Here is a 57,671-nt window from a genome sequence, read left to right as displayed (position 1 = left end):
GACACGGCATTCCCGAACCTCAAAGCCCTCGACGTCAACGCCTGCGAGGCATTGCACGAAGACACCGATTTCAGTCCGCTCACACGCATGCCCGCGCTGACCGAATTGAACGCCAGCGGCATCGGCTACGGCATCGACGGCAAGATGCCGGAAGCCTTCTCGCACATGACCTCACTGCGCACCCTTATCATGAGTGACGACCTGCTTGAAGACGTGTCCGCGCTCGGCAATCTGACGAACCTGACCAAACTCGACATCAGCAGCAACGCGCTCCAGAACATCAGCCCGCTCTCGAATCTCACGCAGCTTCAGGAGCTGGACGCGAGCAACCAGTTGATACGGGGCAATGAAAGCGTCGCCAATCCAAACGTCACCCTGCACAACACCGAATTGACCAACACCACGGCTTCCGACAAGGCCAGCTTCAGCAGCAAGGCGTTTTACCGCTATATCAGTACCGCCGGCCAATATATGGCTCAAGCCGATCTTGCAGCGCAAAGCGTCCAGGTCGGGCCGGACTCGATAACGCTCACGGATCCGCATGTGGAGTGGAAAAGCGACATGCCCGACAACATGAAAAACGACCTGGTCGCCGGACAGGTGCGCAACGGCCTGATCAGCATTCCGTTCTCCGCCGGTATCAAAAACCCGGTCTCGGGCCAGCAAATCGGCACGTTCGAAGGCGAGCTCAATCCGTACGTACGCGCCCCGCAGGTGCTCATCGACCTCCGTGGCGGCAACATCAACGGCGAGACCAACCTTGGAGTACGGCAGGTTGTTTCCGGCCAAATGATGGGCAACCCGGGCAAGCCTTCAAGGACCATCCAGATCGACGAAAACCATACCAAGGACGACACGTTCCTGGGCTGGAAGGCCTGCGTCACCGGAACCACGAATTCCGACGCCAGCACCTGCAGCTTTGCGAACGCCACCACTTTCCACATCGACAAGCAGGCGATAACCGACGACACCACGCTCTACGCGCACTGGAAGAGCGACGATGCCCATACCGTGATATTCAATGCCGAAAACAAAACGGACGATGCGGTCTGGACGGTCAAGGTCGATGACGGGGATACCCTGGCCGAGCCCAACAAGCCGAGTTACGACAAGCACGATTTCAAGGGATGGTTCCTCACCACTCCGAATGGCGACAAGCCTTACGATTTCAACGCCAAAGTCACCCAAGACATCACCCTGCACGCCCACTGGGAAGCCGTTCCGGACCCGGTGTACTTCACGGTGTTCGTCGAGACGCAGAACGGCGAGCTAGCCACGACCCAGCACGTGAAAATGGGCGATTTCGCCACCCAGCCCGACAAGGCGCCCTCCAGAAACGACTATACGTTCACCGGTTGGTTCGATTCGTCTGAAGGCGGCAAACCGTTTGCCTTCAGCACTACGCCCATCAACAAGGACACCATTGTGTACGCGCAATGGAAAGCCGATAACGCACCGCAAACCATACCGCCGCTGATCGGCCCGCAAGGACCGCAAGGTCCGCAAGGTCCGCAGGGGCGGGGCAATGCCGGCGTCGCGGCCCCTCCGACCACGATTGCCGCCACCAGGCTCGGGGTGCTGCCAAGGGCTTTGGGCGCCAATCCTCAGCAGCAGCAATCCCAGCCCGAGCAAAAGAAGAAGGAACAGCGCAAGGTCTGCAGAACGAATACCGCCGGAGCCACGGGATCGCCGAGCGACAATATGCTGGACGGCAGGCTCGGCAGTGTCAACAACATCGCCAGCTACGATCCGCAGTGCGCCAACGAGCCTGTGGCCACCGTCAGCCAGGCGAGCGCACACCACAATCTCAACTGGCTCTGGCTGTTGCTGCTGCTCCTGCTGTTGCTCATCCCGCTGATCCGCGACAACAACCGCATGCCGGACATCGGGCAGCACAAGTCGCCTGAAATCTACGCGTAGGCAGCTGAGGCCTTTCCGCCGCAGGCCCCGCCGGTCCGAATCCGACCTTACATAAGGATTCGACAGGCGGGGTTCGTTTTATCTAGCTTTTGTATGTAGCCCGCTTGGTAGCAGCCCGCTTCAGTTTCAGCTTCAGCAACAAACCGCTCGCCAGGGCGCGGTTCACTGACCAATGAACAAGTATCGATAAGTACTAATAAGTCATAATAAGTCATGAAGCAGCAACTCCTTGCACCCACGCAAACCCGCTCTCAACCGAAGCGTTTCCCTGCGAAGAGCCGACGGCCCAATAACGATGCCGAAAGCAAACCATCACAACACTCAACCCAGATACCTGCCGCGCCACGCACTCGGATTCGCATCGGCGCCCAACGCACGCACGCCCTAGCTAGTCTGACACCGGAACGTCTCATCGCCAGCCATGCCTCGATCAGCTCATGCCACTGATCGCATGCAGAAGCCGACATAAGCGCGCGCATCCCGTTCGCGATCATGCTCCGGCCACATCAAAAAGCGTGGTGGGGAGAACGCCTGAAACGCTCTCCCCACCACGTACCGACAACAACGTCAGCAACTATCTATCGGGACTTGTGTCTGGGGCCCTTCGCCGCCCGTCGCGCAACGGCCAGCTTGTCTTTGGCACAGCTCCGATACTTTCGGTACGCAATGTCCGCGGTCAAAATCAGCACAGCCGCCAGCACCAGCCAGATAAGCTGCGACCCGGTAAGCGGCAAATGCCTGATCGGCTTCGGCATCTGCCCGGTGAGCGTCAACGACTCGTTTTGAGCCTGATCGGTGACGTCGACCTTGAATTCGCCACCCGTCGCAAGCTTGCCGGGATCCACCGACCAAATGCCCTTTTCGGCGTCAACGGTTCCGACAGTCGATTTGCCATTCGCCCAGGTAACGATGACCTTGGTGTTCGCGAAATCCTTGTGCGTATCCTGCGAATCCAGCTTGCCGGAGACCTCGCGATAGCTCACCTTGCTGGCTTTCCCAATCACGTCAGGCGTCAGATCGACCTCAAGGTCTTTGTACGCCAGGTCCCCGTCTTCCCCGTTATGGGGAACCGCCACGATCCGGTAGGTGTCGCCTTTGGCGGGATCCCCCGAGAATCTGCCCACCGGAACATTCAGGCTCCACTCATTGCTGTTGAGCTTCGTTACCGGAACCGAACCGATTTTATTGGCCGGATTCGCGGCGATGGCTTCGGGACTCGACGCCTGTCCGTCGCCGTTGAACGCCATATACAGATCCACGTTCATGGGCACGCCGATATTGAGTTTGTTCGCGGTGCCCTTCAACTTCACCGTGGAATTGGCGGGAAGCTCGCCGGTCTGCTTGACCGTATGAGGCTTGTCGGCGCTGTCGATGGTTGCGGAAGACTTTTCGAAAGCGGTTTTGTAGCTGAACCTGTCGTAAACGGTGTTGATGGTCCAGCCTTTGTCGATCAGATCCTGGGACATTTGGAAGTCGTCCTCTACCAAATCATCTGTAATGCCATCTTCATGACCGGTAAGCGGATTATAGATATCCTTCAAATATCCGGTCGAGCAGGAATTCATATTCCCATTTGAATCCGTGGAAATCGGCCATGTCACCATCTTGAAATAACCGTCGAAGGCGGGATTCAACTCCCTGACTTTGGCGAAATCGACAGAACCGTCAGCATTCTGGACCCTGGAATCCGCCTGTTTGGGCATCAGGCCTCCCACTGAATTCCTTGATTTATTATCCCCTTTCGTATTCACCATAATGTCGGTTGGCGTGTTCGTGTCAATCGCGCCTTCCGAACCTTTTTCTGCCTTGGGCGTCAACGAATCCACCGGCATCCAATACCGACCATTGACCAAGCCGAACCACTGGTAATAATACTTGTCGACCTTGCTGCACACCCCATTCCTGGCGGAGCCCAGATCTCGATTAAGCCACCGCAGGATGAACGAATTCGGAGGAGCGACCTCTTTCGCCGTGTTTTGCGTCCAGAAGCCGTTGTCTACAATGAGACCCCAGTTCGCCTCGCCGACGCTCCACAGCTTCGGATGCGTCTCGTCGTAGCCGACGAACGCAACAGGACCATCGGCCTGCGCAGAACTCGTCAAGGAACCCGAGCCGTTGTCGCTGTAAAGATGAATCTTGTAGTCCGGCGTCAAATTAACCTCGGGACCCCACCGGCCCGTGGCCTTGTTCTTCACTTGGGCTGTGATGGTCAGAGCCTCCTCGGTGCCTCCCGCCTTCTTGCTGTAGCCGTGGTAATAATTCGCGTCGCCTTCCAGGGAAATAGTCAGGTAATCGCAGAGCCCGCTCGTCTGGACGTCCCGGATGGTGAAGTAGAACCCACCGGCACCGATGTCTTTGGCCCACTGCTCGGCGCCGTAGGCCCTGGCTCTATCATTATTGCTGGCGGCGTTGGGGCCATCCAAGGTGTTCATATAATGCACGCCGTAATCCGCCGTGTCGCCTCTTTCGCCACCATACGGATAGTGCACCTTCAACCCGCATTTATTGTCCCTGTCCACAGCGCCGGTCGCCACGCAATTGGGATTCACGTCACCGTGCGCCACCTTCATGATGAAATCAGCACGCATCTCATCGCCACCGACCTGGACCTTATCGTTGTATGACAACATCTTCACCAGTTCAGGAGTATGAGCCGGGTCGTCCGCGGGAACGACATCATCCGAATTATCCTGCACAGAAATCTTGCCCGGTGCCATCGGCGTCACGTCGGCCAGTTTGTGGTAGTCGTAGCCGTCGAACGCCGTGTCGACCGTCCAGCCGAGATTCATCAGGTATTGGGCCTGATCCTGATGCTTCTGGGCCATATCCTCGGAGACGCCGCTTTCATAGCCGCCGTAGAGAGGGTTGTAAACGTCGTGTTTGCTGACCTTGTTCGGCCCTTCGGGATCAGTTGAAACGCAACCGTCAAGATTGCCGGAGGCATCCGTGGTGGTGGGCCACGCCACTAACTTGAAGTAGCCGTCGAGCCCTTGCTGCTGCTTGGCTGCGGCGAAATCGATGGAACCGTCGTCGGCCTGCGCGCTCTTGTTCTTGCTCGTCAGGTCCTTGCCGCGAATGGTCTGGCCTGAAGCCTTGTTTTTCTTGCCGTTATAGGAAATACTGTCGGAAACCGGAATCTGCTGGCCGCCGTTGGTGGCCGAAACCGGAGCCGACGCCGCCTGCCCGTCGGAGGCCAGCGCCTTGTCGGTAAGCGCGGTGACGGGCAGCCAATTGCCGTCCTTCAGGCCGAACCACTGGTAATAGAACGCGGTCGTCTTGCCGCAATTGCTCGAATTATTCGCGTCGTACTGAGCGTTCTGCCAAGTCGCGAAGAAGGAGTTCGCCGGGGCGACGCCCTGATTGGTCATCACCTTGTTCGAGTCCTTCGGATCGACGAAGCCGTTGTCGGCGTGCATGCCCCAGTTGGCATGGCCGTTGCTCCACAGCCCTTCGGTGTTGCCTTGCCCGGTATAGGCAGCGGGTCCGGGGCAGGTCCCCGAGCCGGCGCAATTTGCATCGCTGTACAGCTGCACCGGATGACCGGCGGCGATATTGGTCATCGTGTCGCTTTCGGCGAATATCGTCTTGGCTTTGCCGGCGGGAACGACGCATGTTCCGTCGGCGGATTTGCAGGTGCTGCCGATGCCATCGACATCGATTTTGCCGGAACCCACGACCGCGTAAAGCCGGCGGTCATACTTGAGGCCGCCGAGCTGCGACGAACCTGCGGGATTGTCGGGATACGTCACATCGCCCTGTATGGAGATGCTCAACAGATCGAATTTCCCGTCGTCCGAGGTCTTGACGCTGTGAATGGTGAAGAAGGAAGCGGTGTTCTTGGCCCACTCGGTGGCCGCCACCTGCTTGGCCGTGCTCGAGTCGCTGCCCGAACCCAACGTGTTCATATAGGAGAAACGCTTGTACTGGTCTCCCTTATCGCCTGTCGAATGGAACAGCTGCAAGCCGCAGGCGCCTTCGCCGTCCCTGCCGGCCTTTCCGTCGGCGGTAGCCAGAGGCACCTTGTTGGGATCGACCGCGCCGTGCTTGACCTGAAGCACGAGATCCATCCGCAACTGATAATACTTATCGCTTTTACCCTTCACGTACGAAGGCGAGACGCGGCTGTTGTCGGCAAGAATGGCGGCCAACGCCGGCTTTGCCGACGGATCGGCACTCTGCGTATCCGCTTTGTTCTGAGAATCGTCGTTTTGCTTGGCGCCGTCGGCATTGCCTTGGGAGGACGCGTCGCCTTGGTCGCCCTGAGTGCCCTGAGCGCCCTGAGCGTTCTGCTTCGGAGCGGTTGCCGTGGAAGCGTCGGGAGCGGGCTGACCGGCCGAAGAAGTGTCCGGCGTCGATTTATCGGTTTTGAGATTACCCACGGCAGGGCCGGAAGCCTGCCCGTTCGAGAGTTGAGGATTGGAGGAGCCATTGTTCAGTTGCGTAGACTGCTGCGACTGCGCGGCGGTATCGGCGTCCGAGTTCGAAGACGAATTATCCGCCTGCGCCATGAATGGGGCGACCATCAACGCCATGGTAAGCACAATGCCTATCGCCTCAAACAGGCGGCGACGACTACGCGGCGACCGTTGTGCCTGATTCGACTTGTTCATGTGACTCATCCTCAATCGTTTCCTAGTCAAACATCAAAGATTTCAATTCGTATGCTTCCCGGCGCCTGCGCTGCGACCCCGGAATATTCCGTTCGCGTGCCAAGGCCACGGGAAAATGCGATGGTGGTAATACTTCACTCTCAGCACCGCCACTCCGGCCAGCAGCACCGCCACCATGGTCAGCACCGCCTGGAGCAACCCGTCACGCTGGTCCGATTTCGCGTCGGAAAGCGTTGTCCGCTGACCCGTGAGAATCAGACGGCTGGTGTTGATGCCATACGGCGTGCACGTCATCAACGTCACCAAGTCCTTGCCAGGCACCACCTTGTAGAGATGAGTGTCGCTCGGGTCGATGATGTGGATCGCGACGATTTTGTACGCCATCCGCTGCTGCAGGACGCTGACGAAGAAGACGTTTCCCTTGCGCAACCGGTCCAGCCTGGTGAACAGCAACGCGGTAGGAAGCCCCCTGTGCCCGCTCAGCACGGCATTCGTGGACTTGCCGCCGACCGGAAGGCTCGTACCGCGAAGATGGCCGACTCCTTTGGCCAGCACCTCGTCCGACGTGCCATGGAAGATAGGCAACTTCACCGAAATCCTCGGTATCTCCACAACGCCCATGGCCCCATCCTGTACATTCAACAAACGCCGATAGGTTCCGTTACGCAGAATCGGCGGAACCAATTCGTCTTCGATTCCGTCGTCCTTGCTTTGGTCCTCATCGTTGTCACCGTCGCCGGAGAACGGATCCTGGAACTCGCCCATATCCGATTGCCCCGATTGCGCGATGGCCACGTTGTATTGACGCGCAGCCAAAGTCTCGCTGCGAATCCTCTCCGGCGGCCAGTTGTTGACCGTGCCGCTGATGCCGTCCACCGCCGCTTGCTCCCGTTGCGCGTTGTAAGCCTGCATGACGGGGACCCACAGCACCGCCACCGCAAGCAGCAGCGCCAGCAGATTGTGCATGACATGTATGGCAATGCCGGACCAATCGCGCTTGGCAACCGTGTGGTGGTTGGCGAAAAGGGAATCGAAATCCACGTCCACGTCGACTACATTCGTAGTCACCGCAGTCCTTTTCGCCATATCCAACTCCTGCGCGTTTCAATTATTGGGGATTGTCGGCACGTAACCCGTACCGAAAATTCGAGGAGGCCTCACCGCCGGAAGAGACCAAACCCAATCTCTCCCGGCGATAAGACCTATAGCGTTCAGGCCTTCCTGCGAGCGGTGGTCTGATCGTGACGGCGCTTGAGCACTTCAGAACCCACGAAGAGCAGAGCGAGCACCGCGACGACAATCACCGCGAGCACAATGCCCGCGCCACCGGTAAGCGGCAGGTTGATGACCGACGGCACGTTGGTGACCACGACATCGCTGCTCTTGTCGACGGACTTCTCCACCAGATGCCAAATATCCTGCGTGACGCTGATCGTGACCGTGTTCTTCGACGTGTCGGTCGTAGTCGGGGTCAACGTTACCCGGAAGTGCGGCAGCATGACATCGCGGAGCTTCTGCGGGCTGGAGGCGGCGCCGGTCTGCTTGACGTCGTAGGTGCCTTCGGCCAAGCCATCGACAGCCAAGGTGCCGTCATCGCTGGTCACGGTGATTCCACTCTTAGCGGTTTGGCCCGCAACGGCCTCGGTGGTGTACTTGCCATTGCCCGCATCGAAGAACTCGATCGGCTGATCGGGGGTGTCCTTCGGAGCGATGGTGAAGACGGCACCCTTCAGCGCGGTGGTCTTGTCACGAAGCACGTTCTTGAGCTTGAAGCCATAGGTGTGCGTGGTGATGGTAGGACCGTCCACATCCGCAGTCGTGCAGTCGCCGGCATCGGCCGTCGAGCAGGTGTCTACGGTGGAGTGGTTCAGACCGACACTGTTGGTCGGGTTGTTCGCATCGGTGTTCTTCTTGAGCGAATACGTGATCTCAATCGTGTAACCGGGCTTGTACACATCGGGGTGGTTGAGCAGATTGTCGCCGAAGTTGACGACGATGCTGCTGGAGCTGCCAGGAGCCCCCTGCGTGAGCGTAGCAGTGTAATACGTATTGTCGTTCGTGCCGTTGTTCAGCAGGTTGGTGTCGGAGAGCGGGTCATCGGCCTTCTCCTTGACATACACCTTGAGCTTGTGCGCATCGTAGTTCGCCTTATCCGCCTCATCAGACGTATCGGGATTCGGAAGCGTGAAGCCCTTGCTCGGGGTATCAGTGACCTTGAAGACGTAATGCTTGAACCCGCCGGTCACCGGCACGGTGGTGGTCACATGGAACTTGCCCCAAGAACCATTGGGGATCGAGGTCTGGTCGGCCGTCTTGCCGATGGTCACCTCATCGTCCTTGACATTGACCACACCCAGCTCCGTGCCGTCGCCGTTGGCGAACTTGGTATACCCAGACGTGTTGCCGTTTTCAAAGACAGCGGTGCCGACAATCATCGGAGCCGAAACCTGAGAGTTTGCCGGGATCGAAGTGGACATGTCCCTGATGATGTACAAGCCTTGCGGAAGGCCGCTGAACGTCACCTTTTTGTCGGTCACGGTTCCCGTGTACGGGCTGCTCGCGAACTTGGCCTTCAACGAGCCGCTATTGCCTGCGAGCTCTTGGGCAACGTCGCGCAGCTTGCCGGTGTACGGGGCGGCGGCCGAGGTGGTGTCACCATTGGTAATGAGGGTATCGGCGGCCGAATAGCCGAGCATGGTGGCGGCGATCTGGCCGACAGGATTGCCCGCATATTCCTTAGCCAAGTCCTTCGTCGTAACTTTCGTATACGCGGCGGTCGCGGCGCTGTTGATATCCGAATCGTTCACAGTACCGACGCTCAGGCCGGCAAGCTGACCGCTATGGGCGGTATCAGTGGCCTTGGCGGCCATATCGTAGGTGCCGATACGCAGAGCGGAGAAGGAACGTCCGGCAACGTAACTCGCCTTCGGCGCGTTCACCGTCAACGTAGCGTCGTTCCCCGCCGAAAGCGCCATATGCGCGGCATCCGGCACATCTTCGTCGGCTGCATTCGCGCTTACGGCCCCAAGCGGAATCAAGGCAAGCAAGGTGGCAGCGGATATCGCCACCCCCAGTGTCTTGCGTAATGAAGTCCCAACTTTCATATGTACTTTCTCCTTCCACCTACCGGGCCAGGCGGTCCGACAGGCAACGTGTCTTCCAACCGAGAACGTCTCAAGCTGGCAGCAACCAACTGCGCCAACGTAACGGCCATTTTTACAACCTCCCACCTTCGTCGTACGTATTACAAACACGACACCGCACGGCACATACACCTTTTGCAAGGTGCATCGATGGCTTTGGCTGCAGAAAATAGACAGTTAATAACCTTTTGTGTGTCCTAAATCACACTACTTATATTCTACCCGAAATTAACATGTTGTAAGGCAAACTATTCCTTCAAACTACCGAATTTCAACGGATTTTATCGTCCTTCGTCAATGAATCGACATCCCGGAAACCGCCATTTGTCAGACAATTCGAACGTTTCGTAACATCGTTTGCTGCGATTTTGCCGTCATTCAGAACGCGAGAACATTTGCCAAAAAGCGCACGAAAAGCCTATTTTTTAATCTTACAGCTAAATACAAGGAGGAAAATGAGCACATTTTCGAACTTTGTGATATTCGACCATTCTCTTTTGATTGTCTATATTTTTTACAGTGGACATTTCTCCAAAATGCGTTCGTGCCATGGTTGAACATAAGATTGTGCTATGACCAATCTCAATGAATCTTCTGAACGGGTGGAAACTCTCGGCGACCAGACCAAAGAGACCCAACCTGCGCAAACGACCTCATCTTCCGGAAAATCCCATGAGGCGGCAAACGGTTTTAACCCCAACCCTGCATCCGTTGCCACCTCATACGCACAGGTCCGTTCGCACGCCGAGGTTTCGCAGCTGGCCGCGAGCGCTTCCGGACTTCTGGAACGACCTTTGGGAGCGACGCCCGGCAAACCCGGCGACCGCAGCAAGTTCTACTTCGAGCAAAAGACCCGGCTTTCGGATTCAGCTGACGGACTGGGGCGCGGCGGGGCGCGCTATGGCCGCACCGGTGTGATCCACACCCCGCACGGGGATATTCGCACCCCCGCTTTCGTGCCGGTGGCCACGCAGGCCGCGATGAAAGGCGTGCTGCCGGAGACCATGAAATCGCTCGGTGCGCAATGCCTGCTTTCCAACGCCTTCCACCTTTTCGAGCGCCCCGGCGAGGATGTGCTTGACGAGGCTGGCGGGTTGGCGCGCTTCGAGAACTGGGACGGGCCGACCTTCACCGATTCCGGCGGCTTCCAAGTACTCTCGCTGGGCGCCGGGTTCAAGAAGACGCTGGCGATGGACGTCACCGGCATGAAGTCCGACGACGTGATCGCCCCCGGCCGCGAGCGCAAGGCCTTCGTCGACGAGGACGGGGTGACCTTCAAGTCGCCGCTCAACGGGTCTCGCCATCGGTTCAGCGCCGAGATCTCGATGGGCATTCAGCACAAGATCGGCGCCGACATCATGTTCGCCTTCGACGAGCTCACGACGCTGATGAACACGCGCAGCTATCAGGAACGCTCCATCGAGCGCACGTTCCGCTGGGCGAAGCGTTGCGTGGCCGAACACCAACGGCTTACGCAGGCGCGGGTCGGCAAGCCGTACCAAGCGCTTTACGGAGTCGTGCAGGGCGCGAACTATGAGGATCTGCGACGGCGCGCGGCCTCCGAGATCGCCTCGCTCGACTTCGACGGCGTGGGCATCGGCGGCGCGATCGAGAAGCGCGTCATCGGCAACACCTGCGCGTGGATCTGCGACGAGATGCCGGAATCGCGGCCCCGGCACGTGCTGGGCATCGCCGCGGTGGACGACATCTTCGCGTGCGTGGAGAACGGCGGCGACACCTTCGACTGCGTGGCCCCCGCCCGCTGCGCCCGCAACGGCGCCATCTACACGCGCGACGGCCGCTACAACATCAAGCGCGCCGCCAACAAACGCGACTTCGGGCCGCTCGAGGAGGGCTGTGACTGCTATACGTGCACGCACTACTCGCGCGCCTACGTCGACCACCTGCTGCGCTCCCACGAGATCAACGGCGCGACGCTCGCGACCATCCACAACGAGCGCTTCTTCATCCGCCTGCTGGACGACATCCGCGCCTCCATCGACGGCGGCTACTTCGAGGACTTCCGCGACGAGACTCTCGCCCGCTACTACGCCCACGGTTCCAAGGGGTGAGCATAGCGCTCCGGCAGCTCTTGCTTCCTTTATTCCTCAACTTTCTCCACCGTAATTCTGGTGCGGGCAAACGGACTCTAATCACCGGTAAAAGCCCGTTTCCCCGCACCAATCTGCCTAAAACAATACTTAGTGCTGGTAAACGGACTCTAATGGCCGCCAAAAGTCCGTTTACCAGCACCAATCTGCCCGGCCGACACTTACCTGCGGGGAAACGGACTTTAGATCTCCCTTATCTACCGTTTACCAGCACTATCGTCAAAATTACCCTCCTACTGCTGGTAAGCGGACTCTAGCATCTGCTAATAATCCGTTTACCAGCAGTACGTTGTCATCCTCATTGCCAACGCGCTTGAACGGACTGCCGGCATCATTACCAGCCCGTTCAGACGCATAAGTCTGCGTAGCAACTTGCTTGCTGCCGGGAAACGGACTTTGAGCTCCACTTATGTGCAGTTTTCCAGCACCAGCCGCATCCATCCGTACAGTTTGAACGACAAAGTTCCATGCCCTGCCCGCTACGACGGCTCCGAACTGCTGCAAAATGTGTCATTCGTCACTTTCTACGACGCACCGAACTCGCTAAGCCGCAGCATACCAAGTCAATCGGTATGATGGAAACGTTCACCGACGACAGGCAGAGGGGCAAAATGGATCTGAACGAGGCGATGACGGAGCGCCATTCCGTACGTATGTATACCAACGAACCGGTAAGCAAGGATCTGCTCGATACCATCGCCGTCGAAGTCAAGCGCTGCAACGCCGCTTCCGGCCTGCATTTTCAGATGGCCGCCGGGCTTGACGACGCGTTTTGCGGTTACAAAACCCATTACGGACGGTTCGCCGGAGTTCACAACGCCATCGCTCTGGTCGCGAAAATCGACGTTCCCTACGATTTGCATCCGAAGAAGAAAGCCTCGGCGGCACAGGAAAATCTCACCACAAACGTCACCAAATCGACCTTTGCCGCGACCGCAGGCGTGCGAGCGAACGACTCGGTACCGCAGTCGAACCACGCTCAAAACTCAGCCACGCAACCTAGCGACCCGGTTCCTGCCGATGAAGCCGAAACCGAGGAAAAGGTCGGGTATTACGGCGAACAGCTTGCGCTCACGTTGGTTGGGCTTGGGCTGGATTGCTCATGGGCCGTGCTCGATGACGCTACAACAGGCTGGTGGCAGCTGGAACCTGGCGAGCGCATGGTGTGGATCCTTGCGTTCGGCCACGCGGCACGCCCCGGCGCCAAGCACCACAGCAAACCGCTGGATTCACTGTGCTCACTGCCTTCCAGTCTCGGCAAAAACGGCGAGGCACCGACGCTCGCCGATGCGCCCGCATGGTTCCAGCGCGGCATCGCGGCAGCCTCACTCGCGCCGACCTCACTGAGCCAGCAGCCCTTCCATTTCACGCTTGAAGACACATGGACCAATCCAGCGACAGTCCCCGACCCGGCCAGCCGACAGCCGACACGATCCGCCGCCGAGGGCTGCCAAATCAGCGTTATCCCAGACGCCACCCACCACACCGATATCAGCCGTACAACCTTGACTGCGCCAAACGATTTTGAAACCACAGAAGGCGAGTCGCTACCCACCGTCAGCGCATGCGTCACCCCCGGCCTCTTCGCCCACGTCGGCTTGGGCTGCGCCAAACGCAACTTCGAAATCGGCGCCGGTACCAGCAATTTCGCATGGGCCTGAAACTGACTCGTCCAGAGCTGCTTTTGAACGCAGTCGCTCACGTCACTTGTACACCACACCCTTCAGCCGCTGCGATGAAAATCAGCATAATGAGCCGAATTTACTGAGTTTGCTCGCATGCTCAATCGAACATGCGATGAAAATCAGCCTTTTTACGCCATTTTCTTGATTTTCCTCGCATCTACAACGATGGAGGCACCGAGCCGAACACGACGACGGCGGCAATTAGTCTGCCCCCAGCCACGTTCACAACACGCAACGCAGCCGTCCCCTTGCGCTCGTCGGCACTGAGCAGTAACCTTATTATTTGTCTGCGAGTATGGCGGAATGGTAGACGCGCTGTCTTCAGGTGGCAGTGAGCGTATGCTCGTGGGGGTTCAACTCCCCCTACTCGCACCAGATTTCAAACTCCCGGAAACATTGGATCACCAAGTTTCCGGGAGTTTTTGATTTTCAGCATCAAGCAGTTTTGCCTGTACATTGCCCACCGGAGTTTATACACCCTTCACTTCAGCTGCTTTGATAAGTCCCTGCGTGCATAAATAACTCGTGCAACTGTCACTTGTCTGCGAGCTTCCTCAATCCAGTAGAAAATCTCATAATTACCGACAGACTCACGCCGATATTCGTGTGTCAATGTTCCTGGGGCTTCATATAACGGCCTCGAATATGGCAACTGCGCCAAACTCTCAAAAGCAGCGTAAAAATTATCGGCGTAACGCAACGCAGCGGACCGATTCTCAAGACTCTCGGCAATATAAGCGACAACCTGCTCGACATCTCGTAACGCTATCGGCAGAATTGCGACTTTATAGGATCCACTCTGATTCTTAGCCTTCATTATCAAGCCTTCGCAGCGGTCTCATTACCTTCAGACGCGCGGCCAATCGCAGATCGCATGGCTCGCAACGCCTCCTTCGGCGAAAAACGTTGATCGGTCATCCCCTCTTCACGCTCGGCTTCCAGCAGTGCCGAATAGACCTGGCTGTCGTATTGCCGGTTCTCATACGCCTCCATACTCATGACCACCATGTCCCCGAATCCGTTTTTGGTCAGAAACACGGGCTCTTCGCTCTCGTGGACACTGCGAGAAATATCTGCGAAATGATTGCGCAGGTCTGAAACCGGACGAATCTGCTGTACTACCATAAAGCACCTCCTGATCTATAATTTTAGCATAATTATGCTAAAATTGATGTCCATGCCCATTGCTCCAATCCAAGTTCCCCGAGCGTGTTGTTAGCCGGTTACTTCCGCTCGGGGAAGGTACGGATTTGCGGGGGCTGGTAGGTGGCGGCGAAACGGGTGATTTCGTCGACCGAATCGGTGACCAGCAGCTTCGCGCGGTCGGCGGCGGTGAGGAAGCCGGCCGCAACCATGCCGTCGAACATCTGCGCGAGCGGCTGCCAGTAGCCGTCGAGGTCGAAGAGCACGCAAGGCTTGTCGTTGAGCCCGATGCGCGATGACGAAAACGCCTCCGCGATCTCCTCAAGCGTGCCGGGGCCGCCCGGGAAAGCGATGAGCACATCGCCCAGCTCCATCATGCGGCGCTTGCGCACGTCCATGTCGTCGACGACTTCCATCGTCGTCAGGCCCGTGGCACCGGCGTTGCGGTCGATGAGCATCTGCGGCATGATGCCGTGAACCTTGCCGCCGCCGTCGAGCACCGCCTGCGCGACCGTGCCCATCAGCCCGACACCGCCACCGCCGTAGACCAGCTCGCCGTCGTCAAGCCCGGCGATCCACTTGCCAAGCCGCTTCGCCGCAGCCGTATACTTCGGGTCATTCCCGCTCGCCGCGCCACAATACACCGTAATCTTCATTGTCATTCTCCCCTTTACTCGTCGCCGATTCCATTACCAGGTCGGCCAATTTCACCCAATTATAAGCCGTCCGCGATCGCCGGCACAGTCACCGTTCCACGCGCTCATAGCCAATGTTTCACCGTAGCCCAGCGCAATCCGGCATATCGCAAGGAACACGAATACCCACATGGCACGAAACGACACCAGACAGAAAGATAGGGAGATACGACTCCACCCCCAGCCGACGTCATGCGACAACACAACACGGCATTACACAACGTCATACAACGCGTTACCAGGCAGCCCGGCGCTAGACAAAAATGTATAAAATACCCATTTTATTCGTCCACGATATGGAATTGGCCGCTCCGAGCTGGCCAACATCGCGCATACTACGAATACCGATGACGGCGCTATACAGCGTATCCGCGCAATCGCGCCGTACATCGTCGCCGAACCGTAGCGGCCACAACACCGCAACCGGAGGTGAGAGTAGAAGAGGAGTAACGAAATGAAGTACGGAATCATCGGCGCCGGGGCCATGGGCCTGCGATACGGCGTGCTGCTGCAGGAGAAGGCCGGCAAGGACGTGGAGTACGTCGAGCCGTGGCAGCCCAACGTCGACAAGATCCGCGAGCAGGGCGGCGCCTACGTCTCGCGCGACCACGAGAACCGCCATCTGGTGAAGGCCGACATTTACTCCCCCGAGGAGTACGGCGAGAAGCTGAAGCGCGAGGGCGGCGACCCTGACGTCTGGATCATCATGCTCAAGCAGATGCAACTTGAGGACGCGCTCAAGCGCTGCGCCGACGCGGGCATCTTCAAGGACCATCAGGTCGTCTTCTCGGCGATGAACGGCTGGGGCCACTTCGACAAGATCCTCAATTATTTCCCGAAAGAGCGCATCTACGGCGGCACCGCGATGGTCGCGTCCGTCTTCAACGGCCCCGGCGACGTCGACTTCATCGGCAAGCCCGGCGCCGGCACCATGCACATCTGCGCGATGACCGAGGAGATCACCGACATCGAGAAGGAGATGGTCGCCGACCTCGACAAGACCGGCTTCAACCCACAGGTCACGCAGAACTTCCGCGGCACCTGCCTGGCGAAGGTCATCTTCAACTCCGTGATCAACTCGCTGTGCACGATGTACGAGATCACGATGGGGCAGTTCATCTCCTACCCCGGCGCGATGGACATGGCCCGCCAGCTGATCAACGAGGCCTACGACGCGCTCGAACGCGACGGTTTCAAGCCGATCCAGGACCGCGAGGCCGCCGTCAAGGAGGTCGATTACGTCAGCCGCGTCGCCAACCCGCTGCACTACCCGTCGATGTACCAGGACATGCACAACGGCCGCAAGACCGAGGTGGACTACATCAACGGTTACATCGCCGAGGTCGGGCGCAGGGTCGACAGCCCATGCCGCACGCAGGAGTTCCTGCGCCACTGCCTGCACGTCGCCGAGCTCGCCTTCCAGATCCACAAGAAGGAAGCCGCGGAGGCCGCTGCAACAGCCAAGTAACGCGGCCGGTTTCGGTTAGGCGGCAGACGATAGCCGGCTCGCTTAAAGGTCGGTAATCCGTCAGCGCGTTAAAAGGGACGATTGAAATTCTCAAAACGTCTTTTTTGATGCGCTTTCTATTGCTTTTATATAAAAACTTTTGTATAAAAATATCGAGCTTATACAACGCCTTGCTCTGTATTACATAAGCAAACCGCGGCACTACCCTATCCAAACCAAAGCGCCAAGGCTCAGCGCGAAAACGAAGCAAACCGGGGTGTATAGCCGTGTATCCCAGTATGCAAAAACCGTGTCGCGTTCGCGCTTGAAGAGGCCGACCACGTTGGTTTCGCCGATGAAACGTACAAAGAACACGAGCGTCGCAACGCCGAGCAGCACGCGCACGACGATGTTCGGGCTCACCCAGTCCATCACGAGCAGCGCAATCTGCACAACGAAACAGAAAACCACACACCAGGCGGCCCAAGCCGGCGGCTGATCCCCTGCCTTGACGTGCATCAGATGCGGCTTGTAGTCGTGTTTGTAGGCAGGCAGCACGTATTCGGTCAGCTTCGTGCCGCCGCAAGCCCAGTAGGCGTGCACCGAAAGGATGGCCACGCTCATCACGATGTCGAGCACGATGAGGATATGTTTCAGCAATTCCATGCGTTCCATGGTATCGCGTTCGGACAGTTCATATCCGCTTCCATCACCATTGCATATAGAGGTATCGCTTTGAATGCTAGCCGCTTTACGAGGTGCCGCTATTTCTGCCGATCAAAGCATCCATTACGGCACCTCGCTCACGCATAACAGACAATGCCGTCGGCGTAAACGGGCTATTACCGTAGAACCTCAGTCGACGAAAACGTATTTGCTCAACCGCTGCATCGCTTCCTGCACGCGGGAAAGCGGCAGGGCGACGTTCATGCGGATGGCGCACGGGGCCTTGAACTGGCGGCCGTCCTGCACGGCGACGCCGACGTTCCACGCGCGCTTCAAGAGCTCGTCGAGCGTGACGTCGTGCGCCTCGCACCAACCGGTGCAGTCGAGGAAGAGCATATAGGTGCCCTCGGGGTGTGCGAAGGTGACACCTGGGAAATGCTCGGCAAAGTAGTCGCAAACGTAGTCGACGTTGCCGGTGAGTACGTGCCGCAGCTCGTCCAGCCACTCGTGACCTTCGGGCTTGTAGGCGCCGATGAGCGCGTGCATCGACAGGACGTTCATCTCGTTGTAGACGGCCTTCGAGCTGTAGGCCGTCACGCGGTCGCGCAGGTACTTGTTGTAGATGATGTGGTACGAGCCGATCAGGCCGGCGAGGTTGAAGGTCTTGCTGGGTGCGTAGAGCGCGACGGTGCGGTTGCGCGCGTCCTCGCTCACCGACTGGGTCGGGATGTGCTTGTGACCCTCGAGGATGATGTCGGACCAGATCTCGTCGGAGATGACCACGCAATCGTTGGCGCGGTAGACCTCCATCGCCTTCTCGATCTCCCAGCGCTCCCAGACGCGGCCGCAGGGGTTGTGCGGGCTGCAGAAGACGGCAACGTGGATGTTGTTTTCCTTGATTTTCTTGTCCATGTCGTCGAAGTCCATGCGCCACACGCCCTTGTCATCGCGCTTGAGCGCCGAGTGGACGATATGGTAGCCGTTGGATTCGATGGCGTTGGTAAAACCTACGTAAGTCGGCTGGTGCACGAGCACCGAGTCGCCGGGCGTCGCGAAGGAGTGCAGCGTGGAGACCAGCCCGCCGAGCACGCCGTTTTCGTAGCCGATATCTTCAGCTTTCAGCCCAGTCACGCCGTTGCGCGTCTTCTGCCAATCGATGATGGAATTGTAATACTCGTCGCTCGGATTGAAATAGCCGAACGCCGGGTGCTTCGCGCGCTCGATGATGGCGTCGGTGATCGTAGGAGCCGTGGCGAAATTCATGTCGGCGATCCACATCGGAATGACGTCGAAGCCGTCCTTCGGCGCCTCAGGCGTGAACCCGGGCCGTAAACCCAGCCCGTCCACCGCGATGGCATCCTTGCCGTGCCGGTCCATAATCGACGTGAAATCGTACTTCATAATCCTTCTCCTTCTGTGCAACATCCTATCGTGGTATCGCGTCAGCCCGTCATATACCATCAGCCGTTGCATCCATAAGACGTCACTTTACAACCGCTGATCACGATGAAATGCCAAAGCCATGTATTTATGAGACCTCAGTCAACATTCTTATCTAGCGAGTACGCAGAATGAGTTGTTACTAGCAGTAAATAGGGTATGTGTGCAGGAAAGAACGCATTTGAACTTGCTAAATGAGTTGTTACCAGCACATCAACCCCACTTACTGCAAGAAAAGGCGCATTTCCGGCTTTCGGCGAAATGACCTTCGTGACGGTTGGAAGGCACACATCAGAAATTGGGACAGAGGAGCGCAAGGGCTCCGATACCAGCAAACTTCAGGCATACACAACAATGCGGTACGCCAGGCATGGCTCTGAACTCACGATTCAGTTGCTATCCATATTGATGCAATCATGATTCAAGCAAACGCGACCTGCTATCTGCAAACGGTATGCCCGCGGCCAGAAGCTTATGCGCCAAAGCGGCTTTCCCAAGCACTTCACGATAGTTCGTACGAATCAAATCCGTGACACCGGCCCGGCGCAAAGCCGATTCTCGTAACCGTTCCTCGTACACAACTTGTTCGGTACTCCTCATCCGCGTCATAGCAGGATTGACATACTTTTCGTTGCCATCAAATTCAAGGACGACCATACGCCCGTCGGCAAAGCGCCAAGTAAAATCGGCTCGGTATTCATTCCGAGGATTTGCCGGATCAACAAAAACCCGCTGCAATTGCGGAATCGCAAAACCCTGCTCGATTATCACAGCCCTGCAAAGCGACTCACCGCCGTTCTCGCTGGCGGCATCGGCATAATGCAGAAGTTTGAGCACCGGACCGACATCGGCGCGCACCGTATCGCAGGCTTCCAGCACAGATTCCTCGTTGACGCAACATTTGCGCAACGCTGCATCAAACATTGGCAGCACTTCATCGAATGAGTATCGGAGGGCGCAATCGACCAACGTTCTTGCGACGCTAGTCACCTTCACACCTTGCACGGTATACGCCTTCAAGGAGGCTACGAATATCCTCCGCAAATGCGAATCACCGGCAAGATCGACAGACCCTGAAGTCGCGATCCAGACCAATCCATCGCAATGCAATCTCCACGGGTGATCAAGGCCCCAAACCACCGCCGCACTCACACCAGCGAAAGTCCAATTAGGCTTGATATGAGCCAGCGCTTTGATTACATGCATCGATTGTTGCTCCGGGTTGAGCCCGTGCCAATACTCCGCCCTCGCATACGTACGATAATATGGTCTCACCAATTCGCCGGAATTGCTTCGCCGGCGCATGGCATCTCGCTGTGCCCGACTATTCGGCACTGCGCAACACCCCACGGTTTCGGCCCGGTCAAGCACTTCGGCGACATCTCGGTAAGTTCCCATACATCCAGTCAAAACGGCTTTTCGTCAAAAGTCCAGCCGAAACGGGTTATGTGGTCGAACGTCCAAGGTCTCGGCGTGTTGTGGATAACTCAGGTTTGTCTGCATCGGATTGTGGAGATAACTTGATGCTGGAGAATGCGTTATTTCCAGCACCAGCAGCTGGAACCCTTGCAAAAATGCGTTGTCTCCTGCAGTCCACACACATTTATGCTGGAAACGTCGCAAACAGAAACGCCAAATGAGTCGTTTCCTGCACCTATACCCCACTTAGTGCTGGAAACAACCCATTTATGATCCATTGAGGAGGATTCATCGACACCCTGCGGTGCCGCTACGCACAGGGAAACAAACAGCCACGGCCCCACAGTAGTATCGACTTGGCATACTCCCGCTATTCCTCTTCGGCAACCATTTCGTCTACGGATTCGGCGTAGAAGTCGATGATGCGATCGACGTAAGGGCCGAGGACGGCGTTGGGCATGCTGAAAATCTCGTGGACCGCGGGCTCAACGCGTTCCAAGACCACGTCTCCGCTTTCGACGCGGACGCGCTCGACGAAGCGGTTTTGGGCCCCATTATGCACCCACGTATCGCGGCCGGCCTGGAAGAGCAGAATCGGGGTTTCGATACGCGCGCAGGCCTCGCGCCGCAAAATCGCGTGCGACATTCTGAGCGCCTGGTTGACCCAGCCGAACGTGGCGGCGTTGGTCTGGTAGTGCTCGTCTTGCCTGCGGAGGCTGAAATACCATTGCACGCGCGCTTGAGCGGCACCCTCGTAGCCCTTGAGTTTCATGGTCGGCGAGAACTCGGTCTGCCCGGGTGCGCGACGGCGCGAAAGTCCGACGGCGCTGGCAAGCGCGGTGGCAGGGCCGGCGATGGAGTTGGGCATGCCCGTAATCGGCTCGATCATCGGCGAGGAAAGCACGGCCCGGTCGAAGAGCATCGGGAAGCTTTCGAGCGTCGCCGCCGCGATGCCGCCACCCATCGAGTGCGAATACAGGTGCATCGGCTGATCGCCCGCGTACTGCCGCCCGACGGTCTGCGCAAACTTGGCAAGATCGGCGACATACCGCCGCCAATCGTCGATCCAAACCAACGAAGGATTGCTGACGTCGCGCACCGAATAGCCGTGGCCGCGGTGCTCCAAGATGCAGACGGAATAGCCCGCGAGCAGGAAATACCAAGCCATCTCGGCATGTTTCGCGGCGAACTCGGTGAAGCCGAACGAAAAGACGATCGAACCGCGGAACTTGGCGCTGGCACCGGGCACACCCAGCGCGTCGAACTTGTGCGCATCAAAACAAACGTAATGCAATTTGCCGGGCGTCGGCGGCGCAGCCAGCGACGAGATACCGAAAAACTTGCTGTGCATAATCCGCTGCTCGTCTGCTTCGTCCGAGCCGGTGTCGATGCCGCCGCCGCTGATGCCGATTCCCGCGTCCCCCATGCCAATGTGGGTGGTGCCGTTAGCGTCGTTTGCAATATCGGAGGAAGCCGAATTTGCGGTTTGCGAATTAGCGTCGGCATCGTTACCACTATCAGCAGCATCGGGATTACCGATATCGCCCGAAATGCTTTGAGACGCACCACTTTGCGCCGTGAAGTTAGCCGAATCGATGTCAGATACGCCGGCAGGCGACATCCACCCTTCCTCGCGGCACTGCGCGAGCGCCGGCAGCACGGTCTCGCGCATCGCGTCGGTATAACGGTTCTCGTCAATCAGCGGCATCTGCATACGGCCAAGTCTATCCGCACCCGCTGGCACAGGCCACAGCTATTTCACTCCGAGTCCTAAGTCATGATTTTCACAAACACTAAGTCATGATTTTACAAATTCCTAAGTCATGATTTACAATGAATCTACGTCAGGATTTTCACAAGCCCTACGTCATGATTTGTTCACGTACCGGCTAAAACCAACTAAGAGGCGAAAGAGAACCGTTCCCGGCACAAACACCTCCTACGAAAATCTCGGCAGCACTGGATACGAACCGGAAGGGGCAGAACAGCATGATTCCACGTCTTCTCACCAATCAAGCAAACAAGCTTGCGGGCTGGTTTCCCGTGGTCTCGGTCACCGGCCCGCGGCAAAGTGGCAAATCAACCCTGATCCGCTCTACCTTCCCCGATTACGAATACATCAACCTCGAAAACCCGGACATCCGCCGTACCGCGAACGAAGATCCGGTAGGTTTCATCCAAAACCGCCCCTCCCGGCTCATCCTTGACGAGGCACAATACGCACCGGACCTGTTTTCGATGATTCAGGTCGCTTCCGACGAACGCAACGAAACCGGCCAATACATCCTTTCCGGCTCACAGAATTTTCTGCTGCTCAAAAACATCAAACAATCCCTCGCCGGTCGCGTCGGTATCCTCAAACTCCTGCCGCTCTCATTTTCCGAAGCCCAGAAATCTGAGCAAAAGCCGACGATAGATGAATTCATGCTCCGAGGCGGCTACCCACGCCCTTACGACACCGGCATGGATCTCTCGGCCTACTTTTCCAGCTATATCAGCAGCTATCTGGAACGCGACGTGGCCGATTACCTCGGCGTACGCGACGTTTCCACTTTCCGCACCTTCCTCCGCCTTTGCGCGCAGAACGCCGGAAACCTTCTCAACTACACACACATGGCTTCCGACCTCGGCACCTCGTTCCGCACGGTGAAAGGTTGGCTCTCCATCCTCGAATCGAGCTATATCACGTTTCCGCTCCTGCCTTATTTCAAAAGTGCAGGAAAACGGCTGACAAAAACGCCAAAGCTGTATTTTTACGACACCGGCCTGCTTTGCCATCTACTCGGTATCAAAACACTGCCACAACTGCTCACCCATCCCATGCTCGGCGCGATTTTCGAGAATCTTATCGTAGCCGAAACCGCAAAGCACCATTTCAACAACGGTGTCGAACCAGAACTCTATTTCTACCGCGACACGCACAAGCGTGAGGTTGACTTGCTCGACCTCACCGACTCAGAACTCCCGTTCATGGCGGAAATCAAGTCCTCCCAAACCTACCATGGCAAGTACGGCACCACCCTCACCGAAATCGGCGAGGCGCTCAATGTCCCCGCCGAAAAACGCGCGGTTATCTACCGAGGGGAAGGCGGCATCAGCACCAAGCAGTTCAGGGTGCTCAACGGCAGCGCTTATCTCACGTTTTCGGAGTAGTAACCGGCCGCCTCCCCTACCGGCTATTCCCCGATTCCAAGTTCCTGCTTGATTCCCAGCGCATCGTAGAGGAAATCACGCTGGAGGGTCAGGAGGTTTTCGGCGACTTTCGGGTCGTTGGTCATGTGGGTGATGCCCGTGAGCGGCAGATAGGTGTGGGGGCGGCCGGCCTCCATCAACGCCTTCGAAAGCCGCAGCGAGTTGGCGATGCTCACGTTGTCGTCGGCGAACCCGTGGATAAGCATCAGCGGGCGGCGCAGCTTGGGGGCGTCGGCGACGATCGAGTTGCGCTCGTAGACCGCCGAGTCGAGGCCGAGGTAGCGCTCGGTGTAATGCGTATCGTAGAGCGTCCATTCCGTCGGCGGCGCACCGGCGCAGGCCGCGCGGAAGACGTCGGGGGCATCGAGCACGGCAAGCGCCGAAAGGAAGCCACCGAAGGACCAACCGATTATCACCACACGGTCGAGATCGGCTTCGGGCGCGACTTCCGGCAACGCGTGCACGGCCTCCACCTGATCGTCGAGCGAGACGTATTTCATGTCCTCGAACATCTCGCGATCCCATTTCGGGCCGCGCCCGGTGGTGCCGCGGTTGTCGGCGGTGACCACGATGAAGCCCTGATCGGCCCACCACTGGGACTCCCAATAGTTGGCCTGCGAGAAGGTGACCTGCTGGACTCCGGGGCCGCCGTATGGCTTCATGAGCACCGGCAGCTTGGTCGCGCCGGCAAATTTGCTGGAAGCACTCGGACGGGTGATGGCGGTGAACATGCGGTGCTCGCCGATTCGTGCGAACTCGGTATTCGGCGTGAAGCCGGGGGTTTCAGCGTGGCTGGCAATAGAAACTTCCGTTGCATAACCAGAGTCGCTTGTCAGTACGTTGGCAGTACATTTATTACCGGATTGATTAATCAGACCGTGCACCATCACCGCCCCGGGATGCGCCATATCATGGCCGGAGACGACGACGCCATTGCCGCAACGACTTGCGCTCCACACACCCGGCGCAGCGGTGACCGGCACAATATTCCCGTCGAAATCGATGGTGACCACATCGTAACTGCGCGCGTCATGCAGTGCCGCATCGCTCTGCCAGGCCGGAGGAACTTTCGGCAGCAAAACATCACTTTCGCGCGGCGTGCGCTGCACCACCGCGAGCACGTTCTGGTCGCCGACATCCAGCACCTCACGCACCTGCCAGTCGACGGGCGTGAACAGCTTGCCGTCGACGGTCAGCCGGTTGGTGTCGGTGTCCATATCGTTCAATGCGCAGATCAAGCGCCCGTCCGGCGTGAAGGCCGGGGTGCCGAGCACGAGGTCGATCCACTGGTCGTTGGCATGTTCTTCTAGAACGCGAGTACGCCCGTCGGGCTGGACCTCCAGCACTTGGTCACGCGTCTGCCGACGGTTCTGCACCAGCACGAGCGGCTCGCGGCCGGCCTTCCAGCTCACCGCTGCCACATATTCGTAATCCTCGCGGCTCCACGAAACGTTCTGCACGTCGCTGCCCGCGTAACGTCCGCCACGCTCGTCGTCGAACTCGAGATGAGCCAGCATCAGCCGCGTGATGGCGTTCTTGGTGAGCGCACGCGCGTAACGCCGGCCGGCCGCAGGCTTGTCGGGATGGGCCGGATCGCTGATATACCACATCGGCTCGGGCGAGCTGTCATACATTTCGAAGAGCAGGCCACGAGAATCAGGTGCCCACCAGAAGCCGTCGTAACGGTCCATCTCCTCGCCGGCCACGAATTCGGCCAGCCCGATTTTCAGCGTTCCGCTCGGGTCGTTGCCGACGCTCCACACCGTGCTGAACCGGTCGCCGGAAGCGTTGGTTTCGTTGACATCGCCAGCCGTACGGGCTTCCTGCGCCTCGGCCGCGCAAGTGCGCGGATGCGAAGTATGAGCATGACGTATAGCGCCATTCCCGTTGCCGTCAGCACTGTCGGCGCCGTCGAGCCCGGCATCGTCCCAATCGGCGATATCCACCATCACCAGACGCGAACCAGTCGTGTAGGCGATATGCCTTCCGTCCGGCGAAATCCGCGGGTTCAGCACCGGCAGCCACTTGCTGTCCGGCGATGCGGTTTCCTGATTCTCGGCAGCAGTTGAGCTATCGTCATTTTTAGAATTCACAGCATCATCGACGCCATCGCCAGCATCGCCGCCTCCAATCGCGATTTGCCGCGTGCGAGCGCCGTCGCCGTCCTTGTCGATCTCGCTGACGAACAGCTGCCCGTTGATGGTGAAAGCGACACGACGCCCCGCGCTATCCACGGAATACGAAACAATGCCCTGCCCGCCTTCGCGCGCACGCTCGCGCCGCGCTTTCTCCTCGGCCGGCACGTCCTCGTTGTCGGCGTCGGCCAGCAGTTCGCGCGGATCGGCCAGCAGCACCTCGCGATGCGAGCCGTCAGCGTCAATCACGCTCATCCAAAGCGAGGTGACCAGATCCTCCGCCCCATCCGAGCGCAGAAACAGCGCCCGCGACCCGTCACCGATCACCGACGCGGCCCGAGGAGCCCCGCCCGTAAACCGCAGCGAACGCGCCCTGCGCCCCGGAAACTGTGCAATCGCCTTCGCTTGCGCGTTCAAATCGTCACTTTTTTCAGCCGTATGTAAAGTCATGGTTCCAGTATAGGGAACCCGCGCTGACCGAGGGCGACATTTTGGCCCGTTGTGTCGTACCATATATATAAGAGCAGTGACGCAAGAAGCAGAGAAAAGAGAGAACGATGAAGTTTTGCAACCAATGCGGGCATCGGCTCGACGACGACAAAAAATTCTGCACGCACTGCGGAGCCCCAGCTCCTTCGGCAAGCGCAAACAGCGCTGTACCCTCACATGGCAATGCGCCTCAACCCTCTGCCGCGGCATCCCTACCGCCGATGCCGCACAATACGCCACAACCGCAAAGCAACGCGGCTTCGGGAACCGGACAAACTACTGCTGCAACCGCAGCCACAGCCGCAACCTCGACAATCACCACAGCGGCCGGGGCAAACAGCAAGAAGCGCCTCACCATCCTCATCGCCGCCATCGTGGCCGCAGCGCTGGTCATCGCCGGCGCGGGCTTCGGCACTTACAAGGCCCAGCTCTGGGGCGGCAAAACCGTGCCGTCACCGGCCGACCTCGGCCTTCAGAAAGCCTCCGACACCCACGAATTCTCGGCCGCCGACGTGGAATATTCGCTGCACCAGCGCGGCTTCAAAACGGTCACCAAGCACGCATTCTCCGGCAAACCCAAGGGCAGCTTCATCAGCTATCGCCACATTGACCCAAGCAAGCGCTACAGCACCCACAAAGACACGATCACCCTCGTCGCTTCCGGCGGCCCGGGCGTGCCCGGCGGCACCCAGGGCAAACCGGTGCAACAGGTCCGTAAATCCCTCGACTCGATGAAGGTCCCCGTCCATTACCATAAGGTGATCGTCGGCGGACAGGGCACCAAGCCAGACACCGTCGTCGCCTCCTACCCCGCGCCCGGCCAGCCGGTGACCGACGACAAGACCGGCATCGAGGTCGGTGTCGCCACAACCGGCAAAGGCGTGGGCTACGACGTCGTGGGTATGGGCAAGGACCAGGCCCAGCAGCAGTACGCGGGCGCCGGCTTCAACGTCACCTTGAGGGCCCGGTTCTCCAGCAAGAAGATGCTCGGCAAAATCGTCGACTCCTACCCCAGGCCCGGCAGTGAGGCGAACGGCGGCAATCTCATATTGTATTACGGTATTGACGCCAGCGGCTTCGACGAAGCGGTAAAGGGCAAGAACGTCATGCACGACGACCTGTATGGCTCGCAGGACGACCCCGTAGGCGCGGCGGCGCCGGTTCAGGGCCGCTACTGCACCAACGGCGGTGAGTGCATCGACTTCACAGACATAAGCGACCATACGTCGATGCCTGCGACCGTCAGCTCCGAATACCCTCTCAAGGACACGAATGACTACGGCCACGGCCTGCTGTTCTGCGGGGCCATCCAACAACCTTTCTGCTACGACATGAACGAAACCAAGAAGCCGCTCTACAAGCAGGGTTCGGGCGCCTTCGAGCTGGCGCCCTATAACTACTCGACGGGCTTCTTCTGCGGCAGCACCTTCGTCGAGGGCGATGCGGGCAGCTCCTGCCACAACGGGCAGATACCCGAGGAATACAACCAGGAATATGCGGATCATCCGACCGGCGCCACCCATCAGATGGGCCCGCTATATATCTATTTCCCGGTGGGTTCCGACGTGTCCAAAGTGATGGATTCCGGCTATTTCGACAAGGCTTATGTCGCCAAGGCCAAAAAGCAGAAGACCCCAGACACCTCGCGCCCGTTCTTCATCCGGCGCGACAAGTCACTATACAAAAAGACCAGCGTGAGCATCAGTAAAATAGACACCCCCAATCCCTTCCTGCCTACGTACGGAGGAGCGGAGAGCTCCCTCGAACCGGTCAAACCCGCGCCCAGCGACGAGACGGCCTACTATCTCGTCGACCAGCCGCAGCTCGACTGGGATTCGCTGCCCGACCTCGACCAGTAGCGGGGTGACGAGTCGGACGGCGATATGACACGGTATGACGCAATGGCATAGACGATAAACCACAGAGAAAAGCCAAAAGAGCCATTACGAGAGCAATGACGAACACGGAGAGAGACAGGACATGAGATTCTGCACCAATTGCGGGCATCCGCTCGCCGACGACGAGGAGTTCTGCGGGCAATGCGGCACCCCGGCGCCCACCGCGCAATCCGCAGGCGCTGGTTCCACGAGCAACGCCGCCGGTAATACCAACACGAGCGGCAAGGGCACTGCAGGTAGCACTGCGGCCGCAGACAACGCAATCCCGCCCCTCCCCGGTTCCACACAACCGGTTCCTGCACCCACTGCACCCGCCGGAGGCCAGGTGCCGCTGCCGCACACTTCGCCGTCTACCTCGACTGTCGCCTCAGGCACCGCCTCACCCGCAGCAACGGCCGCCGTAACGACGGCCGCCAAAACGCAGGCCAAAAAGAAGCTGACCATCATCATCGCGGCCGTCGTCGCCGTCGTGCTGGTGGTCACGGGCGTCGGCTTCGGCACCTACAAAGCCGAAATCTGGGGCGGCAAGACCATTCCCGGCATAGCCGATCTGGGCGTGAAGAAATCCGCGAAAACCCACGAATTCACCACCGCCGACGTGGAATACTCGCTGCACGAACGCGGCTTCAAAACCGCCACAGAGCAGGTCTTCTCGCCCAAGCCCAAGGGCACTTTCCTCAAATACCGCAACGTCACGGTGGGCAAGCGCTACAACGTGAAACGCAACCCGGTCATCCTCACCGTATCCGCCGGCCCGGGCGTGCCCAAAGGCACCAAGGGCAAACCGGTGCAGGACGTCACCGACAGCCTCAAATCCATGGGCGTTCCGGTCCATTATCATAAAGTGATAGCTCGGGCGAGCCGGCACAAGGAAGGCACGGTCGTGGCCACATACCCGGCCGACGGCAAGCCCGTGGTCGACACCGACCATGGCATCGACGTCGGCGTCGCCACCATCGGCCACGGCATCAGCTACGACGTCCTCGGCATGGACAAAGACAAGGCACAGAAGGAATACGCGTCCCCGGCCTGGATCGTCAAGCTCATGCCTCGCTTCTCCAGCAAGAAGATGATCGGCAAGATCGTCGACACCTATCCCAAGCCGGGCACGGCCTCGGAAGGCGGCGGCCTCATCCTCTTCTACGGCATCGACGCCAGTGGCATGGACGACGCGGTCAAGGACGAATACGACAAGATCGACGGCAAGGTCATCGACCTCTGGTCCCTCAACGCGCCCGTCGGCGGCAAATACTGCACCAACGCCGGCAAGTGCCTCACCCTCAAGACCAAGGTCGACAGCATCCTTTACCAACCATACGTCACCGTATCCAGCTCTGAAATCGCGAACCCTTACGACCACCTCGCCTTCTGCCACGCCGGCGGCGACCCGGCCTGTTCGCTGGGCAATGAATACGGCGAGCACGGCGAGCTCTACTACCGCCACCTGGGCGCCTTCGAACTGATGAGCGCAACAGCCATGAACCAGATCAAATGCGGCGACCACGATGACGTAGGCCGCACCTCCAGAAGCTCGCGCTGCGTGGCCGGCCAGGTCGTGCCGTACGACGGCTCGGACTCCTCGATGAGCGGTGCCACCTACGAGATGGGCCCTCTCTACGTCTACTTCCCGGTCGGCTCGAAAGTCAAGAGCGTGGTCGATTCCGGCTACTTCGACAAGGACGCCACGGCCAAGGCCAAGAAGCAGAAGGCAGTGGACACCTCGCGGCCGTTCCTGATCAGCCGTGACAAAAGCCTTTACAAGACCACCAGCGTCAACGTGCCCGACATGCGCACGCCAAACCCCTTCATCCCCGAAATGTACAAAAAGGACAACGGCACCCTCGTGCCGATGAAGCCCGCCCCGAGCGACGAGACCGCCTACTATCTGATCGACGACCCGCTGGATTGGGACGCGTTGCCCGATTTCGACATCACGAAGGCGCCCAAGAAGCAAGCTGCCGGCAAGTCCGGTTCCTCCGCCAAGAAGCCGAACAAGGGCTATAAGCCCCGTCTGCTCACCAAGGACTCCACCCCGGACCAGATCATCGAAGCGCTGGAAAACAACGACTTCGGACCAATCGCGGGCGATTACTGCAACACCGCCAAGGAATGCGTGCACATCAGCCGCACCGGAATCCTGACCGGCATCAGCGGCGCGGACGAGCTGTCCGTGCACAACGGCAGCCATCTCGCCCTCGCCGAAAACGTCGCCAGCACGAGGACCCCGTACAAGCCCAAATCCAGCACGCCGTACCTCAACCTGCGCGGCCCGGACAGCGAATACGGCTGCCAGGGCGGCAAGGGCCTCGACCAGTGCGCGGACGTCACGATTCCCGAAATGACCTCGACGCCCACCGACCTGATCTACGTCTTCAAGGGCGCGGACACCTCAAGCTGGTATCAACACGGCAACAGCGGCGAGAACAACCCGGGCTTCCTGGACGCCGAGGGCGACAAAAGCAAGCCTGCACCCACCACCATGCCATACATCTTCTTCATGAACAGCCACAGCTCCTCCATGTTGGACCCGCCTAGGAAGGACACCGTCTACTACCTGCAGCAATGACGGCAGACGAAGCCGAGACCCACTTGCGCCGCGAACTTTCCCGCCGCCGGGTTTCGTGGTGCAAGTCGGTCGTATCATATTTTTAGAGAATATCGGCATGAGGGAAAGATGGTAATGAGGTTCTGTACCAACTGCGGCAACAAGCTCGATGACAACGCACAATTCTGCACGGCGTGCGGCACCGCCCAGCCCGCAACGCACGACACGGCAAACAACGGCGGCAACGGGCTCGCAAACAACAGCGGCACTTTTGCCGGCAGAACCCCGTCAGCCAGCGGCATCACACCGGCCATTCCTTTGCCCGGCAGCGGCGTGAACGGCACGCCATCGGCTCCCGTTCCGGCACCGGCCACAGCTCCTGTGCCAACCCCTACTTCCGCTCCGGCCGCCGCTCCGATGCCAACGCCGGCTGCGACTACGGCACAACCCGCACCCGTCTACTCGAATTCCTCGGCTACAAGCCCCGCTCCAGCTCCCGCAGCGAACGCAGGCGCAGGCACAGAGCCGGCAGGCACCGCCATCGCAGGAGCGGCGAGCGCGACAACAACCGCGGTCCGCCAGCACACCAAAAAGCGGCTAGTCATCATCATCGCCGCCATCGTGGCGGCCATCCTCGTCGTCACGGGCGCCGGCTTCGGCACCTACAAGGCGGAGCTCTGGGGCGGCAAAACCGTGCCGGCACCGGCCAGTCTCGGCATCGCCAAGTCCAAGAAAACCCACGAATTCACCGCCGCCGACGTCGAACAATCCCTGCACGCCAAAGGCTTCAAAACCACCGTCACCGAAACGTTCTCAGCCAAGCCCAAGGGCAGCTTCATCAACTACCGCGGCATCCAATCCGGCAAACGCTACAGCACCGGCAACAACCCCATCACCATCCTCTCCTCCAACGGCCCCGGCGTACCCAAAGGCACCAGCGGCCAACCCGTGCAAAACGTGACCGAAAACCTCGAATCGATGGGCGTCTCGGTGCACTATTACAGCATCGTCGTCTCCGATCACGGCCCAAAGGAGGGCACGGTCGTCGCCTCCTACCCCGCCGACGGGCAGCCGGTGCGCGATACCAAAACCGGCATCGAGGTCGGCGTGGCCAAACGCCATGGCGGCATCGGCTACGACGTCCTCGGCATGACCAAGGACAAAGCCAAGAGCCAGTACGAAAAGGCCGGTTTCGACGTCACCGTACGACCTCGCTTCTCCAGCAAGAAGATGCTCGGCAAAATCGTGGATTCCCAACCCAAGCCCGGCACCGCATCCACTACAACCAACAATCTCACCCTCTATTACGGCATCGATGCCAGTGGCTTCGACGACGCAGTCGAGGCAAAAAACATTTTTGCCGACGACAACTCTACGGGCTCAGGAGAACCATCCTTCCCTGACGGCGCCCTCGCCTCCAGCGCTGCTCCGGCAGGGGGCACTTACTGCACCAAGGCCGGCAAATGCATCAATCTTGAGCAAACGCCGGATGTCAATGGCGCCGGCATGGACCTGACCACCTCAGAGTCCGACCCGCTTATCCCTGACGACACCCCGAGAAACGCGGGAGACGACAACCTGATATTCTGCGACGCGCAACAGCAGCCTTACTGCTCAAAGAGCTCAGAGCATTACTCGCTCTACGGCCAGGGAACGGGTGCGTTCGAACTTAGCCCTACTACTGACCAATATGCCTATATGTGTGGCACCGAAGTGGAATACAACTCTGGCTCACCCCAACCCTCTTGTGTCAACGGCTCGGCAAGCGGCAGGCCCGGCGGACCCATGTCTGGCGCCAGCTACAAGATGGGCATTCTCTATGATTACTTCCCTGTCGGATCCAACGTAAAGAAAGTGGTCGATTCGGGCTACTTTGACAAGGCCGAGGTCGCCAAGGCCAAGAAGCAGAAGGCCGTCGACATCTCTCGTCCGTTCTTTATCCGCCGCGACTCTTCCCTCTACGACAAAACCAGTGCGAGCTTCTCGGACCTTTCGGACCCCAATCCGTTCACTCCAGCCTTCGGCACCACCAAGAAAACCATGAAGCCGGTCAAGCCAGCGCCCAGCGACGAGACGGCCTACTACCTGGTCGACCAGCCTCAGCTCGACTGGAGCCAGCTCCCTGAATTCACCATCACCAAGGCGAGCAAAAGCGACAAAAAGTCCGGCCATAAGTCCAATCCAAAGGTGAAAACCAAACCGGCGAAGGACGCCACCCCCGATGAGATCACCGCGGCCGTAGGCAAGGGCGATTTCTCACCGATAGCCGGAAAGTATTGCAAGACTGATGGCAGTTGCCTGCAACTGGACAAGAAGGGGACGGTAACAGGAATCCCGTCGGACTGGAAAGACCAATCAACCAGCCAACTGCACCTAGCCGGCCCAAAGGAGGAGTGGGGTGATGACGCGCGCAACTCCGTTCCCAATTCACCGTATCTGAGCCTCATCGGCCCCGACAGCGACTACAAATGCCCCGCGGGAACCGGGGAGGAACTCTGCTACAACAGCGGCGCGATCGAAGCCGATATCCAAAAGCCGATTTATATGATGTATGTATTCAAGAACGTGGATACCTCATTCTGGTATAACGGCAACAACTCGTATCCCAGTCCCGGATTCGCAGTTGGGGACGACCCGGACCAGCCTCCGGCCAAAGACAAGCCCTACCTCTCATTCTTGAGCTATCACATGAATGATTCACCACGAGATCACGATGTCTACTACCTGACAAAATAAGGCGAAACAGCCCAGCTGACCAATCAGTGACACGGGAACGTTTCCCGGCAACTCATTTTCGCGTTGCCACCGACGGCCCCGCAGTAGAGAAGACGAACAAGGAAGAACAATCATGAGATTCTGCACGAATTGCGGCAATAAGCTCGACGATAACGCACAGTTCTGCACGGCATGTGGCACCGCACAGCCTGCGACGCACGGAACGACAGGTAACGGCAGCAACGGGACCGCAGTCAACACCACATCTGGCAACTACGCCAACAAAATCAGCCAGCCGGCAGCCGACAACACCATGCCTTCCATCCCACTGCCCGGCAACGCGAACGCGAGCGCCCCTACCAACGACAGGAACGCCAGCATGCCCGCCGACAACCGGCAGACGACGCAACGCCCAGCACCTGCAATGGCCACGACTCCGGCTCCGGCTCAGCCAACACAGCCGTCAGCACAACCAGCCCAGCCAGCGCAGCCGGCCCAGCCAGCATCCGGTTTCGCGGACCCAGGCACAGCAACCGCGGTCCGCAAGCACACCAAAAAGACCCTGATCATCGCCATCGCAGCCATCGTCGTTGTGGCGCTCGTGGCCACCATCGTCGGCTTCGGCACTTACAAGGCGCAGATGTGGGGCGGCAAAACCGTACCCTCACCCGCCGAGCTCGGAGTAGTCAAATCCAAGAAAACCCACGAATTCACCGCCGCCGACGTCGAAAAATCGCTGCACAAACGCGGGTTCAAAACCGTCAGAGAGAAAACGTTCTCGGCAAAGCCAAAGGGCAGCTTCCTCAAATACCGCGGCATCGATGCACACAAACGTTACAGCACCAGCAGCCAGCCCATCACCATCCTGGCTTCCGGCGGCCCCGGCGTGCCCAAAGGCACCAGCGGCCAACCTGTGCAAAACGTGACCAACAACCTCGGATCAATGGGCGTTCCGGTACATTATTACAAAGTGATAACCGACACGAGCAAGACCAAGGAGGGCACCGTTCTCACCACTTATCCTTCAGACGGCCAGGCGGTCACCGACGCCAAAACCGGCATCAACGTCGGCGTCGCGACTTCAGGCGACGGCGTCGATTACAGCGTCGTGGGCCAAAACAAGGACCAGGCCAAGCAGCAGTACGCCGGCAAAGGCTTCAATGTCACGCTCGTTCCCCGTTTCTCCAGCAAGAAGATGATTGGCAAGATCGTCGATTCCCAGCCCAAACCAGGCAGCGCGACGAACGGCGGCGATCTCTTCCTCTTCTACGGCATCGACGCCAGCGGCATGGACGACGCGGTGCGTTTCGGGCCAGGCAGCATCAACGACGACGTGGCCAACGCGTTCTACGCGCCCGTAGGCGGCACCTATTGCACCAAAGCCGGTTCCTGCATCAATCTCGACCAGACAGTCACACTCGAAAATCCGGGCGATGGAGGAACTCCGTTGCTCAATACCAGCGTTTCCAGCTCTGAGCTGCCCGGGAAATACGGCACCGCTCTCAATTTCTGCATGCACGGCGGCGATCCGGGTTGCGCGTCGAGAAGCACCGGCGACCCTTCGAAACAGGCCGACCTCTTCTACAAGAACAAGGGTGCCTTCGAACTGATGGACCAGAGTATCGACCAAATCACCTGCGGAACAGGCAGCATCGCCCGTTGGGATCCTATGGGTATCTGCGTCAACGGGCAGTCAACCGGTCCGGACTACGGCAGCCTCGATTCGCCGATGTCCGGAGCCAGCTACGAAATGAAGCTCCATTACGTCTTCTTCCCCGTCGGCTCGGACGTCAAGGGCGTGGTCGATTCCGGTTACTTCGACAAGGCCTACGTCGCCAAAGCCAAGAAACAGAAGCCCGTCGACACCTCGCGTCCGTTCTTCATCCGCCGCGACAAGAGCCTTTACAAGACCACCAAGGTCAATGTGCCGAACCTGAAAACCACTAACCCGTTCGTGCCCGACAAACCCGGCAAGATGGTGCCGACCAAACCCGCGCCCAGCGACGAAACCGCTTACTACCTCGTCGACGAAACGCAGCCGGACTGGAGTTCGCTGCCCGAATTCACGATTTCGAAGGGCGGCAACAAGGCTGATCCGAAGCCCAACGCCAAAAACGCGACCCCGGACCAGATCACCAAAGACGTGGTGAACGGCGACCTCTCGCTTATCGCAGGCAAATACTGCAACAATGCCAATGAGTGCCTCCAGCTGGACAAGGACGGCAACCTCACCGGAATGAAAAATTATCACGATACCAAAATTCATCTGGCAGGGGCCAAGGAGGCCTGGGGCGAGGACTCGCGTCAGAACTGGAGCAATTCGCCATATCTGACGTTCAACGGCCCGGATAGCGACTACAAATGCCCTGCCGGGACGGGCATGCAGCTTTGTTATGACAGCGGTGCATCCGAAGCCGAAATCCAAAAACCGGTCTACGTAATCTACGTCTTCAAAAACGCAGACACCTCGTTCTGGTACACGAAAGACGATCCGTCGCCAAGTCCCGGTTTCGACCACGGCGACGGCCCGACGACCGCGGCCAAAACCGACCGTCCCTATCTCGATTTCATCGGCTACCACATGAACTCTGCCCCCGCCGACGATTCGGTATACCATCTGCAGTAACAGGACCACCTCTTGGGTCAAGCCCGTCTTGCATCTCATTTATACCGAACAAAACGCAAGACGGGCAATCTAGCTCACGTCCACAACTGACAAGAATCCTAAAGAACCCTCAACGTCAGCAGTAACATCGTCGCGAAGCCGATGCCGACTACGGTTATCATGATCACGAATGCGGCAAACACCCTGTTTATCGGCATTCTCTGCGCAAGACAGAGCAGCACGTTGAACAGCTGTGACCAGAAACCGTGGTGACCGCGAGGATCACCAGGGGCAAGCATTGCTCACCTCCCTTCGAATAGCCAATGATTCATGCACATCGGCGAATTCTCAGGTACACCAATGTACAGTTAAAATCATATCAGTTGTCGCATTCGAGCAAGACGAAAACGGTCTTTGCGAGAATCAAGAATCGGCTTTCTTACTCCTCTGTTTTCAACGACAAGACAGCGAAACAGGTTTGACAAACTAACCGTTGCTGATAGATAATGGCATTGTCTTGATATCTCAGGGCCGGACACAAGAGGTGTCGGTGGTGGTTTCGGCATGATTTTCTTCATACCGATTTGGAACTTGACAATATCGGTAAGTGTCTGGCTTCAAGACAAAAGCTTCGAGTAGCTCGATGATTCAAGTGGGAGCCGGCGAAATCCGACTCCCACTTTACGTTTGGCGCGCGGCTATCCCAGCAAATTACTTTCCCCCACAATGAAGAAATTGCACGGATTAGGCCGAAAATTGCAACTCGTTTGCGGCCTCGCGTAAGATAGTGGCTGATAAGAAAGGGGCTACGATGAGCGTTTTTGATCGTTTTGAGAAAAGCGTTGAGGGAGCCGTGAACGGTGTCTTCTCGAAATTCGGCTCGAAAGACCTTCAGCCGGTCGACCTCTCCAGCGCTCTCGAACGCGAGATCGACGCCGAGGCCATGCCGGTCGGGCGCGACCGCACCGTCGCCCCGAACGAATACCGCTTCAAGCTGAGCACACCCGATTTCGACCGCATCGAACAGTGGGGCAGCGAGACGCTCGCCAACGAGCTTGCAGACAATCTCACGCAGTACGCCAAAAGCCAGCACTACGCTTTCGTCGGCCCTGTCGTGGTCATCTTCGAGGAAGACCTCGATCTGAGCAAGGGCAACTTCAAGCTCACCAGCGAGTCCGTGCAGGGCAACGCCGTTCCGGTGACCACCGAGAACCAGTCGCAAGACAGCCCGATGCTCGAGATCAACGGCAACCAATACCTCCTGACCAAAGAGAAGACCATCGTCGGCCGCGGTTCCGGCTGCGACATCGTCATCGACGATCCGGGAATCTCGCGCAACCACCTCGAAATCGACATCACCCCGAACGGCACCATCGCCCGCGATTTGGGTTCCACCAACGGAACCTACGTGGAAGGGCATCAGGTGCCGGCGGCAACCCTGCTCGACGGCAACACCATCACCATCGGCCACACCCGCATCCTCTATTGGGCTTCACAGCAGGATCAGGAATAACGGCCAGACGCTAGGCATATCCTCTATGATTACCGAACTTACCTTTGCGATTCTCAAGTATGGCTTCCTCGCCCTGCTCTGGGTATTCGTATGGCTTGCCGTGCGCTCGCTGAAACGCGACGTTGAGACGCTGAGTCCGCACAAATCGTGGTCGCACCGCAAAAGCGCTCGCCGCGCGCGCAAGGCCGCCGAATCCAACCCGATGCCGGCCATGGCCAACGCCCCCGTAGCCACGTCGCACCGCGGCAACCCCGGCATGCAGATGGGTATGGCCGGCGGTTCCGGCGTCAATGCCAGACCAACGCTTCTGACCATTATCGACGGGCCGCTCGCCGGCTCGTCCGTTCCGTTGAGCAAGGGCACCATCACCCTCGGCCGTTCCAGCTCCAACACCGTGGTTCTGGACGACGAATTCGTCTCCTCCCAACATGCGCGGGTCTACGCGGACCCGGCTTCCGGTTCCTGGGCCATCGAAGACCTCGGCAGCACGAACGGCACCATCGTCAACCACCGCCGCATCACCTCGCCCGTGGTCCTGCCCGCGCGCGTGCCCGTACGCATCGGCGCCACAACGTTCGAGTTGAGGTGATCGCCAATGTCAGATACCTCGAATCTTTCCAATCCTTCCGATTCGGCTCATTCCGATTCCACCATGCCGCCTTCGATCCCGGTAACCGAAACCGGGGCGAAAACCTACGAAAGTAACGGCGAAGGCACGCCGAACACCCAACGCATCGCCATCGATCAGGATGGGAAAACGGGCAAGATGCCCCAAGTGACGCCATCGGCCGCAGGCCATCCCGGCCCATCCAACCATCCCGGCGCATCCAGCAGCGAGCAGCTTTTCCTCTATTCCACAACGGTTTCCGACGTCGGCACCGTACGTAGCAACAACCAGGATTCGTCGTTCGCCGGCGAGCACCTCATCGCCATCTGCGACGGTATGGGCGGGCACGCAGGCGGCGACACCGCTTCCACCATCGCCATCCGATCCCTGGCGCACATCGAGCAAAGCGACGCCAAAAGCAACGTGGCCTCCATCGCCTCGATGATGGAAACCAGCGTGATGGCGGCACATGACGCCATCGTGGGCAAGGCCAAGCGCGAGCGCACGTTGGCGGGCATGGGCACCACGGTGACAGCCGTCGCCCTCGTCTCGGGCCATTGGGTCATCACCCATATCGGCGATTCACGCGCCTACCTGCTCCGTGACGGCAAGATCCGCCGCATGACGCAGGACCACAGCTACGTCCAGCACTTGATCGACACCGGCCGCATCAGCGAAGCTGAAGCACGCAACCACCCGCAGCGCAATGTGGTCATGCGCGTGCTGGGCGATTTCGACATCGACCCGCACCCCGACATCGCGATTTTGACCGCAAAACCGACCGACCGCTGGCTGCTGTGCTCCGACGGCCTTTCCGGCGTGCTGGAAGACGACACCCTCGAGCAAATGCTCGCCACGGTTTCCGACGAAGAGGAATGCGCCCAGCAGCTGGTCGCGATGGCGCTGAAGGCCGGAAGCACCGACAACGTCACGGCCGTCATCGCCGACGCGACTCTCGCGCTCGACGCCGATTCCTTCGACCTTCCCCACCAGACCCCGGTCGTCGGCGGCGCCGCGGGCTCCAACCTCGAAGCCATCGCCGACATCATCAAGGAGCCGGTCTGCTCTTCACCGATCCTGCGGCTGGGCAAGCAGTCCCCGGCTCAGCGGGCCGCAGCCTTGACCCATGGCGGGTACAGCGACAATAACAACAGCGATAGCGATGATGACGCCAATCCCGGCCAATACCCCCCTGACTCCCAACCTCCCGTTCCGGCCGACATGTCGGATGATGCCGACGACGATAGCAACAGCGACGATAACAACGACAACGCGAATATCGTCCACGTCGCCCAGCCCTCGTCCGTGCGTGACGAGAACGACAACAAGGCCAACATGGATACCGGCGAGATTCCGGTGGTCAAGAAGAAGGACGGCCGTGTTTCCGCCGACCCCAACGATCCGGAGGTCGCCCGCGCCATCCGCCGCGAACACCTGCGCGAACGCAGGGAAGAGAGGAAAAAGCACAACAGAGGCCGTATAGCGGTTATCCTCGCTTTCGTCATCGCGCTGGGCGCTTTGCTCGGCGTGGGATTCGGCGCATACCGCTGGAGCCAAACCAAGTATTACGTGGGGACGAGTGACGGCACCGTTGCCATTTACCAAGGCGTCAACACCAATCTGTTCAGTCTGCCCCTTTCGCACAAAGTCGAATCCACTGACATCAAACTGAACAACCTGCCTCAATCCTGGAACGACGCGTTGGACGAGGGCATCGCCGTCGACACGCTCGCCGAGGCGAGAAGCCACGTCACCATGATCAGGAAAGAGGCCAAAACCCTCCAGACCTCGAAGAAGAAGAATCCGCCGTTGCCGTGGGAACCCGTAGCCCCGGTTATGACTCATCCCAACAGCGACAAACCGGATGACGCCGAAGCCGACGCCGCGCAACCGGCGGACGTCTCCCCTACTGTAGACGGCGTCTCGCTAACGACGACACCCACAACCGCCAGCGCAGAGGCGGCGAGCGCATGATCGCCACCCGTTTGCGTCAGATCGGCTTGCTGCTGTTCGCCATCGCGATCAGCGGCATCGCCTTTTTCCAGCTTTTCGCGCGCGTTTACAACGGTTTCCCCGCCAACCTCGTCACAGCCCTTGTGGCGGTGGCGGCACTGTTCATCGTGCTGTGGGCGCTGCTGCTGAAATTCCAGCCTTACGCGAGCCAGCAGATCCTGCCCTGCGTGATGTTGCTGACGGCCATCGGCACGATGATGATCGCCCGCATCGATTACGCCAAGAACACGTCCGTAGCCTACCGCCAGCTGATTTGGGCGTGTGTCGCGCTGGTGCTGACGTGCATTTTCATCATCGCGCTGCGCGATTACCGCGTATTACGCCGCTTTTCCTATGTAAGCATGGTCGTCGGCCTGGTGCTCCTGCTCTCCCCCATGATTCCGGGCCTCGGCAAGGAAATCGGCGGTGCACGCATCTGGATCGGCTTCGGCTCGCACACCCTGCAGCCCGGCGAGTTCGCCAAGCTGTTCCTCGCCTTCTTCTTCGCGGCCTACCTGTTCAACCACCGCGACCAGCTGGCCGTCGGCGGCAGGAAAGTGGCCGGCCTGCAGCTTCCCCGCGTGCGCGACATGGGCCCGCTCATCCTCATCTGGTTCGCCTCCATCGGCGTGCTCGTCGTGCAGCACGACCTCGGCACCTCGCTGATGTTCTTCGCCATGTTCGTTTCGATGCTTTACGTCGCGACCGGCCGCGGCAGCTGGCTGATCATCGGCGGCATCGCGTTCGTGGTCGCGGCGGCGTTCTCGGTCAAGTTCTTCGCCCACGTCGGCTATCGCGTCGACGGCTGGCTGCATCCCTTCGATGCCGCGGTCTACAACCGCAAATACGGCAGCTCCTACCAGCTGGTCACCGGCATCTTCGGCCTCGCCTCCGGAGGCCTGCTCGGCACCGGCATCGGGCAAGGCCACCCGGGCCTGACCCCGCTCGGCAATTCCGATTTCATCTATTCTTCCCTCGGCGAGGAACTCGGCCTGACCGGCCTGATGGCGATTCTGATGCTCTATCTGATCATCATCACCTCCGGCCTGCTCACGGCCATGAAAATCAAGGACGGTTTCGGCAAGCTGCTCGCTTCCGGCCTCGTGTTCACGATGGCCTTCCAGGTGTTCACCGTGGTCGGCGGCCTCACCCTGGTCATACCGATGACCGGCCTGACCATGCCCTATATGGCCGCCGGCGGTTCGTCGCTGGTGGCGAACTATATCCTTGCGGCGCTGCTGATCGTCATATCCAACGAAGCCAACAAGCCGGAGCCCGAAGGCGAACTTTCCAACACCATGCAATACGAAGCGATGGAAGTGCTCAACGAGCGCAACGCGCAGAAAAAGAGCCGTGAAGCCAGGCATTCCCATTCCCGCCAGCGCACTCGTTCGGACCCGCGTTCCCGTTCGGACTCAGGCTCGGACGACGCCGAACCCGCCACCTCGAGTTTCCCCGTGGCTGTGTCATCGCCGTCGTCCCCCGTACCCCGCTCCGCGGCCTCGGACCCGCAGGCAGGAGGCCAGCTATGAACAAATACCTCCGCCAGCTGTTCACCGCCGTCGTCGTCCTTTTCGCGGTTTTGGGGCTTTCGAGCACCATGATCACGGCCGTCAATGCCAACAAGCTCAACAACGACCCACGTAACCAGCGCGGGCTCTACCATGAGTTCAACGCCCCACGCGGCTCGATACTCGCGTCCGACGGCACGGTGATGGCCAAATCCGACCCGGTCAACGATCCGTTCGCCTACCAGCGCTCATACTCCAACGGCCCGCTCTACGCGCCGGTGACCGGCTACTTCTCCATCAGCCAGCGTGCCGACCGCGGCCTCGAAGATTCCCGCAACAAACTGTTGACCGGCGAATCCAACCAGCTCTTCTGGCAGCAGTTCAAGTCGCTGTTCACCGGCTCGGCCAACAAGGGCGCTTCCATCGAAACCTCCATCGACCCGAAACTGCAGACCCTGGCCTACGATCAAATGGGCGGGCAGAGCGGCTCCGTGGTGGCCCTCGACCCGAAGACCGGCCGCATTCTGGCCATGGTCTCGACACCAAGTTACGACCCGAACGTGCTGGCCAGCCACGACACCACAAAGGTCAATGAGGATTATTCTCGCCTCACCGGAGACCAGACGAACCCGATGCTCAACCGCGCAATTTCGGAACTTTACCCGCCCGGATCCAGCTTCAAGACCATCGTGGCCACGGCAGCGCTGGAAAGCGGCAAATACCAGCCGGACACCTCGATTCCGGCCGGCGCCAGCTATACGCTGCCCAACACCAACACCCAGCTGACCAACGCCACCATCTCGGGCAACGGCGGCGCAGAAGGCAAGCTGTCGATGGAAGACGCCTTCGCCTATTCCTCGAACACCGCGTTCGCCCAGCTCGGCAACGCACTGGGCGCGCAGGCCATCCAGGACACGGCCAAGAAGTTCGGCTTCGGCTCTTCGATCCCCATCGACGGCTCGAATTCCACTGGTGACCCCATGCAGGCCATCGCCTCGAAATTCCCGGACAACCCGGCCCCGGATCGTCTCGCGCTGGCGTCGATCGGGCAGGGCGACACCCAGGAGACGCCGTTGCAGAACGCGTTGATCGCCTCGGCCGTCGCCAACGGCGGAACGCTGATGCGCCCGACCCTGGTCGACCGCGTGCGTTCCAGCGACCTCAGCGTGATCTCACGGACCAGCCCCAGCGTGATGAGCCAGCCGATGAGCAAGGATACGGCGGGCAAACTCACTGAAATGATGAAAGCCGTCATCACCAAGGAGGACCCGAATCTGGCGATCCCCGGGGTCTCGGTCGCCGCGAAAACAGGCACCGCCCAGATCGGCGTCGGCAACCAGAGCAACGACGGCTGGATCATCGGCTTCGCGCCGGCGGACGATCCCAAGATCGCGGTCGCCGTGGTCGTTCATAATACAGATATGGCAGGCGGCGACGCGGCCGGACCGATCATGAAGGCGTTAATGAGGGAGGCACTGGGCAAATGAAGCTCGTTGAAGGTCAACTGATTCACAACCGGTACCGCCTTGACCGCCGGCTCGCGCAAGGCGGGATGGGCGAGGTCTGGAAGGGTTACGACATCCAGCTCGGACGCGTGGTCGCCATCAAGGCGTTGCGCGGAGACCTGACCGACGTGGAGGCCAAAAGGCGCAGGCTGCGCATCGAAGCGCACAATTCCGCCGATCTGGCCCACCCGAATATCGCCGCGCTGTTCGATTACTACGAGCACGACGGCATCGGCTTCCTGATCATGGAGTACGTCGACAGCGAGTCCCTGGCCGATCTGTACCACGAAAAGGGCGCGATGGATCCGCTGGAATTGCTGCCGATCCTGGTGCAGGTCGCCCGCGGACTCTACGTCGCGCATTCCCACGGTGTCATCCATCGCGATGTGAAACCCGCCAATATCATGGTCTCCAAGGACGATCAGGTCAAGATCACCGATTTCGGCGTCTCCTATTCCACCAACCAGGCCCAGATCACGCAGGACGGCATGGTCGTCGGCACCGCGCAATACATTTCGCCGGAGCAGGCGCAGGGCAAGAAGGCCACCCCGCAGTCCGACATCTATTCGCTGGGAGTCGTGGCGTACGAAGGCCTGTGCGGGCACCGCCCGTTCACCGGCGCCACTCCGGTCGATATCGCCGCCGCACACGTCAACGACGCCGTTCCGCCACTGCCAGACACTGTCGACCTGCAACTCGCGCAGTTCGTGATGTCGATGCTCGCCAAGGACCCGCTCGACCGGCCGAAGGACGCGCTGGTGGTCTCCCGCACGCTTTCGCATATCGAACGCCGGCTTTTCGATCAGGAGGCGTCGTTCAGCGAGACCACGATGGTCTCCCGCGACGGGCGCATCGCGCGGCGCGTGGTCAGCGCCCCGTATTCTCCCGACGGAACGGTGGCAGGCAGCCCTGCCGTAGCGCCGAGCCGCAATGTGACAGTCGCGAAAGCGGGCCCCGACGTCGGAAAGGCCGAAGAGCGGTCCGACGATACCGGCGAATCCCGTATCGTCGCCGCCAAAGCCGCCGAAATCGGGCCTATACCGGATGAATCCGAGAACGAGGGCAACGTCGAGGACGAAGGCAACGGCAACGTCGATACACGTTTCTCCCCCTCGGTGCAAGAGGAATTGAATACCATGACAGCAACCGTCCACGCCATACAGGACTTCAAAATACCGGATACCTTGAAACCTGAAGATGCCGGCGAGGCAGCAAACACCGAAAACCGGAAGGAGCAGCAATGAGCACCAATATGCCAACGTCACTGGCAAATGGCCGTTATCAGCTGGGACAATTAATCGGACGCGGCGGCATGGCCGAGGTCCACATTGCCCAAGACACCCGTCTGGGGCGCGTCGTCGCAGTGAAAATCATGCGCTCCGACCTTGCCAACGACGATATCTTCCTGCGTCGCTTCGCCCGCGAGGCGCACTCCGTCGCGCAGATGAACAACGTCAACATCGTCAACATCTACGATTCCGGCGAAGAGGCCATCACCACCGAAGACGGCAACACCGAGCGGGTGCCCTACATCGTCATGGAGTACGTCAAGGGCCAGACCCTGCGCGACATCATCAAGGCGAACGGCCCGCTGAGCCAGCGCGACGCCGAACAGGTGATGCTGGGGGTGCTCAACGCGCTCGACTATTCGCACCGGATGGGCATTATCCACCGCGATATCAAGCCCGGCAACATCATGATCAGCGAGCAGGGCATGGTCAAGGTCATGGACTTCGGCATCGCCCGCGCGCTCGACGACTCCGTGGCCACGATGACCCAGTCGCAGGGCGTGGTCGGCACCGCGCAGTACCTCTCCCCCGAGCAGGCCCGCGGCGAAACCGTCGACATGCGTTCCGATCTCTATTCCGCCGGCTGTGTGCTCTACGAAATGCTGACCGGACGCGCGCCCTTCACCGGCGATTCGGCGGTGGCCATCGCTTACCAGCACGTCTCGGAAGTCGCCACCCCGCCCAGCGCCATCGTGCCGGGCCTGCCCAAGATGTGGGACCAGATCTGCGCCAAGGCGATGGCCAAGGACCGGCAGAACCGTTACGCGACGGCCGCCGAGTTCCGCAACGATATCCTCACCTATATGAACGGCGGCATCCCCGTCGCCGCGGCGTTCAACCCGCTCACCGACCTCGCCAACATGAAAGAGCGCAAGCAGGCCGAGCAGACCGCGGCCACCGAGGCGATGAACCCGGTCGAAACCACTGCGACGCAGGCCTTTGACCCGCTGACCGGCACGTACGGTGCCCCCGCCGCCACGCAGTTGGCTCCGGGCACCGGCACCGCGCTCAAGTCGCGTGCCGAAAAGGCCGCCGAGGCCAAGGCGAAAAAGAAGAAGAAAATCATCATCGGCTCGGTGATCGGCGCCGTCGTCGCCATTCTCGCCATCGTGGGCATCGTCTACGGCGTCACCCACATGAAGAAGGCGGAAATGGTCACCGTCCCCGCCTTCAATTCCACCACCACCCAGGCCCGGGCCGAAGAACAGCTCGACGAAGTGGGGCTGAAGATGAAGGTCGAGCAGGATACCGATTCGAACGAGCCCAAGGGCACATTCACCAAGCAAAATCCTGCGGGCGAGGCCAAGGCCCCCAAAGGGTCGACCGTCAAGGTCTGGTTCTCGGCCGGACCGCAGTCGGGCCAGGTGCCTGACGTCAAGGGCAAATCGGTGAATGCCGCCAAGTCCATACTCACGAAGGCCGGTTTCAAGGTGTCTCCGGCCACCCAGACCGAAGACAGCGCGGACGTGGCGCAGGGTATGGTCACCCGCACCGACCCGGCAGCGGGCTCGGCCACCGAAAAGGGCACATCGTTGATGCTCTACGTCTCCTCCGGCATGGCCAAGGTGCCTGACGTCACCGGCCAGCAGCAGGATCAGGCCCTGAACCAACTCAAGGCGTTCACCGTCGTCGTCAAGCAAGAGGCTTCCGACAACGTGAACCAGGGTCTTGTCACCCGCACCGACCCGGCGGCCGGCTCCAGCCTCGCACAGCGCGGCAATATCACGGTCTACGTTTCCTCCGGCAAGCCGAAGGTGGCGGTCCCGAACGTCGACACCAGCGGCAATTCAACGGTCGCCCAGGTCAGGGAAGCTCTTAAGGCCGCCGGCTTCAACGTCAATCCCGCTGAAGGCAATGATGACCTGGAGGTAATCGGCATTTCCCCGTCCGCCGGATCGCAGGCCACGAAGGGCGACACCATCACGCTGAGCACCCGCGCTCCCGCCAAGCCGGCCGCCCCCAGCGGCGATACCAGCAACCCCGACAACAAACAGTGAGCTAGCAAACAGAGAGACTAGTAAAAATAACGACTAGCAAAACAATAGCCGCTTGATTCGTTCGCGAATCAAGCGGCTATTTTGAAACTCACGCTCTCAATGCCGACGCCGGTAGCGCCGATATTTGCTTCGCAGCATATGCGCCGGCAGCGCCCCCAAGGGTGGAAGCCCACGTGAGTCAAGAACACGGATGAGAGGAATCGGCTTGTACGCCGGAGTGCCTTCGTAGTGCAGCGGCATGGGCAGCAGGACACGGTAATTGCGCCTCAATATCAGCAGCAAGCCAAGGAAAAGCACCACAGCTGCGACGATTGCGCCCATCAGCACCGCATCCTTCCAATCGTCGATATCCGGCACTTGCTGCGGAATCTTGCCCCGCTTGCCGGTGATGACCAGCCGCTGGGTGTTGACGCCGTAAGGGGTGCAGGTCATCAACGTGACCAGATCCTGTCCGGGCACCACCTTGTAGAGGTGCGTGTCTTTGGGGTTGACGACGTTGATGGCGACGACGCGGTAGCCCATCGTCCGGCCCAGCGTCGTGATGTAAAACGAATCCCCGATGCGCACCTGGTCAAGCCTCGTGAACAGCATTGCGTTGGCCAGCCCTCGGTGGCCGGTGAGCACGCTGTTGGTCGACTTGCCGCCCACGGGCAGGCTGGTGCCGTACAGATGCCCCACGCCGGATGCGAGCGTATCCTCCGAGGTGCCGTGGTAGATCGGCAGGTGGATCGAGACTTTGGGCACGCGTATGCTGCCCATCACCCCGTTGCCGGTGTCCAACAACGACTGGTATTTGGCATCTTTCTTCGAACCAGTGCCGTCATCGCCACTGGAATGTTTGGAAAACGGATCGGATACCTCACCAAGTTCGTATTGGCCGGAAGCCGCGATTTTGCGGTTATACGCCTGTACGTCATGGTACTCGTTGACGACTTTGCCCTGCGGCCATTTCGCGACCTCCTGTGCAGAGCGAATAGCCGTCTGTGCCTCGCGCTGGGCGTTGACCCCCCAGTTGATCGGCGCCCACAAGATCAGCGCCACGGTGAGCAGCACGAAGAAATCGTGAATCGCCTCGATGATCATGCGATACACGTAGGCGCGTCGACTCGTTCGCTGAAACGCGATCTCGTCGAACGACCGAAGATCTAACCGCTCATCCACGTCTACACCGGCATGGGAGCCACTACCCGCAACACGACCGCTGCGTTTCATCGCACCAACCAATCGAAAACTCCTTGCCGTCTTCCATCGTCCCACCAGTAGTCTACTTACTGGAATCGATACCTTTTATGCCTGCTGAATCTCGATACCACGGATGTCGAGCGATCCCACCCGAACCCTAAAAGATTGAAAAATTGTAAACATCCGAAAACTTGCAACCGCGTCGCCAAGACGCGAAGACGGTCAGGTTCAAGCTACTGCCGAACCTGACCGTCTCATTTATATCAGCCATTCATCAGTGGCGGTCGACGGCATGAGCATTGCTCACGCCGTTGACCTCACCTGACGATTGGCGTCTCAGTTACGCTTCATGGCGCTACGACGACGCAGCACCGCGGTACCACCGGCGATGCAGCCGGAGACCATGATCAGCGCCACGAGCATCGCGATGCCCGCGCCACCGGTGAGAGGCAGCTGGTTGATAGCATTAGCGTTGTCAACCTCGATAATGCCCTGCCAGTGATCATCACCATTCTGCTTGATCGTGTTCTTGCCTACCAAGCCAAACGCATCGGCCGTGTTGGTGAAGTCAGCAGCGTCCGTATTCGGCGAAGCATCCGCAGTACCATCAACGTTGTTCTTGATGACTACCTTGAAGGTCGAATGAGTGTAGCCCGTTTCAGCATCAGTCTGCTGGAACGTGTACGTACCGGCAGGAAGACCGTCGACAACTACATTGCCGTCGTTATCGGTCGCAACCTCGGTGGTATTACCAGTAGTGGCATTGGCGTCGTAAGTGTAAGAACCAGCGGAACCCGTGAAGTTCAGCGAATTGCCAGTGGTGGTGTCACCCTCATAGATCTTGAACTTGCCACCGGTCATCACCGAGCCATCAGCCTTCTTCTTGTTGTTCAGCTTCACTGAATACATGGCCAACTTCGTCGTATTGGCATTGATCGTGGCTGTGGAGGTGCTGTCCGCCGGATCATTCGAATACTCGAGGGTAGCGTCGTTGGTATTCTCCTGCCAAGTGTGAGCAGGAGTGAGCGTCTTAAGCGTATCGGTGTAGGTGATTTTAATGGTTTTACCGGGAGTGTAGCCCTTCAACTTATCGTACGAGAAAACGAATGTCATCGGATTGGTTCCCGAAGCAGGGGTAATGGTCACGTCACTGGTCTTAGGGGCACCATCGACGGTGACCACTGCATTGCCATCATAATGAAGGCCAGCAGTCGCCTTATCAGTCATCGTGTAGGTGAAGCCATCAAAGCCAACTACGTTCGGCACTTCGCCTTCCAACGTGAACTCAACCGTGTCGCCGATCTTGGCCGTTTCCAACTTACCGGCGCGGTTACTGTCGGTCAAATCCGTGGTGTTGAGCTTCGAAACATACTTCTTGAAGCTAGTCACGAAGGTCTCAAGCTGATTCTTCATGTCGACCTTGCCCAAGTCAGCCCCATTCAACGTGGTGTAGTCGTTGCCGATGGTGGTGCCTACCAGCATCGGGATGGACGCGGTCTCATCACCATGGCCGGCTGTCAGCGTATCCTTAATGACATAAATGCCGACAGGCAGACCCGAGAATGTGGCGGTGTGTTCAGTGGTGTCATAAGAGGTTGCGCTCACGTCAAAGCTCAAAGCTGGGGTGGCCGGGCTGGTAGAGGTATCACCCTTCACCAATGCGGTGACGAAGTTACGCAGATCGCCCTTGTACGGGCTTTCCTTAGAATCCATGAAATACTTCGCGACCCAGCCCATCGGGTTCCCGGTATCGACTGCAGTCAGCGTAGGTGGTGCTACATGGCTAGCGCTTGCAGTGTTGGCCGCAGTGAGGATTTGGCTCTTCAAAGCCGAAGGCGTAGCAACGGCGACATTGTCCAACGAACCTGCAGCTGAGCTGGAAGCCTGCTCATACGTACCAATCTCCACAGCTGTGAGCGTGTGGCCAGCCGGCACATTGTGCACGACGATCGTGCCGTTGTTGTCGCCAACTCCTACCGGGCTCTCAGCCGCATTCGCGGAGCCGACACCGAACGCGCCCATGGCGAGCAACGTCGCTGCGGATGCGAGTATCGCGACCGCGTTCTTTACTTTCTTATTCATTTCTTTTCACCTTACTACTTGAAAGGTTTTTCCTTCACAACAGGCTAATGACTCCTGCCGTAAAACTTTTATTAATTGGGGGAACAGACCATAGCTTTATGGCGAGCAATTGCATGAAGCGTACACCCTGCTCCTTTTATTTCTTTTCTGCGCCAAGCCGCCGCTGTGACGGCCTTGCAAACCATATGCCCGACATCGCGCGATGCCGACGCCAGTCTTACTCATTCGCTGCCTCATCAGCGCATCACCTGATTCCACCGACGACGCTTGACAAGACGAACGCGGGTTTCGTAGATGCCGACGAACAGAACGGCGAGTGCGAGAGCACCGAGCACGATACGCGTCCTCACCGAGCCGGAACCGGTCAACGGCAGTGCACTGAGCAACTGATACGGCGCCTTGAGCTCAACACCACACTCATAGGATTCGTTGCTCGCGGTGTCGGTGGCAAGGAGCTGCGCAGTGCCGCCTTTCATGCCGTTGGGTACAGTCAGCGAGAAGTGTCCGTTGCCGTCCACACTCACCACATCGGGGTTGTCATCCGAGTTCGCGGTGGTGCCATCGGGCCAGGTAACCTGGAGCTTGGCGCCGAGTTCGTCGCCTCGCGCCGGGTTGACCGGAGGCGTGCCACCGAGCGTCCAAGTAGGGGTCTCATCGGCCGTTCGCGTGGAGTTCCACAGCTGGCCGGTGACCTTCTCACTGGTGTTGAAGGTGTTCTTCGCTGGGTCGATACTCGGAGGCTCCATATCAAGCAGCTGATGCATCTTGGCGACGCCACTCGACGTGGCACCGACTTCAGCCCTGGCCTCGATGGTCCATTCCAGGCTCGGATATTGCGTGAAGAGGTGCGTGGCATCGACGGGCACATCGACCACAGCGGTCGCTTCGTCACCGGTCTCGGCCACGGTGGTATCGCCGCAACCAGCGTCGGCGGATGTGTTGCACAGTCCTCTGCTGAAGCTGATGAACGGCGTACCCATGTCGGTCGGATCGCTGGGTTTGTCGGGCAGGCTGTTGCGCAGCGGACGGAAACCGAGGTCGAGCTTATTCCACGTATCTCCCGCTGGCGCCAGATGCGAAAGCTTGACCTTCATCACCGACCCTTGCGGCAGTTCGCCCTTGACTGTGGTGGGGCTGGTCACCTTATCGATAACTGGCGTGAACACGAGTTGCACCGTCGTCGCGTAAGACTGATTGCCGAGACTATCAGTGGCACGGATGCCGACGGGTTCAGTAAGTTGTGTGATGTCATCCATATGCACGCTCCACTTGCCGTTGAGCGGGTCGGAGGATGCCGTCGCTGGCACACCGCCAGGTTCTTCATCCCAACTGAAGGTCATGGAGTTGCCGGCCTTCTCGTGGTGCGGGAACGCCGGAGCCGCCGGATTGCCGGAAACGCTGGTGTCCCAGCCGTCCGAGGAGGTGGGGGCCGTAAGTCCGGTCTTGTTGTCGTCCAGCATGCCGGTCATGGCGTCGGTGCTCTTACCGGTCACGCGGTAGTACTGAGGAGCATCAGGCTGGATGACGGGCGGGGCGAAATCGAGGTGCGAGCCCTCGCCGTAGTAGGCCTTCCAGTCGGATTGTTCGCCGTCGACACCCGTGAGGTTCTCGATGACGGTGAATGTCCAGTTGAAGTCCGGGTAGTTGTTGATGAACTTGATGTCCGACGCATTCACAGAGAAGGTGTTAGTCACCTCATCGCCCGCCGTACCGCCTGGTATACCGGCACCTGTCTTGGAGATGATGGGGAACTTCAGGACGTCGGCTTCCGTGAGGAAGCTGTTGCGGCCTGGCTTGGCATAGATATTCAGCGTGGCAGCAGTGTTCGCTGCTTCCGGCGCAGTGTATTTGACGGTAACGTTAACCTTGGCGCTGCCGTCGGTGGGTATCGCACCGTTGACCGCATGACCCACCTGCTCCACCTTGGTGACCTCCGGCTGAGCCTGCAGCTTGTACCAGTGAGCGTAGAACCGTATCGTCGTGTTCACTTGAGTGGAGGATGGAACGGTGTAGGAGTCACCAACCTTGTAGGTGCTGCCGGAGTCGTCCGCCTTGGTGTTCCAATGCACGAAGCGACGGCCGGCGATAGTGTAGTGGTTGACCGGCATCTCAATCAGAGTGGCGCCAGGCCTACCCGCGTAGACGTCCATCGCGCCGGTGACCCCAGCCATGCTCTCGGGATCAGTAGTGTTCGCCGGATTGTTGGGCTCGAACTTCAAAGCCACCCAGCCGTCGTGTACGTAGGTGGTAGGCTGATTGCGCTTCGCATTGCCGGACGTGTCACCCAAGCCCTCGCCACCGACCATCTGTTTCCACGGCCAGCTCTCAGTGGCAATGCCAACCGGATCGACCTGTATCCAGTTGGGGACATAGTCAAGTCCAGTGAGCATGTCGTCGTATATGTCGTTGTTAGCGTTGGCCGGCACGCGCATATTCTGGCTGAGCACGATGACCTTGAGGCCTATGTTGATGCGGGAAAACATACCGCTCATGTCCTTAACCTTCGAAGTGTCGAAGCCACCCAAGTTGAGGCTTTCCAGCGCACCGTCCGAACTGAACATATCCTTCATACCAGTGATATTCGAGGTATCGAAACTGCCTGCGTTGACATGCGCGAGATTATAACAATAGGTGAACATGTAGTTCATCGTGGTGTTGCATGTATACGTATAAACAGGCGCGCCGTCACTATCATAGCCACCGGTCCACTTTTTCGTGCATGTCTTATCGCCACTGGCAACAGATCCGACCTGCTTGGTTTTGAAGTGCGAAACATCAAGCTCTGGAACCTCGTTGTTGTGGTAGAACATCCTGTCCATCACGATGACACCGCTGGTGTCGAATCCTGAGACGTCCAAATTTTGCACTGACTGACAATTGTAGAACATGCCTTCCATGTTGTGCACCAACGAGGTGTTGAAATGACTGACATCCAAGGCGGTGAGGTTCACATCGTTTTCAAACATCCATTCCATGTTCGTGCACTTGGCGGTATTGAACCCGCTGACGTTCAGCGTGAGCAAACTCCTACAGCCGTTGAACATATAGGACATGTCGGTGTCTTCGGCAGTATTGAATTCGCTGACGGACAAGATAGTCACCGATTTGCAATTCTGAAACATGCCCGCAGTGTTGGTGACGTTGCTCATGTCAAACCCGCCGACATCGAGTTCCAATACGTTGAAGTCATTATTAAACATATATTCCATGTCGGTGCACTTGCTGGTGTCGAATCCGCTGACGTCGATGACGGTCGGCTTGGATACACCTTGGAACATCATGGACATATCGGTGACGCTGCCGGTGTTGAAGTGACTGACGTCAAGACTTTCCAACTGATTGTCACTCTTGAACATCTGGCTCATATTGGTGACCTTTGAAGTATCGAATTTCGGGCCGAACTTGATGCTTTTGAGCTTACCTTTATATGCGTAATAGTGCATCGAGGAATCATTACTGCCATAATCGACGTTGTCGGTGTCGAACATGGATTCCATCGTGGTGACGTTGTGCGTATCGAACATGCTCAGGTCTAGAGTAGTCAGATTCTCACAATTTACGAACATCCAGCTCATGTTTCTGACGTTGGAAGTATCGAAATCAGGACCGAAGGTCACGCTGCTTAAAGCATAATCGCTCTTCTCAGTCTGATGACCATTTTCGTCTATCTTTTTGGTTCCAGGGCCGGCGAACATCTCCTGCATATCTCTAAGTTTCGGCGTGTGCACGCCGGTCAGATCCACGCTTTCGAGCTTCGGGTCATTGAAAAACATCTTGTACATACTCGTAGCATTGCTGAAATCAAGTTTGTTGAGTCCTTCAATGGTGGTGAGATTCGGCATATTGGCAAATAGCTGCAATCCACTTATGGTATCTCCTTCAGGCAAATGAGAAGGAGAAGCATCCATGGTGTCTACGCTGATTTTGACGACGTTATCCTTGACAGAAGACCAATTACCCTGAATGAAATGCGCAAGTCTTCCGACGCCAGTGATATGTAGCGTACATGAGGCATCAAGGTTCCAGTGGAGCCCCCAGTCATCGGGGTAGTTCTTCGGCGTGCAAGGTACAGGATTAGATGGCGGATCGTCCTGTGGCGCAACCTGCTTTTGCGCAGTGTTGTTATCTTTTGGTGCGACACCTGCATTCTCTGTATCAGCACCTTGCGCGGCAGACGTAGATGATGCGGAATCATCGTTTTTACCCGACTTGGCCGGCAATGTCGGCTTGGCTACCGGCACCTTGCTCGTTGAAGGCGCGGACTGTCCTTGAGAATTGTTGGAGTTCGGCGCGGCGACGCTGGACGCATTGTTCTTTCCGTTTGTCGCAGTACCAGTTTGAGCCGAGGACGGTGCTTCCGCCGGAGCGGTCGACGCGTCCGCCATACCTGGGGAGGCCAGCATACACAGGGCGACCACACCCGCTAACACCTTTGCTATTCTCTTCATACCGCTACAACATCTCCCGTTCAAAGGGGCCTGCAGACCCTAGATAAAACGTTGCTCTTCGTCTGGCAGCAATACACTACACTGTCATGCTTCTTCTGTTATACAACAAAGTGTGGCCTATATAACTTTTTAGCTACTTCAGCGTGTCCTTTATAGACTTAAGTCTTCAACATTCCGCTATTCGTCCCCTCATCTACCGCTCATAAACGCCAAAGCGGCAACGCGTCCAGATGCCGAGGAAAGGAACTGTTGTCAATTCAAGTTACACAAATGTAGTTTTCCACAGATGTGGAAAAGATTGTGGATAACTTGGGCATAACCGGGGGATTTCCTGCGGAAAAGTCACCGACTTATTCACACCCCTATTTCAAAACCCCAGAATTCCAACGCTTCCCCGCTGTGTATAGTGTGGATAACCATTCGTGCACAACATCACCCGTCTCCCTCCACACCCCTGTGCACAACTCCCGACTTATCCACACTTATCCACCATTATCCGTTCATCGCTGTGGATAAATATACCTATTGGTATCCACACGACGACGTAGACAACGGTGACAAAATCAATATTGTCAAAATCGTCTGTAGCATCATAAAGTCGCCCCATGCCTTAACTCAGGACATGTCCTAAGTTATGTCCTAAGTTGTGTTTGAAAAGGATACCTTTAACAGTCAGCTCACAGGCAGGTACGACGAAGCCTCAGTGCAATCCCAAGAATCGTCCATGATTTTCTAGCGTTAACGTACATAACTTATGTATACATAAGTTATGTATACTAATCTTATTTAAAACGTCAATGTCGCCGCGCGTATTCCGCGCGGAACTACCAGTCAGCCATGCAATATAACAGCGAAACGCCCATGTTCGCCGACTTCAACCTGCTGGCAGCATTTCATGCGGTTATAGTTACGCGTATTGCCGAGAACACGCAAAACAGAACGCCGTCTGCTGCAAAACAACACACGGCGTTCTCAAAACCTTATTTATAGGTACAGCGGTTTTACCGCCACCACATCGTCATGATGAAACCGACCATCACGATCACAAAGGCGATCAGCAGATTCCATGCGCCGATGCCGGGGATCGGGTATTTGCTGGTGAGGTAATACACCACGGCCCACGCGAGACCGAGAATCATCAGGAAGCAGAAGAGCGGGACGAACCAACCCGGGTTCGCCTTGGTGCCTTTGATCGTCTCCTCGACGCGCTTGCTGTTTTCCGCCTGACGCTGGGCGACGCGGCGCATCTGCGGGGTCATCGACTTCTTGTCGGCGCTTGTGGCGCTCAGCAACTCCTCGATCTTGTCCATCGGCAGGTCGAGGTCGTCGTCATCGTCGTCATCGCCGTCGGAAGTATCGGAAGTATCGGAATCGTCAGAGACGCCGGACTCGTCGGAGGCACTGGACGCATCCTTGCTGGAAGCGTCGTCGGCACCTTCTTGGCCCTTTGCAGCGCCTTCCTTTTCGTCGGCCGTGCCCGTTTCGGCGACAGCGTCGTCATCGGTCTGCGTTCCGGGTTCGTCCCATGCCTTCTGTGCCTCATCCTGCGTAGCGGCGGCATCGGTGCCCTTGTCCAGCTCTTCGTCAGCCATAAGCGTAGTCTCCATTCAATAGCCTAACCGCCATATTAGTGTACACTCGAAACAAGAGAACGAGTACGGGTCAAAGCATTGTGCACACAATATTCTCGACACGTAATAATACCAATTATAATAAGGAATAATCAAGGACCACAGGACCACAGGATCAGGATGAAGGAAACCGAAGGCAGGCACAAAGCGAAGCATTCGCGGCTTGGCGGAGTAGCCGTATTCCTCGTGGTCGCGCTTTCCGGATTTCTTCTGATGACCAACCTTCGTGTCAACAAAACCAGCGTGGTCAGCTCCGACACCGCTCAACTGGTGGAGCAGCGCGTCTCCCAGGTCAACAAATTACAAAAACAGGTGAAGTCGCTGGGCTCGCAAGTCAACACCCTCAACAAATACGCGGGCAAAGACAGCGGGAAAACCGGCAATTCCAGCGAAGACCCCGGGGCAGGTACCATGCTCCCGGCGGTGACCGGGCCGGGCATTTCCGTCACGCTCGACGATTCCCCGCTCTGGCAGCACATGGTCTCGGACTCAGGCACCGGGACGGCCACGAATATCAACGATTACGTCATCCACCAGCAAGACATCGAATCCGTGGTCAACGCGCTGTGGCGGGGCGGGGCCGAGGCGATGATGATTCAGGACCAGCGCGTGCTTTACAATTCGGCGATCATCTGCAAAGGCAACATCCTGATGCTGCAAGGCAAGCAGTATTCGCCGCCGTATACCATTTCCGCCATCGGCCCGAGCGACGCCATGCGCGACGCGCTCAACGATTCCAAGGCGATCCAAACCTATCAGGAATACGTCAGCGCGTTCGGGCTGGGCTGGAAGGTCGAAGACAAAGACAACCTGCGTTTTGCCGAGGCACCGGTGCTGCAGACACTCAAATATGCCACCGTGATGAAAACCGACAACAAAGACGGCGCCGAAAACGAGCGAAAGCAGCAATGAATTGAATAAGGACATGGACAACGACACGAACTACGACACGAATAGAGACATTAATAAGGACTACGAGCAAAAGGGCTATGCAAACGGATACAATTAGGGCATACTGGCCGATAGGGTGATGCGGCAATACCAAACCCTCAACTATTGCGCGACAACGACGAATGAACACGGATTACGGAACGAGAGATGAATTTCATGGCTGACAACGACAGGTATGACGGCGGCAGCCGGCGTAAGGACGCCATCGAACCGACCGACTTGGACGAAGCCTTCGAGGATTTCGGCGTTCCAAGCACGAACGACCAGACGCAGGTCTTCCAGCCACTGCAGCCTACGCAGCAACCTACGCAGGCGGGACAGGCTGGACAGGCTGGACAGCCCGGTATTGGTGCGCAAGGCGGCGGATTCGCGGGGCCAAGCGAATTCACGGCGCAAGGCGAGTTCACGGCGCAGAACGGGAATCCCGGAGAGACCGTGCAGGGCCGGCACACCAGCCATAAGGCCGGCGGCAACGGCGATGGCTACAACGGTTACAACGGCAGCTACGGCGGTTACAACGGCAACGGAACCAACACAAGTGCCCCACGTTCGAGATCAAAACGTCTGTGGACAGCGCTGGGAATCTTCGCGGAAATCCTCTTCACGGTCGCGGCGGTCTGCTTGCTCTACATCATTTGGCAGATGTGGTGGACCGGCGTGCAGTCGGAGCATACGCAATACAATCAGCGCCAATCCGTTTCATGGAGCGATCCGAGCAAATCCGCAGGCTCCTCCAAGGGCATCAACGTCGCCAAACCCCAGGACGGCACCCCTCCGGTCCAGCCGCAAAAGGTCAATGCCGGCGAACTCGTCGCGCAAATCTATATTCCTCGTTTCGGCGACCAATGGCAGCGCAACATCGTCGAGGGCACCGATATGAAGGCGCTCAACCAGCACGGCATGGGGCATTACACGCAGTCCCAAATGCCCGGGCAGATCGGCAATTTCGCCGCGGCTGGGCATCGCAACGGATACGGCCAGCCTTTGGGCGACGTGGACAAGCTGAAGGTCGGCGACGCGATCGTGCTGCGGACCAAGGATTATTGGTACGTCTACAGCTATACCAGCGATAAAATCGTGACGCCGGAACACGTGGAAGTGATCG

The 57,671-nt window shown here is 58.5% G+C and carries 33 protein-coding genes, 1 tRNA gene and 1 pseudogene (2 of these 35 only partly in view); 19 read left to right on the top strand and 16 right to left on the bottom strand.

What is annotated here, in order from left to right:
• Positions 1-1,920, top strand: partial view of an InlB B-repeat-containing protein gene (locus OZX75_RS07470; protein ID WP_277146014.1) — the 3' portion only. Its footprint begins 849 nt before the window's first position; only the last 1,920 of its 2,769 coding nucleotides appear in the window; its start codon lies off the left edge, out of view; its stop codon occupies positions 1,918-1,920.
• A 47-nt stretch (positions 1,921-1,967) separates the two neighbouring features.
• Here the strand turns inward: OZX75_RS07470 and OZX75_RS07465 are convergent, their stop codons facing one another.
• The 4 genes from OZX75_RS07465 to OZX75_RS07450 all read right to left on the bottom strand — a co-directional run bounded on the left by OZX75_RS07465 (position 1,968) and on the right by OZX75_RS07450 (position 9,634).
• Positions 1,968-2,135, bottom strand: a complete 168-nt coding sequence (locus tag OZX75_RS07465; protein WP_277146013.1) for a hypothetical protein — start codon at positions 2,133-2,135, stop codon at positions 1,968-1,970.
• 363 nt (positions 2,136-2,498) lie between these two features.
• A complete protein-coding gene (locus OZX75_RS07460) occupies positions 2,499-6,539 on the bottom strand; it encodes a hypothetical protein (RefSeq protein ID WP_277146012.1) in 4,041 nt (1,346 codons plus the stop codon).
• 33 nt (positions 6,540-6,572) lie between these two features.
• Entirely contained in the window at positions 6,573-7,616 is a 1,044-nt protein-coding gene (locus tag OZX75_RS07455; RefSeq protein ID WP_277146011.1) for a class C sortase, read from the bottom strand.
• Positions 7,617-7,741: 125 nt separating this feature from the next.
• Complete coding sequence (locus OZX75_RS07450; protein ID WP_277146010.1) at positions 7,742-9,634, bottom strand: isopeptide-forming domain-containing protein; 1,893 nt, start codon at positions 9,632-9,634, stop codon at positions 7,742-7,744.
• A 611-nt stretch (positions 9,635-10,245) separates the two neighbouring features.
• Between OZX75_RS07450 and tgt the strand changes: the two genes are divergently transcribed.
• From tgt to OZX75_RS07435, 3 genes are all read left to right on the top strand, one after another.
• Positions 10,246-11,745, top strand: coding sequence for a tRNA guanosine(34) transglycosylase Tgt (gene tgt / locus OZX75_RS07445; protein WP_277146009.1), 1,500 nt, complete (start codon positions 10,246-10,248; stop codon positions 11,743-11,745).
• Positions 11,746-12,356: 611 nt separating this feature from the next.
• Complete coding sequence (locus OZX75_RS07440; protein ID WP_277146008.1) at positions 12,357-13,445, top strand: nitroreductase family protein; 1,089 nt, start codon at positions 12,357-12,359, stop codon at positions 13,443-13,445.
• 313 nt (positions 13,446-13,758) lie between these two features.
• Positions 13,759-13,844, top strand: a tRNA-Leu gene (locus OZX75_RS07435).
• 106 nt (positions 13,845-13,950) lie between these two features.
• On the opposite strand, the gene OZX75_RS07430 is transcribed toward OZX75_RS07435, so the two are convergent.
• From OZX75_RS07430 to OZX75_RS07420, 3 genes are all read right to left on the bottom strand, one after another.
• Positions 13,951-14,286 carry a type II toxin-antitoxin system RelE/ParE family toxin gene (locus OZX75_RS07430; RefSeq protein WP_277146007.1) on the bottom strand — a complete coding sequence of 112 codons (336 nt, stop codon included), beginning with the start codon at positions 14,284-14,286 and terminating at the stop codon, positions 13,951-13,953.
• Between the two features lie 2 nt (positions 14,287-14,288).
• Positions 14,289-14,594, bottom strand: coding sequence for a type II toxin-antitoxin system Phd/YefM family antitoxin (locus tag OZX75_RS07425; RefSeq protein WP_277146006.1), 306 nt, complete (start codon positions 14,592-14,594; stop codon positions 14,289-14,291).
• A 98-nt stretch (positions 14,595-14,692) separates the two neighbouring features.
• On the bottom strand, positions 14,693-15,268 hold the full coding sequence (locus OZX75_RS07420; RefSeq protein WP_277146005.1) for an LOG family protein: 576 nt from the start codon (positions 15,266-15,268) through the stop codon (positions 14,693-14,695).
• Between the two features lie 493 nt (positions 15,269-15,761).
• On the opposite strand from OZX75_RS07420, the gene OZX75_RS07415 reads away from it, so the two are divergent.
• Positions 15,762-16,775, top strand: coding sequence for a ketopantoate reductase family protein (locus tag OZX75_RS07415; protein WP_277146004.1), 1,014 nt, complete (start codon positions 15,762-15,764; stop codon positions 16,773-16,775).
• A 201-nt stretch (positions 16,776-16,976) separates the two neighbouring features.
• Here OZX75_RS07415 and OZX75_RS07410 read toward each other — a convergent pair whose 3' ends face one another.
• The 4 genes from OZX75_RS07410 to OZX75_RS07395 form a co-directional block, all read right to left on the bottom strand.
• Positions 16,977-17,420: a DUF3995 domain-containing protein gene (locus OZX75_RS07410; protein WP_277146003.1), complete on the bottom strand. Its 444-nt coding sequence runs from the start codon at positions 17,418-17,420 to the stop codon at positions 16,977-16,979.
• A gap of 189 nt (positions 17,421-17,609) precedes the next feature.
• Entirely contained in the window at positions 17,610-18,821 is a 1,212-nt protein-coding gene (locus tag OZX75_RS07405) for a MalY/PatB family protein (RefSeq protein ID WP_277146002.1), read from the bottom strand.
• A 453-nt stretch (positions 18,822-19,274) separates the two neighbouring features.
• Entirely contained in the window at positions 19,275-20,066 is a 792-nt protein-coding gene (locus OZX75_RS07400; RefSeq protein ID WP_277146001.1) for a CTP synthase, read from the bottom strand.
• Positions 20,067-20,649: 583 nt separating this feature from the next.
• A complete protein-coding gene (locus OZX75_RS07395; protein ID WP_277146000.1) occupies positions 20,650-21,993 on the bottom strand; it encodes an alpha/beta fold hydrolase in 1,344 nt (447 codons plus the stop codon).
• A gap of 275 nt (positions 21,994-22,268) precedes the next feature.
• Between OZX75_RS07395 and OZX75_RS07390 the strand changes: the two genes are divergently transcribed.
• A complete protein-coding gene (locus OZX75_RS07390; RefSeq protein ID WP_277145999.1) occupies positions 22,269-23,432 on the top strand; it encodes an ATP-binding protein in 1,164 nt (387 codons plus the stop codon).
• A gap of 23 nt (positions 23,433-23,455) precedes the next feature.
• Here the strand turns inward: OZX75_RS07390 and OZX75_RS07385 are convergent, their stop codons facing one another.
• The gene (locus OZX75_RS07385) at positions 23,456-26,056 is read right to left on the bottom strand and encodes a S9 family peptidase (protein WP_277145998.1); all 2,601 of its coding nucleotides are present in this window, start codon (positions 26,054-26,056) and stop codon (positions 23,456-23,458) included.
• A gap of 107 nt (positions 26,057-26,163) precedes the next feature.
• Here OZX75_RS07385 and OZX75_RS07380 point away from each other — a divergent pair, with 107 nt between their 5' ends.
• The 11 genes and pseudogenes from OZX75_RS07380 to pknB all read left to right on the top strand — a co-directional run bounded on the left by OZX75_RS07380 (position 26,164) and on the right by pknB (position 46,272).
• Complete coding sequence (locus OZX75_RS07380; protein WP_277145997.1) at positions 26,164-27,954, top strand: PASTA domain-containing protein; 1,791 nt, start codon at positions 26,164-26,166, stop codon at positions 27,952-27,954.
• 121 nt (positions 27,955-28,075) lie between these two features.
• Positions 28,076-30,559, top strand: a complete 2,484-nt coding sequence (locus OZX75_RS07375) for a zinc-ribbon domain-containing protein (protein WP_277145996.1) — start codon at positions 28,076-28,078, stop codon at positions 30,557-30,559.
• 114 nt (positions 30,560-30,673) lie between these two features.
• Entirely contained in the window at positions 30,674-33,274 is a 2,601-nt protein-coding gene (locus OZX75_RS07370; RefSeq protein WP_277145995.1) for a PASTA domain-containing protein, read from the top strand.
• Between the two features lie 112 nt (positions 33,275-33,386).
• The gene (locus OZX75_RS07365) at positions 33,387-35,879 is read left to right on the top strand and encodes a zinc-ribbon domain-containing protein (protein ID WP_277145994.1); all 2,493 of its coding nucleotides are present in this window, start codon (positions 33,387-33,389) and stop codon (positions 35,877-35,879) included.
• 790 nt (positions 35,880-36,669) lie between these two features.
• Complete coding sequence (locus OZX75_RS07360; RefSeq protein ID WP_277145993.1) at positions 36,670-37,371, top strand: FHA domain-containing protein; 702 nt, start codon at positions 36,670-36,672, stop codon at positions 37,369-37,371.
• A 28-nt stretch (positions 37,372-37,399) separates the two neighbouring features.
• Positions 37,400-37,960: an FHA domain-containing protein FhaB/FipA gene (locus tag OZX75_RS07355; protein WP_525930291.1), complete on the top strand. Its 561-nt coding sequence runs from the start codon at positions 37,400-37,402 to the stop codon at positions 37,958-37,960.
• Between the two features lie 177 nt (positions 37,961-38,137).
• The gene (locus OZX75_RS07350) at positions 38,138-39,952 is read left to right on the top strand and encodes a PP2C family protein-serine/threonine phosphatase (RefSeq protein WP_277147505.1); all 1,815 of its coding nucleotides are present in this window, start codon (positions 38,138-38,140) and stop codon (positions 39,950-39,952) included.
• The gene (locus OZX75_RS07345) at positions 39,949-41,502 is read left to right on the top strand and encodes an FtsW/RodA/SpoVE family cell cycle protein (protein WP_277145991.1); all 1,554 of its coding nucleotides are present in this window, start codon (positions 39,949-39,951) and stop codon (positions 41,500-41,502) included. Before OZX75_RS07350 ends, OZX75_RS07345 begins: the two co-directional genes overlap by 4 nt.
• Positions 41,499-42,968 carry a peptidoglycan D,D-transpeptidase FtsI family protein gene (locus tag OZX75_RS07340; RefSeq protein WP_277145990.1) on the top strand — a complete coding sequence of 490 codons (1,470 nt, stop codon included), beginning with the start codon at positions 41,499-41,501 and terminating at the stop codon, positions 42,966-42,968. Before OZX75_RS07345 ends, OZX75_RS07340 begins: the two co-directional genes overlap by 4 nt.
• Positions 42,965-43,864 (top strand): annotated as a pseudogene (locus tag OZX75_RS07335) (serine/threonine-protein kinase); the annotation flags it as partial. The gene OZX75_RS07340 and the pseudogene OZX75_RS07335, both read left to right, overlap by 4 nt.
• A 362-nt stretch (positions 43,865-44,226) precedes the next feature.
• Positions 44,227-46,272, top strand: a complete 2,046-nt coding sequence (pknB, locus tag OZX75_RS07330; protein WP_277145989.1) for a Stk1 family PASTA domain-containing Ser/Thr kinase — start codon at positions 44,227-44,229, stop codon at positions 46,270-46,272.
• Positions 46,273-46,368: 96 nt separating this feature from the next.
• Here the strand turns inward: pknB and OZX75_RS07325 are convergent, their stop codons facing one another.
• From OZX75_RS07325 to crgA, 4 genes are all read right to left on the bottom strand, one after another.
• The gene (locus tag OZX75_RS07325) at positions 46,369-47,355 is read right to left on the bottom strand and encodes a class C sortase (RefSeq protein WP_277145988.1); all 987 of its coding nucleotides are present in this window, start codon (positions 47,353-47,355) and stop codon (positions 46,369-46,371) included.
• A gap of 435 nt (positions 47,356-47,790) precedes the next feature.
• Positions 47,791-49,536, bottom strand: coding sequence for an isopeptide-forming domain-containing fimbrial protein (locus OZX75_RS07320; RefSeq protein ID WP_277145987.1), 1,746 nt, complete (start codon positions 49,534-49,536; stop codon positions 47,791-47,793).
• A 236-nt stretch (positions 49,537-49,772) separates the two neighbouring features.
• On the bottom strand, positions 49,773-53,984 hold the full coding sequence (locus OZX75_RS07315) for a BspA family leucine-rich repeat surface protein (RefSeq protein ID WP_277145986.1): 4,212 nt from the start codon (positions 53,982-53,984) through the stop codon (positions 49,773-49,775).
• A gap of 1,001 nt (positions 53,985-54,985) precedes the next feature.
• The gene (gene crgA, locus OZX75_RS07310; protein ID WP_277145985.1) at positions 54,986-55,576 is read right to left on the bottom strand and encodes a cell division protein CrgA; all 591 of its coding nucleotides are present in this window, start codon (positions 55,574-55,576) and stop codon (positions 54,986-54,988) included.
• 159 nt (positions 55,577-55,735) lie between these two features.
• Here crgA and OZX75_RS07305 point away from each other — a divergent pair, with 159 nt between their 5' ends.
• Together OZX75_RS07305 and OZX75_RS07300 are read left to right on the top strand one after the other, a co-directional pair.
• Entirely contained in the window at positions 55,736-56,527 is a 792-nt protein-coding gene (locus tag OZX75_RS07305) for a DUF881 domain-containing protein (protein ID WP_277145984.1), read from the top strand.
• 603 nt (positions 56,528-57,130) lie between these two features.
• A protein-coding gene (locus OZX75_RS07300) for a class E sortase (RefSeq protein WP_277147503.1) crosses the window boundary here: on the top strand, positions 57,131-57,671 show its 5' portion. The gene runs 530 nt beyond the window's last position; only the first 541 of its 1,071 coding nucleotides appear in the window; it begins with the start codon at positions 57,131-57,133; its stop codon lies off the right edge, out of view.

This window comes from Bifidobacterium sp. ESL0800 (assembly GCF_029395355.1).
In the GTDB taxonomy this organism is placed as follows: domain Bacteria; phylum Actinomycetota; class Actinomycetes; order Actinomycetales; family Bifidobacteriaceae; genus Bifidobacterium.
Note: the sequence above shows the minus strand (reverse complement) of the source record. Positions and strands in the feature narration are given on the sequence as shown.

What these genes read in the sequence shown, in the direction of transcription:
- OZX75_RS07340 (WP_277145990.1), top strand. Translation starts at nt 41,499, where the DNA reads ATGAACAAATACCTCCGCCAGCTGTTCACCGCCGTCGTCGTCCTTTTC.
- OZX75_RS07315 (WP_277145986.1), bottom strand. Translation starts at nt 53,984, where the DNA reads ATGAAGAGAATAGCAAAGGTGTTAGCGGGTGTGGTCGCCCTGTGTATG.
- OZX75_RS07405 (WP_277146002.1), bottom strand. Translation starts at nt 18,821, where the DNA reads ATGAAGTACGATTTCACGTCGATTATGGACCGGCACGGCAAGGATGCC.
- OZX75_RS07390 (WP_277145999.1), top strand. Translation starts at nt 22,269, where the DNA reads ATGATTCCACGTCTTCTCACCAATCAAGCAAACAAGCTTGCGGGCTGG.
- OZX75_RS07365 (WP_277145994.1), top strand. Translation starts at nt 33,387, where the DNA reads ATGAGATTCTGCACGAATTGCGGCAATAAGCTCGACGATAACGCACAG.
- OZX75_RS07370 (WP_277145995.1), top strand. Translation starts at nt 30,674, where the DNA reads ATGAGGTTCTGTACCAACTGCGGCAACAAGCTCGATGACAACGCACAA.
- OZX75_RS07410 (WP_277146003.1), bottom strand. Translation starts at nt 17,420, where the DNA reads ATGGAATTGCTGAAACATATCCTCATCGTGCTCGACATCGTGATGAGC.
- crgA (WP_277145985.1), bottom strand. Translation starts at nt 55,576, where the DNA reads ATGGCTGACGAAGAGCTGGACAAGGGCACCGATGCCGCCGCTACGCAG.
- OZX75_RS07380 (WP_277145997.1), top strand. Translation starts at nt 26,164, where the DNA reads ATGAAGTTTTGCAACCAATGCGGGCATCGGCTCGACGACGACAAAAAA.
- OZX75_RS07305 (WP_277145984.1), top strand. Translation starts at nt 55,736, where the DNA reads ATGAAGGAAACCGAAGGCAGGCACAAAGCGAAGCATTCGCGGCTTGGC.
- OZX75_RS07460 (WP_277146012.1), bottom strand. Translation starts at nt 6,539, where the DNA reads ATGAGTCACATGAACAAGTCGAATCAGGCACAACGGTCGCCGCGTAGT.
- OZX75_RS07450 (WP_277146010.1), bottom strand. Translation starts at nt 9,634, where the DNA reads ATGAAAGTTGGGACTTCATTACGCAAGACACTGGGGGTGGCGATATCC.
- OZX75_RS07400 (WP_277146001.1), bottom strand. Translation starts at nt 20,066, where the DNA reads ATGCATGTAATCAAAGCGCTGGCTCATATCAAGCCTAATTGGACTTTC.
- pknB (WP_277145989.1), top strand. Translation starts at nt 44,227, where the DNA reads ATGAGCACCAATATGCCAACGTCACTGGCAAATGGCCGTTATCAGCTG.
- OZX75_RS07320 (WP_277145987.1), bottom strand. Translation starts at nt 49,536, where the DNA reads ATGAATAAGAAAGTAAAGAACGCGGTCGCGATACTCGCATCCGCAGCG.
- OZX75_RS07345 (WP_277145991.1), top strand. Translation starts at nt 39,949, where the DNA reads ATGATCGCCACCCGTTTGCGTCAGATCGGCTTGCTGCTGTTCGCCATC.
- OZX75_RS07325 (WP_277145988.1), bottom strand. Translation starts at nt 47,355, where the DNA reads ATGATCATCGAGGCGATTCACGATTTCTTCGTGCTGCTCACCGTGGCG.
- OZX75_RS07415 (WP_277146004.1), top strand. Translation starts at nt 15,762, where the DNA reads ATGAAGTACGGAATCATCGGCGCCGGGGCCATGGGCCTGCGATACGGC.
- OZX75_RS07385 (WP_277145998.1), bottom strand. Translation starts at nt 26,056, where the DNA reads ATGACTTTACATACGGCTGAAAAAAGTGACGATTTGAACGCGCAAGCG.
- tgt (WP_277146009.1), top strand. Translation starts at nt 10,246, where the DNA reads ATGACCAATCTCAATGAATCTTCTGAACGGGTGGAAACTCTCGGCGAC.
- OZX75_RS07375 (WP_277145996.1), top strand. Translation starts at nt 28,076, where the DNA reads ATGAGATTCTGCACCAATTGCGGGCATCCGCTCGCCGACGACGAGGAG.
- OZX75_RS07455 (WP_277146011.1), bottom strand. Translation starts at nt 7,616, where the DNA reads ATGGCGAAAAGGACTGCGGTGACTACGAATGTAGTCGACGTGGACGTG.
- OZX75_RS07440 (WP_277146008.1), top strand. Translation starts at nt 12,357, where the DNA reads ATGATGGAAACGTTCACCGACGACAGGCAGAGGGGCAAAATGGATCTG.
- OZX75_RS07360 (WP_277145993.1), top strand. Translation starts at nt 36,670, where the DNA reads ATGAGCGTTTTTGATCGTTTTGAGAAAAGCGTTGAGGGAGCCGTGAAC.
- OZX75_RS07465 (WP_277146013.1), bottom strand. Translation starts at nt 2,135, where the DNA reads ATGACTTATTATGACTTATTAGTACTTATCGATACTTGTTCATTGGTC.
- OZX75_RS07420 (WP_277146005.1), bottom strand. Translation starts at nt 15,268, where the DNA reads ATGAAGATTACGGTGTATTGTGGCGCGGCGAGCGGGAATGACCCGAAG.
- OZX75_RS07395 (WP_277146000.1), bottom strand. Translation starts at nt 21,993, where the DNA reads ATGCAGATGCCGCTGATTGACGAGAACCGTTATACCGACGCGATGCGC.
- OZX75_RS07425 (WP_277146006.1), bottom strand. Translation starts at nt 14,594, where the DNA reads ATGGTAGTACAGCAGATTCGTCCGGTTTCAGACCTGCGCAATCATTTC.
- OZX75_RS07350 (WP_277147505.1), top strand. Translation starts at nt 38,138, where the DNA reads ATGCCCCAAGTGACGCCATCGGCCGCAGGCCATCCCGGCCCATCCAAC.
- OZX75_RS07430 (WP_277146007.1), bottom strand. Translation starts at nt 14,286, where the DNA reads ATGAAGGCTAAGAATCAGAGTGGATCCTATAAAGTCGCAATTCTGCCG.